General features: G+C 35.5%; 53 protein-coding genes, 4 tRNA genes and 4 pseudogenes. 20 read left to right on the plus strand and 41 right to left on the minus strand.

Features of this window, described 5'->3' with window-relative positions; genetic code table 11:
* A pseudogene (locus P618_RS09280) lies at positions 1–134 on the plus strand (IS701 family transposase); the annotation flags it as partial.
* A gap of 48 nt (positions 135–182) precedes the next feature.
* Here the strand turns inward: P618_RS09280 and P618_RS08610 are convergent.
* A complete protein-coding gene (locus tag P618_RS08610; protein WP_239638258.1) occupies positions 183–416 on the minus strand; it encodes a hypothetical protein in 234 nt (77 codons plus the stop codon).
* Here P618_RS08610 and P618_RS09285 point away from each other — a divergent pair.
* Positions 315–602 (plus strand): hypothetical protein, encoded by a 288-nt coding sequence (locus P618_RS09285; protein ID WP_420805318.1) that lies wholly within the window; start codon positions 315–317, stop codon positions 600–602. The two genes, P618_RS08610 and P618_RS09285, sit on opposite strands and share 102 nt — an antisense overlap.
* 54 nt (positions 603–656) lie before the next feature.
* Here P618_RS09285 and P618_RS08615 read toward each other — a convergent pair.
* The 25 genes and pseudogenes from P618_RS08615 to tuf all read right to left on the minus strand — a co-directional run.
* Positions 657–1,044: pseudogene (locus P618_RS08615) on the minus strand (transposase family protein); the annotation flags it as partial.
* A gap of 143 nt (positions 1,045–1,187) precedes the next feature.
* Positions 1,188–1,868 (minus strand): adenylate kinase family protein, encoded by a 681-nt coding sequence (locus tag P618_RS02950; RefSeq protein ID WP_021827289.1) that lies wholly within the window; start codon positions 1,866–1,868, stop codon positions 1,188–1,190.
* Positions 1,865–3,199 carry a preprotein translocase subunit SecY gene (secY, locus tag P618_RS02955; protein ID WP_021827288.1) on the minus strand — a complete coding sequence of 445 codons (1,335 nt, stop codon included), beginning with the start codon at positions 3,197–3,199 and terminating at the stop codon, positions 1,865–1,867. Before secY ends, P618_RS02950 begins: the two co-directional genes overlap by 4 nt.
* 23 nt (positions 3,200–3,222) lie before the next feature.
* The gene (gene rplO / locus P618_RS02960; protein WP_021827287.1) at positions 3,223–3,681 is read right to left on the minus strand and encodes a 50S ribosomal protein L15; all 459 of its coding nucleotides are present in this window, start codon (positions 3,679–3,681) and stop codon (positions 3,223–3,225) included.
* Positions 3,675–3,854 carry a 50S ribosomal protein L30 gene (gene rpmD / locus P618_RS02965; RefSeq protein WP_021827286.1) on the minus strand — a complete coding sequence of 60 codons (180 nt, stop codon included), beginning with the start codon at positions 3,852–3,854 and terminating at the stop codon, positions 3,675–3,677. The genes rplO and rpmD overlap by 7 nt, the downstream gene beginning before the upstream one ends.
* Positions 3,851–4,408: a 30S ribosomal protein S5 gene (rpsE, locus tag P618_RS02970; protein WP_021827285.1), complete on the minus strand. Its 558-nt coding sequence runs from the start codon at positions 4,406–4,408 to the stop codon at positions 3,851–3,853. The genes rpmD and rpsE overlap by 4 nt, the downstream gene beginning before the upstream one ends.
* Before the next feature lie 18 nt (positions 4,409–4,426).
* Complete coding sequence (gene rplR / locus P618_RS02975; protein WP_021827284.1) at positions 4,427–4,789, minus strand: 50S ribosomal protein L18; 363 nt, start codon at positions 4,787–4,789, stop codon at positions 4,427–4,429.
* Positions 4,790–4,799: 10 nt separating this feature from the next.
* Positions 4,800–5,393 (minus strand): 50S ribosomal protein L6, encoded by a 594-nt coding sequence (locus tag P618_RS06050; protein WP_021827283.1) that lies wholly within the window; start codon positions 5,391–5,393, stop codon positions 4,800–4,802.
* A gap of 6 nt (positions 5,394–5,399) precedes the next feature.
* Positions 5,400–5,798, minus strand: coding sequence for a 30S ribosomal protein S8 (gene rpsH / locus P618_RS02985; protein ID WP_021827282.1), 399 nt, complete (start codon positions 5,796–5,798; stop codon positions 5,400–5,402).
* Between the two features lie 18 nt (positions 5,799–5,816).
* Positions 5,817–6,122 (minus strand): 30S ribosomal protein S14, encoded by a 306-nt coding sequence (gene rpsN / locus P618_RS02990; RefSeq protein ID WP_021827281.1) that lies wholly within the window; start codon positions 6,120–6,122, stop codon positions 5,817–5,819.
* Between the two features lie 4 nt (positions 6,123–6,126).
* Complete coding sequence (gene rplE, locus P618_RS02995) at positions 6,127–6,654, minus strand: 50S ribosomal protein L5 (RefSeq protein WP_021827280.1); 528 nt, start codon at positions 6,652–6,654, stop codon at positions 6,127–6,129.
* Entirely contained in the window at positions 6,651–7,013 is a 363-nt protein-coding gene (gene rplX, locus P618_RS03000) for a 50S ribosomal protein L24 (RefSeq protein WP_021827279.1), read from the minus strand. The genes rplE and rplX overlap by 4 nt, the downstream gene beginning before the upstream one ends.
* Positions 7,013–7,375: a 50S ribosomal protein L14 gene (gene rplN, locus P618_RS03005; RefSeq protein WP_021827278.1), complete on the minus strand. Its 363-nt coding sequence runs from the start codon at positions 7,373–7,375 to the stop codon at positions 7,013–7,015. Before rplN ends, rplX begins: the two co-directional genes overlap by 1 nt.
* Positions 7,375–7,617, minus strand: coding sequence for a 30S ribosomal protein S17 (gene rpsQ, locus P618_RS03010; protein ID WP_021827277.1), 243 nt, complete (start codon positions 7,615–7,617; stop codon positions 7,375–7,377). Before rpsQ ends, rplN begins: the two co-directional genes overlap by 1 nt.
* Position 7,618: 1 nt before the next feature.
* A complete protein-coding gene (gene rpmC / locus P618_RS03015) occupies positions 7,619–7,828 on the minus strand; it encodes a 50S ribosomal protein L29 (RefSeq protein ID WP_024161140.1) in 210 nt (69 codons plus the stop codon).
* Positions 7,829–7,830: 2 nt separating this feature from the next.
* Complete coding sequence (gene rplP / locus P618_RS03020; protein ID WP_021827275.1) at positions 7,831–8,250, minus strand: 50S ribosomal protein L16; 420 nt, start codon at positions 8,248–8,250, stop codon at positions 7,831–7,833.
* Between the two features lie 6 nt (positions 8,251–8,256).
* Positions 8,257–8,943 carry a 30S ribosomal protein S3 gene (gene rpsC, locus P618_RS03025; RefSeq protein ID WP_021827274.1) on the minus strand — a complete coding sequence of 229 codons (687 nt, stop codon included), beginning with the start codon at positions 8,941–8,943 and terminating at the stop codon, positions 8,257–8,259.
* Positions 8,943–9,287, minus strand: coding sequence for a large ribosomal subunit protein uL22 (locus P618_RS03030; protein WP_021827273.1), 345 nt, complete (start codon positions 9,285–9,287; stop codon positions 8,943–8,945). Before P618_RS03030 ends, rpsC begins: the two co-directional genes overlap by 1 nt.
* 10 nt (positions 9,288–9,297) lie before the next feature.
* Complete coding sequence (gene rpsS, locus P618_RS03035; RefSeq protein WP_021827272.1) at positions 9,298–9,573, minus strand: 30S ribosomal protein S19; 276 nt, start codon at positions 9,571–9,573, stop codon at positions 9,298–9,300.
* A gap of 14 nt (positions 9,574–9,587) precedes the next feature.
* Complete coding sequence (gene rplB / locus P618_RS03040) at positions 9,588–10,436, minus strand: 50S ribosomal protein L2 (protein ID WP_021827271.1); 849 nt, start codon at positions 10,434–10,436, stop codon at positions 9,588–9,590.
* A gap of 3 nt (positions 10,437–10,439) precedes the next feature.
* A complete protein-coding gene (locus tag P618_RS03045) occupies positions 10,440–10,781 on the minus strand; it encodes an uL23 family ribosomal protein (protein ID WP_021827270.1) in 342 nt (113 codons plus the stop codon).
* Positions 10,778–11,419, minus strand: coding sequence for a 50S ribosomal protein L4 (gene rplD / locus P618_RS03050; RefSeq protein ID WP_021827269.1), 642 nt, complete (start codon positions 11,417–11,419; stop codon positions 10,778–10,780). Before rplD ends, P618_RS03045 begins: the two co-directional genes overlap by 4 nt.
* On the minus strand, positions 11,416–12,123 hold the full coding sequence (rplC, locus tag P618_RS03055; protein WP_021827268.1) for a 50S ribosomal protein L3: 708 nt from the start codon (positions 12,121–12,123) through the stop codon (positions 11,416–11,418). The genes rplD and rplC overlap by 4 nt, the downstream gene beginning before the upstream one ends.
* Before the next feature lie 9 nt (positions 12,124–12,132).
* Positions 12,133–12,456, minus strand: coding sequence for a 30S ribosomal protein S10 (gene rpsJ / locus P618_RS03060; RefSeq protein ID WP_021827267.1), 324 nt, complete (start codon positions 12,454–12,456; stop codon positions 12,133–12,135).
* A gap of 4 nt (positions 12,457–12,460) precedes the next feature.
* Positions 12,461–13,648, minus strand: coding sequence for an elongation factor Tu (tuf, locus tag P618_RS03065; RefSeq protein WP_021827266.1), 1,188 nt, complete (start codon positions 13,646–13,648; stop codon positions 12,461–12,463).
* 552 nt (positions 13,649–14,200) lie between these two features.
* Here tuf and P618_RS03070 point away from each other — a divergent pair.
* Together P618_RS03070 and P618_RS03075 are read left to right on the plus strand one after the other, a co-directional pair.
* Positions 14,201–15,523: an MFS transporter gene (locus P618_RS03070; RefSeq protein ID WP_024161141.1), complete on the plus strand. Its 1,323-nt coding sequence runs from the start codon at positions 14,201–14,203 to the stop codon at positions 15,521–15,523.
* A 15-nt stretch (positions 15,524–15,538) separates the two neighbouring features.
* Positions 15,539–15,847, plus strand: coding sequence for a ribosome-binding factor A (locus tag P618_RS03075; protein ID WP_021827264.1), 309 nt, complete (start codon positions 15,539–15,541; stop codon positions 15,845–15,847).
* An 851-nt stretch (positions 15,848–16,698) separates the two neighbouring features.
* Here P618_RS03075 and P618_RS03080 read toward each other — a convergent pair.
* On the minus strand, positions 16,699–17,643 hold the full coding sequence (locus tag P618_RS03080) for a Gfo/Idh/MocA family protein (protein ID WP_021827263.1): 945 nt from the start codon (positions 17,641–17,643) through the stop codon (positions 16,699–16,701).
* 869 nt (positions 17,644–18,512) lie between these two features.
* On the opposite strand from P618_RS03080, the gene P618_RS03085 reads away from it, so the two are divergent.
* On the plus strand, positions 18,513–18,902 hold the full coding sequence (locus P618_RS03085) for a hypothetical protein (protein ID WP_021827260.1): 390 nt from the start codon (positions 18,513–18,515) through the stop codon (positions 18,900–18,902).
* Between the two features lie 782 nt (positions 18,903–19,684).
* Positions 19,685–21,490: a translation elongation factor 4 gene (gene lepA, locus P618_RS03090; protein WP_024161142.1), complete on the plus strand. Its 1,806-nt coding sequence runs from the start codon at positions 19,685–19,687 to the stop codon at positions 21,488–21,490.
* Between the two features lie 190 nt (positions 21,491–21,680).
* Here lepA and P618_RS03095 read toward each other — a convergent pair whose 3' ends face one another.
* The 5 genes from P618_RS03095 to P618_RS03115 form a co-directional block, all read right to left on the minus strand.
* On the minus strand, positions 21,681–22,007 hold the full coding sequence (locus P618_RS03095) for a hypothetical protein (RefSeq protein ID WP_021827256.1): 327 nt from the start codon (positions 22,005–22,007) through the stop codon (positions 21,681–21,683).
* A gap of 405 nt (positions 22,008–22,412) precedes the next feature.
* Positions 22,413–23,033 carry an RlmE family RNA methyltransferase gene (locus tag P618_RS03100; protein ID WP_021827255.1) on the minus strand — a complete coding sequence of 207 codons (621 nt, stop codon included), beginning with the start codon at positions 23,031–23,033 and terminating at the stop codon, positions 22,413–22,415.
* A complete protein-coding gene (gene der, locus P618_RS03105; protein WP_021827254.1) occupies positions 23,020–24,573 on the minus strand; it encodes a ribosome biogenesis GTPase Der in 1,554 nt (517 codons plus the stop codon). Before der ends, P618_RS03100 begins: the two co-directional genes overlap by 14 nt.
* Positions 24,555–25,934 (minus strand): PQQ-binding-like beta-propeller repeat protein, encoded by a 1,380-nt coding sequence (locus tag P618_RS03110; RefSeq protein ID WP_021827253.1) that lies wholly within the window; start codon positions 25,932–25,934, stop codon positions 24,555–24,557. The genes der and P618_RS03110 overlap by 19 nt, the downstream gene beginning before the upstream one ends.
* Before the next feature lie 4 nt (positions 25,935–25,938).
* A complete protein-coding gene (locus P618_RS03115; protein WP_021827252.1) occupies positions 25,939–26,676 on the minus strand; it encodes a hypothetical protein in 738 nt (245 codons plus the stop codon).
* A gap of 227 nt (positions 26,677–26,903) precedes the next feature.
* On the opposite strand from P618_RS03115, the gene P618_RS03120 reads away from it, so the two are divergent.
* Both P618_RS03120 and rapZ read left to right on the plus strand, forming a co-directional pair.
* Positions 26,904–26,976 (plus strand) — tRNA-Thr (locus P618_RS03120).
* A 15-nt stretch (positions 26,977–26,991) separates the two neighbouring features.
* Positions 26,992–27,834 carry an RNase adapter RapZ gene (rapZ, locus tag P618_RS03125; RefSeq protein WP_162147070.1) on the plus strand — a complete coding sequence of 281 codons (843 nt, stop codon included), beginning with the start codon at positions 26,992–26,994 and terminating at the stop codon, positions 27,832–27,834.
* Between the two features lie 162 nt (positions 27,835–27,996).
* On the opposite strand, the gene P618_RS03130 is transcribed toward rapZ, so the two are convergent.
* The 3 genes and pseudogenes from P618_RS03130 to P618_RS07315 all read right to left on the minus strand — a co-directional run bounded on the left by P618_RS03130 (position 27,997) and on the right by P618_RS07315 (position 32,533).
* Positions 27,997–28,449: a Ros/MucR family transcriptional regulator gene (locus tag P618_RS03130; protein ID WP_021827250.1), complete on the minus strand. Its 453-nt coding sequence runs from the start codon at positions 28,447–28,449 to the stop codon at positions 27,997–27,999.
* Between the two features lie 786 nt (positions 28,450–29,235).
* Positions 29,236–31,452, minus strand: a complete 2,217-nt coding sequence (gene rpoD, locus P618_RS03135; RefSeq protein WP_021827249.1) for an RNA polymerase sigma factor RpoD — start codon at positions 31,450–31,452, stop codon at positions 29,236–29,238.
* 502 nt (positions 31,453–31,954) lie between these two features.
* Positions 31,955–32,533: pseudogene (locus P618_RS07315) on the minus strand (transposase family protein).
* A gap of 262 nt (positions 32,534–32,795) precedes the next feature.
* On the opposite strand from P618_RS07315, the gene P618_RS03145 reads away from it, so the two are divergent.
* Positions 32,796–32,867, plus strand: a tRNA-Gln gene (locus P618_RS03145).
* A gap of 23 nt (positions 32,868–32,890) precedes the next feature.
* A complete protein-coding gene (locus tag P618_RS03150) occupies positions 32,891–33,913 on the plus strand; it encodes a thiamine pyrophosphate-dependent enzyme (RefSeq protein ID WP_021827247.1) in 1,023 nt (340 codons plus the stop codon).
* 274 nt (positions 33,914–34,187) lie between these two features.
* Here the strand turns inward: P618_RS03150 and P618_RS03155 are convergent.
* Positions 34,188–34,259: transfer RNA gene (locus P618_RS03155), tRNA-Thr, on the minus strand.
* 308 nt (positions 34,260–34,567) lie between these two features.
* On the opposite strand from P618_RS03155, the gene P618_RS03160 reads away from it, so the two are divergent.
* From P618_RS03160 to P618_RS07325, 10 genes and pseudogenes are all read left to right on the plus strand, one after another.
* Complete coding sequence (locus P618_RS03160) at positions 34,568–35,572, plus strand: hypothetical protein (RefSeq protein WP_021827246.1); 1,005 nt, start codon at positions 34,568–34,570, stop codon at positions 35,570–35,572.
* A gap of 3 nt (positions 35,573–35,575) precedes the next feature.
* Positions 35,576–36,106, plus strand: a complete 531-nt coding sequence (locus P618_RS03165; RefSeq protein WP_021827245.1) for a nucleotide exchange factor GrpE — start codon at positions 35,576–35,578, stop codon at positions 36,104–36,106.
* A gap of 184 nt (positions 36,107–36,290) precedes the next feature.
* Positions 36,291–36,364, plus strand: a tRNA-His gene (locus P618_RS03170).
* Positions 36,365–36,539: 175 nt separating this feature from the next.
* Positions 36,540–37,886, plus strand: a complete 1,347-nt coding sequence (radA, locus tag P618_RS03175; protein ID WP_024161144.1) for a DNA repair protein RadA — start codon at positions 36,540–36,542, stop codon at positions 37,884–37,886.
* 362 nt (positions 37,887–38,248) lie between these two features.
* Positions 38,249–38,381: pseudogene (locus P618_RS08620) on the plus strand (IS5/IS1182 family transposase); the annotation flags it as partial.
* A gap of 1,039 nt (positions 38,382–39,420) precedes the next feature.
* Positions 39,421–40,497 carry an alanine racemase gene (gene alr / locus P618_RS03180; RefSeq protein WP_021827243.1) on the plus strand — a complete coding sequence of 359 codons (1,077 nt, stop codon included), beginning with the start codon at positions 39,421–39,423 and terminating at the stop codon, positions 40,495–40,497.
* Between the two features lie 514 nt (positions 40,498–41,011).
* Positions 41,012–41,569: a CDP-alcohol phosphatidyltransferase family protein gene (locus P618_RS06055; protein ID WP_021827242.1), complete on the plus strand. Its 558-nt coding sequence runs from the start codon at positions 41,012–41,014 to the stop codon at positions 41,567–41,569.
* Positions 41,556–42,608, plus strand: coding sequence for an AI-2E family transporter (locus P618_RS03190; protein WP_021827241.1), 1,053 nt, complete (start codon positions 41,556–41,558; stop codon positions 42,606–42,608). Before P618_RS06055 ends, P618_RS03190 begins: the two co-directional genes overlap by 14 nt.
* Positions 42,605–43,609 carry a Holliday junction branch migration DNA helicase RuvB gene (gene ruvB / locus P618_RS03195; RefSeq protein WP_021827240.1) on the plus strand — a complete coding sequence of 335 codons (1,005 nt, stop codon included), beginning with the start codon at positions 42,605–42,607 and terminating at the stop codon, positions 43,607–43,609. Before P618_RS03190 ends, ruvB begins: the two co-directional genes overlap by 4 nt.
* A 511-nt stretch (positions 43,610–44,120) precedes the next feature.
* On the plus strand, positions 44,121–44,345 hold the full coding sequence (locus P618_RS07325) for a hypothetical protein (RefSeq protein ID WP_156918980.1): 225 nt from the start codon (positions 44,121–44,123) through the stop codon (positions 44,343–44,345).
* A 451-nt stretch (positions 44,346–44,796) separates the two neighbouring features.
* On the opposite strand, the gene P618_RS03205 is transcribed toward P618_RS07325, so the two are convergent.
* The 5 genes from P618_RS03205 to P618_RS08200 all read right to left on the minus strand — a co-directional run.
* On the minus strand, positions 44,797–45,027 hold the full coding sequence (locus P618_RS03205; RefSeq protein WP_021827238.1) for a transposase: 231 nt from the start codon (positions 45,025–45,027) through the stop codon (positions 44,797–44,799).
* Between the two features lie 177 nt (positions 45,028–45,204).
* Positions 45,205–45,585: an IS630 transposase-related protein gene (locus P618_RS03210; RefSeq protein ID WP_021827236.1), complete on the minus strand. Its 381-nt coding sequence runs from the start codon at positions 45,583–45,585 to the stop codon at positions 45,205–45,207.
* 1,165 nt (positions 45,586–46,750) lie between these two features.
* On the minus strand, positions 46,751–48,148 hold the full coding sequence (gene gltX / locus P618_RS03215) for a glutamate--tRNA ligase (RefSeq protein WP_021827235.1): 1,398 nt from the start codon (positions 48,146–48,148) through the stop codon (positions 46,751–46,753).
* Between the two features lie 330 nt (positions 48,149–48,478).
* Entirely contained in the window at positions 48,479–48,589 is a 111-nt protein-coding gene (locus P618_RS09290) for a hypothetical protein (RefSeq protein WP_420805319.1), read from the minus strand.
* A 59-nt stretch (positions 48,590–48,648) separates the two neighbouring features.
* A partial coding sequence (locus P618_RS08200) for a hypothetical protein (protein ID WP_162147071.1) occupies positions 48,649–48,867 on the minus strand: 219 nt, incomplete at its 5' end.

Raw genomic sequence — 48,867 nt, forward strand, 5'->3', positions numbered from 1 at the left:
TCATTGCATACTGCAAATTAGAATTATTGAAAGTGAAAACCTCATTGAATCATTTTGCAATAAAACAAAAACTATTGTTAAAAGCCAATGTTTTAATGTTCAATGAACTTCAAATTTTGAAAGCTGCTACGTAAGATGAGTTAAATAACGAAAATTCTCACAGATAATTGGGCGCAATTTACCTATGAGCTGCTTGCGCAACACCTAAAGCCAAAAAACAAAACGCCCCCTTTGATGTGATGTACAAGGAGCATAACATTGAACACAGATTTACCAAATTCAAGCATCCTTGGATCAACGGTCAGGTCGAAATCATCAACAGGATCCTCAAACACTACACAACAAAGGCTTATTTTTACAAAAACCTCGATAAGCTGAAGCGCCATATGATGACTTTTGTGCTTTACTATAATCATCAAATAAAGCTGAAATCATTAAAATATCAGCTCCCTTTTGATATTATCACGTTAGAACTTGAACGTCAAAATTCAAATTTTAATCATAATCCAAACCACATGTTGTGGGGACTAAAAATGTTACTTTTTTTGTCTTTTTATCAACAACAATTTGGGTTTTTAAATTCTTCTTTCTCTTTTTCCTGAATAAAATTTTCTTTATTTGTTAGTGCGATTCTTTACGCTTCCTATTATTTACCCTTTTTTTGGGTGTTCTATAGGCATTTCTGTGGCATATATTAATATAACATCGTATTTCATATCGCTCTTAAGTAATGCCTTGTGACCAGGTAAAGCAAAATCTAGATCTTGATAGAGCGTCTCTTCAACCCACTTAATTCCTTTGTAGCATGAACTTTTTCTTATTCTATAACTTTGACTAACATGAAAATATATGTGATATTCTCTGATATATTTCAACGCCATTAATAACTAATTTTCCATGCTCAACTTGTTTCTTCTACCTCTTTTCATTTTTTTTATCCGCCTCTTCTAATATTTTTATCATTTTATTAAAGGTACTACGCTTAACTCCTGTTAATCTTCCGAATAGCTCATCCGATAAAATCTTCACTTGTTGGTATTTCAATTATAAAAACATCATATTTTTATTTTTTGAAAAAAATCTAATGATATTTTCCAAAAAAATCTATTATAAAAATTTTGAACACAAAAAAACAATAAAGAATAGAAAAAATAAATTTTTTCTATTCTTTAAATGTGCGCTTCAATTTAAAAAAGAGATTTTTCCTGAACTAAAATTTTTACACAAGACAAAACATCCAAATACACTTCCTCAACAGGACGATCTGCCTGAAGTACGTAAAGTTTTTTTTGATTTTGATAAAAATCTAAAACATTTCGTATCTTCTCGTTAAACACATGAAGACGTCTAAAAACGGTTTCTTCTGTATCATCAGAACGTTTCGCAAACTTTATAGAACCACAATTTTTACACAGAGCAACTTTATAACAATAATCTTTCTGGCATTGGACACAAGACAAACGATTCTGAATACGTTCCCAAATTTTTTCTGGAGGAATCTTAAGAAAAATTACAGCCTCAATATTCAAAAATGTTACAGAAGCGCATTGCTCTATTGCTTCCGCTTGCTCTATAGAACGAGGAACTCCATCTAATATAACCCAAGTATCCAAAATTTTATTAAGTTGTGTTTTCAAAACCTCTATGACGTCTAACGTATTGAGATACTCGCCTTTTTTTAAAAAACACTCAATTTTCTCGCCTAACTTAGTTTTTTGACTCACTTCAGTTCTCAAAAGTTGCCCCATAGACACCAATGGAATTCTAAATCTATCCGAAAGTAACGCACTTTGTGTTCCTTTTCCTGATCCGGGAGCACCAAAAAATACAATTCCTTTTTTTAAACTATTTATTTTATCTTTCTTCATAAAATTTTTCTCTTTTGTTTTTTAAATAAATTACTATATTGATGAGAAACAATGTGTGAAAAAAATTGAGACGTAGTTTCTAAAGTAACACTAACAGCAATTAATACACTCGTTCCCGATATAGGGAAGGAAACATAAAAAATTTTACTTAGTACATCAGGAAGCACAACTACAGAAGCAATATAAATAGACCCAACCACCGTCAATCTATTTAACAAATATGTAAAATAATTTGCCGTCATCACTCCAGGTCTAAGTGGATGCACCGAAATATGGCTACTCATTAATTCCTTAGCCTTTTCTTCTGGATTGAAAACAATAGAAGTATAGAAAAAAGCAAAAAAGATAATTAGTCCAATCCGGACAAAAATAGAAACCACAGGATGAACGAAAAGAAGTTTCAGCAACGGCCCAACAATCCACAAATGATCCATAATCTTTAAATTAGATAAAGAATAAAAAAACCCTAACAAAGCCATAGAAAAAATAGGAGGTAAAACGCCAGTTGGATTTAATTTTAATGGGATATACGGACGCTCAGTACTGTTCCTAGTTCCGATCTCCGGTCGTCGAGAATATTGAACCCCAACTTTGTAATACGCTTTTTCCATAAACGTTATAAAACACACAAAAGCAGAAATTCCTCCAACCCAAAAGAAAATTTCAAAAAAATTAATTCCGCCTGTTCGTCCCAATTCTAAAAACTGAAATAAACCTTGAGGTAAACTAGCTATAATTCCAGCATAAATTAGCATAGAGGACCCGTTACCAATTCCTTTAGCAGTTATACGCTCTCCTAACCACATCAAAAAAAGAGTCGCACCGATAATTGTCGTTATAGTACTAAAATGAAAAAATAATCCTGGATCTAAAACAAGCCCTGGAATCGAACTTAGCAAGGACGCTAAACCGGCAGCTTGAACTGTCGCTAAAGCAATAGTCCCATAACGAGTATACTGACTCAATTTTCTTCTTCCAGACTCCCCTTCCTTTTTTAACATAATAAAATTAGGAAAAATTGCAGTCATCAGCTGAACAATAATACTAGAAGAAATATAAGGCCCTAGATTAAGAGCAAAAATACTCATCCGCTCCAAAGCACCACCAGAGACTATATTAAACATCTTAAGTATTCCCTGTGACGCATAATCCCCAGCCAAAACACGCATACTAACAGGGTCAATCCCAGGAAGAGGAATATACGTTCCCAAACGATAAATAACAAAAATCCAAAGCGTAAAAAAAATTCTCTTATGCAAATCCGAAGCTTTCAGAAAAGCATCAAAACTTAAATATTTTGAGAAATTTTGAAAAAATGAATGTTCCGACATAAAAACTTAAAATCCTATATGTTTCAAGAAGATACCAGAGTGCATGTCCCCTTCGCTTCACCTATTTTAAACTTAGCTTGAACTGAAAACGCATCCGCAACGATATGAACAGGATGTGAAATAGTTCCTCTCCCTAAAACTTTCAATGGAATTGTCGCTTTCTTACAAAAACCTTTATCCACTAAAACATCAATCGTAATGCGATTTTTAGAATCTAAAATCCCAGACTCTATAGCATTCTGAATCCTATCTAAATTAATTGAAAAAAAAATTCTTTTTTTTAAAGACACAAAACCTTTTTTAGGTAAACGACGGCACAAAGGCATCTGCCCACCCTCAAACCCTTTAATACTAACCCCAGATCGTGCGGTCTGCCCCTTCCCCCCTCGAGAAGAAGTTTTGCCTCTCCCTGAACCGATTCCTCGACCAACTCTTCGAGAAGTTTTTCTGGCACCGAAATTATCTTTTAAATTACTTAACATAACTCCACCTTAACCAAATGTTCAACTTTTTTCACCATTCCTAAAACCGAAGGACAATAAAGTAAAACCTTAGATTTTCCCAACTTTTTCATCCCCAAAGCTTTCAAAATTTTCTTTTGAGTACTAGGAACACGAATAGAGCTCCGATACTGTATACAACGAAAATACTTCATGAATCATCTCCAGATAAAATCTTGCCCAAATTGTCGCTATTATTTTTCTTATCTCGTTTTTTCATTACAAGGCGAGGAGTTTCCATATTTTTAAAAGCATCAAAAGTTGCTCGAACAACATTATGCGGATTATTAGATCTCAAAATTTTCGACACAACATCTTGAACCCCCATAACATCAAAAATAGCACGCATCGTACCTCCAGCTATGACTCCTTTTCCTTTTTTCGCAGAACGAATAAAAACTTCTCCCGCTCCATATTTTCCCAATATATCATGAAAGAAAGTCCGTCCTTCCTTCAAAGGAACACGAATAATATTTTTTGATGCTTGATCCGTGGCCTTTTTAACGGCACTTGCTACTTCCTTTGCCTTTCCAGATCCGAACCCACACCTTCCCTTTCCGTCACCAACTACAACCAAAGCAGAAAAATTAAAACGCTTTCCCCCTTTGACTACTTTAGATACTCGAGAAACTTTTACTGTTACCTTCATTAACTCTTTCTCTTTATGCCTAAGATTAGAGTACGAATCTTTCTGAACACTTTCCCTCATTATATCACGCCCCCCACACTAAAACTCTAACCCAAACGCACGCGCAGAATCCGCCAAAGATTTAATCCTGCCATGAAATTTATAACATCCTCGATCAAAAACAACTTTTTTGAGCCCATTTTCAACCGCACGTTTAGCAATACACTCCCCAACCCAAGATGCAGCTTTGCAATCATTTCCTTTAAAAGAGTCCCTATATTCTTTTTCCAAAGACGAAGCACTAACAACAGTACATTGATTAACATCGTCAATAATTTGAGCATAAATATATCGATCGGAACGAAATACAGAAAGACGATGCCGAAAAATATTTTTTCTATTTTTAAGTTTTTCTCTAATCCGATGCTTTCGCCTTTCTTTCGTAGAAGATTTATACAACATATAGACCACCTTATTTTGTTTTTCCTTGTTTAATACGCACGTATTGCCCCTGAATGCGAATTCCCTTTCCTTTGTAAGGCTCTACTTGACGAATTTTCAAAATATAAGAAACTACGTGTCCCAAAAGTACTTTGTTTCTCGAAGAAAGCCTGAATAAATTAGGTTTATCAATAGACAAAGATACACCAGAAGGCAAAGAAAAAATTACATCGTGACTATACCCCAAGCTAAGTTTCATTCCGCTACCACTAGATTCCACCTTATACCCAACACCAACTAACTCCAAAACTTTAGTAAAAGGCTCTGTAATACCACTTATATCTGATTTCAGCAAACTCGAATAAGTTCCTAACTCGCTTATTCTAGTACGTTGCTCTTTTCTTGTCAACACCGAGGTATCTATAGGAGCTAAAGTCAAAAAAATTTTATCTTCTAAAAGAACAGAAACGACATAATTAGGAACAAATCTTCGAACTTCCTGACCATTACTAGAAAATACTACACTTTCTAAATCCCTTCTATATTCCACATTTTTCGGAATCCTAATACCAGAAGCCGCAACCCTAGGAATCTTAACTCGTATTTTTTTTTTAGATTTTTCCATGATAAATTACCATACCGTTAATAACACTTTTCCACCAACTCCCAAAGCGCGCGCTTTAACATCCGACATCACTCCAAAAGAAGTCGTCAAAATAGAATTACCCAACCCAGAAGCAACTCTACTTTTATCTTTCAGCTTACGATAAAAATGAACACTTGGTTTAGAAACTCTTTTAATTTCCTTAATCACAGGGCGAAATCTATAATATTTAAGACGCACTTCAAACATCATGCTACTTACAGAACTCCCCTGCTCAGAATAAGAAGAAATATAACCTTCCTGAAGTAAAACCTCTAAAATACTTTTTTTTAACTTAGAAACAGGTATTAAAACACTTTCTTTTTTTCGTTTTTGCGCATTTCTAATACGCGTTATCATATCCCCAACAGGATCAGTAAAAGACATAATTTTTTTTCTCCACCTTTACCAACTTGACTTTTTTACACCAGGCAAATCACCTACCAAAGCTAATTCTCTGAACTTGATCCGAGAAAGAGAAAAAAAACGATACACCCCCCTAGATCTTCCAGTCAATATACACCTTTCTCTCACACGAACAGCGCTCCCATTTCTCGGCATTTTCGAAAGCTTCAAAACACACCCAAAACGCTCTTCTAACGAAATACTTTTATCTCTAATCGTTTTTTTTAACAAAGAGCGTTTTAATTTATCTCTTTGAACGATTCTTTTTTTTCGATGATTACTTTCTATCAATCCTTTTCTAGCCATAACTTTACTCCCTAAACGGCATACCAAACTTTTTTAATAAAGCCAACCCCTCAGCATCAGTGGAAGCGCTAGTAACCAAAACAACTTGCAAACCTAAGGTCTCCTTTACTTGATCATAATTAATTTCTGGAAAAATTTGTTGCTCTTTAATACCCAAAGAATAATTTCCATTCCCATCAAAACGCGGCCTCATACCTCGAAAATCTCTCATTCTAGGCATAGCTATATAGATAAATCTACGAAGAAAATCGTACATTCTTTCTCCTCGAAGAGTAACTTTAAGCCCCAAAGCCATTCCTTCTCTTATTTTAAATCCAGCATTAGATCTACGCGCCCTAGTCAAAAAAGGTTTTTGTCCAGAAACACGACTAAGAGCAAATTCTGCTGAGTCAAAAAACGATTGATCCCCCATTTTTCTCCCAAAAGCAGCATTCAAAACTACTTTCTTTAAACACGGAACCTGATGAATATTCGTATAAGAAAATTCTTTAACTAAAGCTGGTCTTATAATATTCTCATACAATGTCTTCATCTTACCCTCCCAATAATTTCTCCAGAACGCTTCGCATAACGAAATTTCTCCCCATTCTGATCAAACATAAAACCTATTCGAGTTAAAAACGATCTCGAACAATATTGAAAAGCATCATCTTTGTGCGCAGGATCAACAATCATAACATTAGACCAATGAACCCCCAAATTTTTCTTCAAAATTCCTCCATCTGGAGTCTTAGAAGAAGCTTTAGTATGACGAAAAACTTCCCCCACTCCATCAACCAAAACTCTTTGACGCGCATAATCTATACCCAACACAATACCCTTAATACCCTTATCTTTTCCGGAAATTAAAACTACAAGATCACCTTTTTTAATTTTACACTTAACTTTCATTAATACACCTCAGAAGCTAACGAAACTATCTTAGAATACTTTCCCCGCAACTCTTTACTTACAGGACCAAAAATACGCGTCCCAATAGGATCTTGATTTTTTAATAATACTGCAGCATTTTCACTAAATACAATAGTAGTCCCATCAGACCTCTTAACAGGACTCTTTACACGAACGATAACTGCCTGAACTACAGCCCCCGGTGATACTTTAGCTCCCGGAATAGCTGTCTTAACAGAAGCAATCACCACATCGCCCACGTAAGCAAAGCGTCGTTTCGCTCCACCTAAAACTTTTATACACATTAAAGTCTTTGCACCAGAATTATCTGCTACTTGTAAACGCGTCTGCATCTGAATCATTACACATTCTCCACCTTCTTTAAAACAATCCAACTTTTTCTTTTCGAAAATGGACGACTCTCTTCAATTAGAACTACTTCTCCAACAGAAAATTCATTCTTCTCATCATGCGCCATATATTTTTTTTTCTTTAACACTTCTTTATGATATAAAGAGTTACGCTGACGTTGATGAACCAAAATCATAACCGTTTTATCTGAAGATTTGTTAACAACTTGCCCAACAAACTGACGTTTTGCCATCTTAATTCTCCTTTTTACGTTGCCTCATAACCATCTTTAAACGAGCAACATTTCTTCTCAACAAACGAATGCGATGAGAAGAAATTTCTGATTGAGGTTTTTTTCTAGAAAAAGAAAAATTAGCCTTTTGCTTTAAAAGCTCTAAAAGTTCGTCAAAAAGCTCTTTATCAGACATACTCGCAAGACTCATTAAATACTGTTTACTTTTCATCATTACTCTCCCTGACTAGATCTTTTGACAAAACGCCCACCAACAGAAAGCTTTGCTGCAGCTAACCTTATCGCTTCTCGAGCAATTTCTTCAGGAACATTGCTAATTTCAAAAAGAATACGCCCAGGAGCAACTCGAAAAATATACCGACTAATACTTCCTTTGCCACTTCCCATACGCACTTCAGCAGGCTTAGAAGTTACAGGAATACTCGGAAAACAACGAATCCAAATTCTTCCAGCACGACGCATATGCCGCGTCATACTTTTACGAGCAGCTTCAATCTGACGAGAATCAATACGCCCTGCGGTATCAGCCTTTAAACCATACTCTCCAAATGAAACAGAATTTCCTCCAGTCGCATTACCGTGAATTCTTCCTTTAAAAGCTTTTCTAAATTTTGTCTTCTTTGGTACTAACATCACCGATTACCCCACACGATTTATGCACGTTTCACCCAAACGCCGCTCGATTAAAGAAGAATTTTTTTCTAAAATATCTCCCCTATAAATCCAAACTTTCACCCCGCACACTCCTGAAGTCGTATGAGCCTCACTACAAGCATAGTCTATATCAGCTCGAAACGAATGTAAAGGAAGCCGCCCCTCTAAACACCACTCAGTACGAGCAATTTCAATACCACCTAAGCGCCCTCCACAACTAATACGAATTCCTTTCCCCCCCATTTTTAACGCAGAAGCAGAAGACCTTTTCATCGCTCTTTTGTAAGAAACACGTTTTTCCAGTTGACGAGCAATATCATCCGCAACTACTTGAGCATACAAATCAGGCTTTCTTAATTCAACAATATTAAAGAAACAAGAAATTCCGTGAAGACTTTTTAGTCGAGACAATAAGTCATCAATACCTGCACCCTTTTTGCCGATCACAACACCCGGACGTGCAACATAAACAGTCACATGTGGCTTTTTGTCTAAACGGGAAATAACTACTCTGGAAACACCAGCCCCCGAAAGTTTTTTTTGAAAAAAAGAACGAATTAGAAGATCTTCCTGAACGTAAGAAGCATATTGTCTTTTATCTGCAAACCAGAGCGCATTCCAACTTCTATTAACACCAAGTCGCAAACCAATAGGATTTGTTCGATGTCCCATTATTTTTCCTCCAAAACAACGCGCACTTGACTAAAAGGCTTTCGAATCTCACCAGAATGACTCCTTCCACCTATATGTCTTCTACGCAAAACCATATTTTTTCCAACGCTGATCTCAGAAACATGCAGAGCATCTGGGTTGAGTTGAAAATTATTAACCGCATTAGATTTTGCAGAAATCAAAAATTTCTTTACATCTGGAGCAATAGATTTTCTCATTCCATCCAAAATTTTAACAGCATTCTTCAAAGATTTCCCACGCAAACAAGAAACAATAACCCCCAATTTCTGTGGGCTTATTCGAATCATACGCCAACATGCGTGAACTTTTTTCTTTTCGTCCATTTTTTTCTCCTTAACGTTTTGTCTTTTTATCCCCAGAATGCCCATAAAAAGTTCTTGTAGGAGAAAATTCACCAAGCTTATGCCCAAACATTGCTTCCGTTATCAAAACAGGTATAAACTTTCTTCCATTATGAACTGCGAACGTCACACCTATCATTTGAGGTAAAATAGTAGAACGCCTAGACCACGTTTTAATAGGGGTATTTCTTCCAGATTTTTTCAAATTTTCAACTTTTTTTATAAGATGCAAGTCCACAAAAGGGCCTTTCCAAACTGACCTAGCCACAAATTAACTCCTTTTTATTTTTTACGACGACTAACAATCATTTTCGACGATCTAGATTTTCTTCTAGATCGCGTACGCAATCCCTTAGAATTTTGACCTTTGGGAGAAACCGGGTGTCTTCCACCAGAAGTACGACCTTCTCCACCACCTAAAGGATGATCTACAGGGTTCATGGCAACTCCACGAACGTGAGGACGACGCCCTAACCATCTGCTACGTCCAGCTTTTGCCAAACAAATATTTCGATGATCTGCATTAGAGACAACCCCAATCGTTGCCCAACAATTCTTATGAATTTTTCGTACTTCTCCCGAAGGAAGGCGAACTAATACGTATTCAAGATCTTTTCCCATAACCTGAGCGTAAGTTCCTGCAGAACGCGCAATTTGCGCACCTTTTCCTATCTTTAGCTCAACATTATATACAAAAGTTCCAGAAGGAATGCGCGCTAACGGCAAAGAATTACCTTCTCTAATTTCACATCCTTCCCCCGAATAAACTACGTTACCAACTTTCATCCCAGAAGAAGCCACAATATAACTAAGAGGAGCATTCTTCACTTCGCCACTAGAAAGCAACGCAAGAAAAGCACTTCGATTCGGATCATATTCCAACCTTTCTACACGAGAAGCAACAACACCTTTTCCACCATGATCCCTATTAAAATCAACAATTCTATACAAAGGTCTAGTTCCCCCCCCACGAGAACGACATGTTACACGACCTTGAAAATTCCTTCCTCCTGTCCTTTTTTTAAAACAAACCAAAGATTTCTCTGGTCTTCCATGCCAAAGCTCTGAACGATCTAAAGAAATCAACCCTCTACGCCCTGGAGATGTGGGATTATAATATTTTAAACTCATAAATTATTCTCCAAAATTAAAGTTCTGATCCAAAGCATACCCATCAGGAAATCGAACAACAGCTTTTTTATACATAGCTGTTTCTCCTTGACGCCCCTTGAAACGTTTAGATTTTCCTTTTACAAGCAAAGTATTAACAGAAACAACATTAACCCCTAAAACACGCTTGAGAACTTCTTTAATCTGAATTTTATTTGCCCAAACAGCTACCTTAAATACACGTTGATTCTTTTTTTGATTTAAAAGAAAAGACTTTTCAGTTATAATTTCACAAATTATCACACCTAAAGACTGCGCCTCAGACATTTTTTTTTTTCTATCTCTATTCCAAAAACGATAAATCATTGCAACCTTCCCTCAATATATGGCAAACTACTTTTAGATATTATCAAAGATTCGTGACGCAAAATATCGTAAACATTTAAGCCATTTTTATGCAAAACATTGCAATTCGGCAAATTGGAAACCCCACGCTGAATGCTTTCATAAACCGAATCCGATGCAACTATTAATGCGTTCTTAGTTCCGACTTTTTCAAAAAAATGCTGACAATCCTTAGTTTTTAAAAAAGTTGGAACCGAAGAATCATCAAGGAAAAATAAATTTCCTTGCTCTTTTTTTAAAGAAAGTGCAACTCGAAGACCAAAAGATCGAATCTTTTTATTTAAACCATAAGCGTGACTTCGAACAACTGGCCCAAAAATAATCGCACCTCCAACAAATTGAGGAGAACGACGAGACCCCTGACGAGCCTTTCCTGTTCCTTTTTGGCGATAAGGCTTACGAGTAGTTCCAGAAATTTCACTGATTCCTTTTGTTTTATGATTTCCAGAACGACGCTTTGCAAGCTGCCAAAGAACAACTCGTGTCAAAATATCTGTACGCAGATCTTGTTGAAAAATATAAGGAACAAGCTCAAGCTCTTCTACTGTTTCCCATTTCCAGTCTAACACCTGACAAAGACTTTTTTGATCCATACTCATACATTTTCTCCCACAGAAGAAGAGTCTGAAGTGCGCTCTAAGCTCAAGTCAAAAACTCCAGGCCAAATCACCTTATCTGAAAGAGGAATTTTTATGGAATCCCGAATTTTTATCCAAGACCCATTAGAACCAGGAATTGCCCCAGCGACAACGATTACCCCTTCTTCATCTAAAACATCTAATACCTTTAAATTCTGAACCGTAACCGTAGCACAGCCCATGTGACCCGCCATTTTTTTTCCTTTAAACACTTTTCCAGGATCTTTACGATGCCCAGTAGAACCATGAGAGCGATGAGAAACCGAAGTTCCATGACTTGCCGGCAACCCTCTAAACCCCCAACGTTTCATCCCTCCAGCAAAACCCTTTCCAACAGAAATTCCTGTCACATCAACAAATTGGCCAGAAATAAAATGTGAAGCCTTTAAAACAGCTCCCTCTGGCAGCTCACCTTCTTCAGAAACAGAAAATTCACAAAGTTTTCCAAAAAATGGAACACCATGCTTATTAAAATGCCCCTGAAGTGGCCGAGAAACCTTTTTTTTTACTCCACCACCTATCTGAAGAAAAGTGCGTACACCTTCTTTTTTACATCGAACAACACAAGAGTCTACTTTCAACAATGTGACAGCTAGTACTCTATTTTTTTCTACAACCCGAGTCATCCCGACTTTTCGGGCCAACAATCCTACACGCTGCTTCATCAAAAATGCTCACCCCGCTTTAATCTGTACATCAACATTTGAACCCAAATCCAAAAGTTTCAACGCCTCTATAACTGTACTTGAAAACTGCTCAGGAATCTCTAATATCACTAACCTGCAGTAAGAATCAATTTCAAATTGATCTCTTGCTTCTTTGTTAGCAAATGGAGACCTCAATACAGTAAACTTTCTCACTCTCTTTGGAAAAGGAATAGGACCGGAAACTTTTGCACCGGAACGAGAAGCAGTCTCAACGATAGAGCTTACCGCACGAGCTAAAGATGCCGAATCATAACTTCTTAAATACATTGTAATTTTTTGCGAACCCGACATCAATCTACCCTAATATTTCTGAAATAACACCAGACCCTATAGTCCTTCCACCTTCTCGAATCGCAAAACGATCCCCTTCTGACATAGCAATAGGAGAAATCAATTCAACAGACAAAGTAACATTATCTCCTGGAACAACCATTTCACGACCTTCCTCTAATTGAATACTTCCCGTAACATCCGTTGTACGGAAATAAAACTGAGGACGATAATTGCTTAAGAACGGCGTATGCCTTCCCCCTTCTTCTTTTGTTAAAACATATATCGCGGACTTAAATTTTGTATAAGGCTTAACGCTTCCAGGTTTTGCTAAAACTTGTCCACGCTCAACATCTTCTTTCTTAATACCACGCAACAAAACTCCGACGTTGTCCCCCGCAATTCCTTCATCTAAGAGCTTTCGAAACATTTCAACACCTGTAACAATGGATTTTACAGTGTCACGCAAACCAATAATTTCGACTTCTTCTCCTACCTTTATTTTTCCGCGCTCTATACGCCCAGTTACCACTGTTCCTCTTCCAGAGATAGAAAACACATCTTCAACAGAAAGCAAAAAAGGTTTTTGAACATCACGATCAGGTGTGGGAATATACTCATCCACTGCATCTAACAACTCTTTAATACACTGAGAAGATTCAGGATTATCTTCCGTCAAACTTTTTGAAGCTGACCCCCTGATAATTGGAGTATTCTCCCCATCAAATCCGTACTGCGTCAAAAGATCCAAAACTTCCATTTCTACCAAATCTACAAGTTCCGCGTCTTCCATCAAATCTATTTTATTGATAAAAACAACTATTTTAGGAACTCCAACCTGGCGAGCAAGCAAAATATGCTCCCGAGTCTGAGGCATAGGACCATCTGTAGCGGAAACGACTAGAATCGCCCCATCCATCTGAGCAGCACCAGTAATCATATTTTTCACATAATCCGCATGCCCCGGACAATCCACATGAGCGTAATGCCTTTTTTCTGTCTCATATTCTACATGAGCCGCAGAAATCGTAATACCACGAGCGCGTTCTTCAGGAGCAGCATCGATTTTATCGTAATCTCTGAACTCTCCTCTCCCATGCTTGCTTGCATATTTCGTAATCGCTGCCGTCAACGTCGTCTTTCCGTGATCAACGTGACCGATTGTACCGATATTAACGTGAGGTTTATCACGTTTAAACGTTTCTTTCGACATAAAACTCTTCTTTTAACCTGCATTTTTATAACATGTACCATATTTCGTCTAATACAATCAAGAGGGATTCTTACAAAAAAAGCATTTATTTTCTTAACACAACAAAACCCGACAAAAAAAAAGTTTATTCTATATCTGAAATTCGAATAAAAACAGTAATTAATACGTAGGTTTATCATAAAAAAAAGTAGCAATAATATCTTATACACTCATTGCAGGAAATGCAAAAATTAAATTTTTTAAACTCGTTATTACGATTAATCGTAATTATTTGTTGTTTTTTCAAACATAGTTGACGTATCTTTAAGGCCTTCAATAGTATTTTTTATTTAAAAAAATAAATTTTTATTTTGTTTTTTTTGTAAATATTAAGTATTTTTGATTTAATCTGAAATTTTATGATCACGATCATAAAATGTTTCACTATGTCGTGAATGATCTCTCGGTATTATTTTATTTTTAAAAATACAAGAATCTTAACCCAATTTTTTTTGATCTTTTAAGATTTTTTCTTATAATAGGCCTAGCATGTTGTCAAAAGGAGCGTATAAAATGCAAAAAGATCGTATTTATAAATTTCATTTCTATGCGCTGTGGGTTTGGTTATTTACGAGTTTGTTTTACGGATTTCAATTTTTTTTACGCAGCTCTCCAAACGCATTGGCTCCGCAACTTATGAAAGAATTTAGCATCGATGCACAAACTCTGGGAATATTTTCTTCTGTATATTATTGGACTTATTCCTCTTTACAGATTCCCGTTGGCATGTTGTTGGATATGTTGGGGCCAAAAAAAGTTTTAAGAATCGGAATGCTTACTTGTATTTTAGGAGCGTTTTTATTTGGTCTTTCTCAGAATTTTACTATGGCTCTTTTTGCTCGTGCCCTTATTGGAGCAGGAGCAGCCGTATCCTTTATCGGTAGCGTGCGCATGAATACATTATGGTTTCAACCGAGTTACCTAGCTTTCATTGTTGGACTTTTGTCAGCTATTGGAAAAATTGGAGGAGCTTGCGCAAACTTAGGTCTTCCTGTAATGATTCGTTGGGTAAATCATTACAGCTATCACAATGTGTGGCAAAAAATAGTTTTAGCACTCAGTGGAATAGGATTGATTTTAGCAATATTGGTATGGATGATAGGAAAAAATGGCCCAAAAGATATCTTTCTTCCTGCAATATCTCACTGGAATTGGGAAAAAATTCGCGAAGAATTTCTGTGTGTTGCCAAGCAAAAATCTATATGGATCCTTGGATTTTATGGATACGCTTTGTACCTTACGCTTTCTGTTTTTAGTGATACGTTTTCCATCGGGTTTATTGAACGTTGGTTAAAAATTTCTGCTGAACAAGCTAGTAAATTGGCTGCATTGGTCGCGATAGGATCCAGTTGCGGCGCTCCATTACTTTCTTTTTTATCAGATTTTTTCAAAAAAAGAGTTTTGTTTTTCAGATTATGCGCGGTATGCGTTTTAATATTTTCTGGACTTATATTTTTCGGACCTGCTGTATCATTTTGGAATGCAGCTTTTTATCTGTTTATATTTGGTTTTTTTTCAGGAGGACAAGTTCTTATCTTTGTTACCGGAGCTGAAAGTGGGCCTAGTCGCCTTGCAGGCGTTTCTGTGGGTACAATAAATGCCATTTTAATGTTAAGCGGAGCGCTTCACAACCCCATTGTAGGATATTTTATTCAATGGAATTGGGATGGAACGTATCAAGACAACCATCCGTTGTACACATTATCTGATTATCAAATTGGATGCCTTGCTATTTATGTATTTTTTGTGATAGCATTCTTCTTGAGTTTTTGTTTAAAGGAGTCACATCCCGGAAGAAAACATAAAGCTAAAAATAAAGAAATATTATTATCTTAAACATGGAAAGTTTGTATGATTTGCCCAAAAAAAACTCAGCGTAAAAAAAAATTAGAACACTTAATTCATCAGGAAATTGCTCAAGTTTTACACCATGTCGTGTGCACAGAGCAAAGCGAATCTTCAAGAATGACTGTAATGAAAGTGTGTGCTTCAGAAGATTTAAGAAAAGTTAATGTTTTTTTGCACACGAATTCTTCAGAAAAATTTAATGCGCTTCGTCAAAAAAGTGGAAAAATTCGTTTTATTCTTGCAAACCGAATAAATATGCGAAAAATACCAGAAATTAATTTGTTACCTTGGATTGACGAACAGATTGTTTAATCGAATCTTGCGATGATGATTGATGAATAAAGAATTTGAACAGCGTATTCATCAAGTAACGTTTTTCTGAAATATGCCCGAAAAATTTCGATTTTAAGAAGAGTACGCTATAGAACTTCTAAATCGAAGAACTATTCATCATTTTTTTACGTTATTTTAACGCAAACTTTTGAAACGTTAATTAAATAGAAAGCTTAGTATATTCATTATCAGTTAAGAATGTTTTAACAAGCTTACAATTTCAATTTTTTTTAAAGAATGTTTTTCGTTTTTTTTATTCGATTTTTGAAAAAGATTGTATCGTCACACGAGAGGGATTTAACTATCTTCATCCGTAATTCATGTTTTTTTATATTTTTAAACACTAAAAATCCATCAATTTTATTATTTTTAAATAAATTCTAATTTTTTGTAAAAATGCCCGAACTTTTAGATTGAACAGACCCATCCAAAAAAAAATATACCTTCATTTCTTAGTGTTTACACTCATTATCTAGATATTTTATTTAGATATACACCAAATACTCTATTACAGTTTTTGTTACAAACAAATACGATCTGTGAATTGTACTTTTTTAAATGCACAAAAGTATGTTTAATTAGATTCAGCTTTACGATTAAAAAAACTGATATTAAAGTTCAAAAAATCATTAAAATTACGCAGAAAGTGTAATTAAATATACGCGTTAGACCGATTGATTAAGGAGTGCCTATAAAAATAGACACAATAGATCAAATACAAAAACAGAAACCTTGATTCATTACCTTATTTTATTATTTTTAAACACCTCTCCTACCCTCTTCTTTTTTTGTATTTTTTATAGGTTAATTTGTGACGATTTATACCTGTTTTATAAAATAATTTCTTCAGCACTGCTTAAAATTTTAATTCCCGATAACGCTTCTAAGCCACAAGTGGGGACACTCACTCCAGAAGAAATTGCATTTATAAAAGCTTCACATTGACGCGTTAAAGGTTGCTTTCTGTAATCGTAAGCAATCGCAACAATTTCTTGAGAAGAAAGAAACGGACGCGTTTTCGAAATATCATGCTTGACAATATACAGCTCTTCTCCATCGGGTCGCGTATCATCAAATACAACACTCCCCTTGATCCCCGTTACCACACACCGTTGTTCTTTAATTGGATAACACCATGAGCTTGTAATTCGCGCTTGAACCCCCGTTTCAAATTTCAATAGCAACATACCTTGATCCCCGCCTTGCACACAAGATTGGACGTATCTCATCACTTTAACTGGAAAACTTTGTAGCATTAATGCAAGAACCAACGAAATATCATGAACTGCAAGACTCCATAAAACATCTTTTTCTTCAGGACATACCCTGCCCCAATTTTGTCTCACGCAGTCAATATACAAAATGTTTCCAATTTCCCCAGAATGAATTAGAAGTAACATTTTTTCAAAAGCACCATGATACCTAACTACGTGCCCAACTAAAATCTGTAAATTTTTTTCTTGAGCTAATGCAAAAACGTGTTGAGCATCATTCAAAGTTAGGGCCATAGGTTTTTCAATCCACACATGTTTTCCTGCATTTAAAACGGCAGAAGCCATCTCTACATGCTTACAAGCAGGAACGCTCAACACAACACCTTTAATGTGTTGGTTTGTAAGAATTTCAGAAAAAGTTAGAATGGGAACGTGAAATTTTTGAGATACTTGAGCGCATCGCGCAGAATCCGCATCACAAATCGCAGATAAAATTTTCATTTCTGATAATGTACGGACTATATTCATTCCCCAAAGCCCACATCCAATAATTGCAATCATCGATTATCCACACCTTAGCGATTAAATTCAATTTTTATATAAGAACGCTTATTATAGCATTTTTACAAAAATTTTGTAATAGTGCACAACGCTAAATAAAAAAATTTTCATCATGTTTGATAGGTTTGGGATACTAATCTAACATTTAAGACGAGTGTAGACGTATTAATTTTAGGAAAATGAGGGAAATTTCAAATCAACGAAATATTTTATGATTAAATTAAGCCCAAATTTGCAAAGATAAGCGTAATTTCTAGAAGAAAATTCTAAGATCGTACAAATTTATAGCCAAAAATGTCTACCTTAGATCTTTGAGTGTCGTGCTTTTCTTTATTGGCAAAACTCGGCTTAATTTACCATATTCGATAAGACACACAAAGATTAGCAAGACTCTCAGAATTTATAAGCGTTACCTCATTTCGTATCATTCCATTCACTACATTGTCAATGATTGCTACAAAAACGCGTACTCTAAAATTTAATGATATCACAAGAATCGTGAATATGAATGCTCACTTTGCATAAAAATCGAAAAAAATAAAATTTTTTTGAAGCCCCCTCACTTGCACAACACATCTACGATAATAGCTATTTATTTTTGTTAGCAAAATTTAAAAAAATATTAATAAAACTTATAAGTTAATGTTGGAAGATTTTTTCAGTACGTACGAGTTAATGAAAATTAAATTTACAGGTATTCACTAATGCATAAAAAATTACTTTTTATTTTTTCAATTTTTATTTTTCTTACTGGCTGTGCTGTAAAAAGAGAGCATCAAATATTCACTGATGCATAAAAACTATATTGGAATTTTTTTTCTTTTAGTGTATATAAAAGTTATGAAGATTAAATTTACAGGTGTTCATTAATGCATAAAAAATTACTTTTTATTTTTTCAATCTTTATTTTTCTTACTGGTTGCGCTGTAAAAAGGGGGCATCAATTTTTAGAAGATATTAATCATGAAAAAATTTCTCGTCATTTAATTAAAAATAAAACCTCAAAAGATGACGTAAGAAAAAAATTTGGTGATCCCGAAAATGTGAACCTTGCCGTTGATGGTGGAGAAAGTTGGTTCTATCACTATACACGCACAGAAAGTAAGGGGGTAAATTTTATTCCGGTAGTCGATTGGTTTTATTCTGGAGCAAACCATAACACAAGACAATTGAAAATTAAATTTAATCGCTTCGGTTTAGTAGAGCATTTTGCGTTTTCTAATTCTCAAAGCGAAACTAGAACTGGATTACTTCAATAATACAGTACGCTCAAATGATGTGTAAACAAAGTGTTAAAACATATACACTTAGGTATGAAATCAGATACATACTTTTCTTCTCAACGATTCAAGCATACTTAAAAATGTGTACAACACATCAAAACCACACATCAAGGAGATTCCTCTGCGCACAATATAAACGAACACAGATTATTTCAGAGATATGGGAACGTTTTTTTAGAATGAGCGTTATCCAGTTTAGTATCATTCTTTACAAAAGAAGAGGAGTGTTTAAGGTTATAAACGTTGTAGTCTTTTCCATCTATTGGCTCTTTCAGAAGCATTTTTTTATCATACCGTAGATGAACCCAAAAATTTGTGGAATAGAGTGTTAGGGTTTAAATTGGATGCGTTTTTGTTATTTTTGAAAGCAAAATTATAAAAAACTCACCTTCTTTTCTCTACTTTCCACTTTTTGAAACATATCTAATTCAAGATAAGTTAACTGTATCAATTTAGGAGTCAAGAATGTGTTCGTTTAGATTCGGAAACTTTAATCATGGAAATTTTCATTAAATCGTTTTCGATCACTTGGATAAATTTCACTTTCCATGTTGTGTAAAAGCACAAAACATCCTTCATCAAAAATTTTTAACAGATTTTAAAACGTTTGAGAGATAAAAAAATTTTGAAGACAAACTACAAATTACAATTTTAACAAAATTTCGCACTATCTGTTTGGATGAAAATAAATAGGCACTCTAGAAATCTGAAATCAATATCTATATAATAGAGTGTGTCATTGTTGTACTGTTGCTTATATGCATATTAATAAAAATTTTATTCGTAACTTTGCAATTATCGCTCACATAGATCACGGGAAATCTACGTTAGCCGATGCATTAATGCGAACATGTGGTGCGTTAGAGCAACGTCACGAAAAAGAACAGTTTTTAGATAACATGGACATCGAAAGAGAGCGTGGTATTACTATAAAGGCTCAAACGGTTCGGTTAAGCTTTAAAGCAAAAGATGGTCAATATTATCAACTTAATTTGATGGACACACCAGGACATGTTGATTTTTCTTATGAAGTTAGTCGATCTTTGTCTGCATGCGAAGGCTCGTTGTTGGTCGTAGATTCCACTCAAGGTGTTGAAGCTCAAACACTAGCAAATGTTTATCAAGCTGTTGAGCATGATCACACGATTATTCCCGTTCTTAATAAAATGGATTTACCTTCTGCTGATCCGCAGAATATTAAAAAACAAATTCAACATCTGATCGGTATCCCAGAAGAAGAGGCCATTGAGGTCTCTGCTAAAAAAGGAATAGGAATTGAGGAAGTATTGCAGGCTATCGTTGATCGGTTGCCCTGCCCCAAAGGCAATGAAAACGCTTGCTTAAAGGCTTTATTGGTAGATAGTTGGTATGATGTATATTTGGGAGTTGTTTTATTAGTTCGCATTATAGACGGCATCATAGAACCTAAAATGAAAATTCGTATGATGGCTGCAGACGCTGTGTACACCGTAGAACAAATTGGAGTGTTTACACCGTATCCAAGTCCTGTTTTGCATTTGTCATGCGGTGAAGTGGGATACATCATTGCCAACGTTAAAGCCGTGGGAGATTGTAGAATAGGTGACACAATAACTTCGGATCAAAAACCCGCCTCTGAAGCTCTCCCTGGATTTAAGCCATGTACTCCGGTCGTTTTTTGTAGTCTTTTCCCGGTAGAAGCGAGTGATTTTGATAAATTAAGAGAAAGTTTAGCAAAGCTTCACTTAAATGATGCGAGTTTTTCGTATGAAATGGACAGTTCCAATGCATTAGGCTTTGGTTTTCGTTTAGGATTATTAGGATTATTACACTTAGAAGTTGTTCAAGAACGACTGGAAAGAGAGTTTGATCTGGATTTAATTATCACTGCTCCCAGTGTAGTATATAAAATTCACCTTCAAAACGGAACTTGGATGGATCTTCACAATCCAGCAGATATGCCATCACCTAATGAAATTTCCGTCATGCTGGAGCCATGGATTAAGACAACGCTTTTTGTTCCAGAAACTTATGTTGGATCTGTCCTTACGTTGCTCATAGAACGCAGAGGAATTCAGGAAAGTTTAGAATACGTTACGCCTACGCGGGCATTAATGGTTTATAAGATGCCTTTGAACGAAGTTGCGTTTGATTTTTATGACACATTGAAAAGTTTAAGTCGAGGTCATGCAAGTTTCGACTATGAGATGGATGGCTATAAAGAAGGAGAGCTCGTGCTATTATCCGTTGTCATAAACGGTGACCCTATTCATGCTCTGTCTTCTATAGTACCGAAAACTCGAGCTTACGAAAAAGGAAGAGCGATTTGCCAAAAATTAAAGGAAATTTTGCCAAGACAACTTTTTCCCATCGCAATTCAAGCAACAGTAGGTGCAAAAGTGTTAGCAAGAGAAACGGTTTCTGCACTGCGCAAAAATGTAACAGCTAAATGTTATGGAGGCGATATTACGCGTAAGCGTAAATTGCTAGAAAAACAAAAAGAAGGTAAAAAACGTATGCGACAATTTGGAAATATTGAAATTCCGCAAAAAGCATTCATTGAAGTATTGAAAATAGGAAAATAGATATTTTTTGCAGGATTTCAATAGTTTTTTTAACCTTAAGAACTTGTTAATTTTTTGAAAGATTTAATTTTTTTTATGGGAACAGAATTAAAATAAAAAAATAGTACAAAAAGATTAGGTCTTGCACTCAATTAAGCTCAACGACAATTAAAGCCAACTGAATGGCGCCTATAAATTTGAAAACATTTTATCATAGCTTGTGGCAATGGCTTGGTACTGCCTTAAGTTTAACGAAAAAATTCTTAATCAAGTGACGAGAAAACAGAGCGTCCAATAACTTGATTATGCTCTTTTTTTTAGAGCCTGTGCTGTGTTGATGAGCTCGCACTATCGTTGTATCGATCATCGCGCACCCATGATCATCGTCCTGAGACGAAATTTCAAAGACCTTTTTTATACGTTCTTTCGCTTCAACGGGTAAAGCGGGTGTGGATGGCTTTAAATCACCAAACTTTTCCGAAAAGACCACGCCAAGAAATTCCCTCACGGAACGGTATAAAACAGTTTCAACAAACAAGATATCCTTCTGTCACATCGCCTGATTTTCTAGGTAAACCATCCTTTATCCCATCCCACTATCATCCCTAAACACATAACCTCTCATTTAATACACATTTCCTTTGAATTCTTATTAAATTTGAATTAAAGTCTATTTTCTGAAGAAGCCTAATGTTTGTGCACCTTATTACGTTACGTTTTGTGTGAAAAAATAGGATTCGTTACACTATTCACACAAAATATGTTAAAATAACATTAATAATCTGTGATAATATTTATATTTTTTTAAATAAACAAACATTTTGAAAATTTCTACCCTATGTCTATCTTTTATCAACAGTTAAGGCATTATTTGACCAAGAAGATTATAATCTATAGATTGTATTCTGGATATAAAAATGACAGCACAAAAATTATTATTTTATTAAGAGTGATATCCTTTAGCTAAAATATAAATTTCTTTAGATTCTTTACGACTTGATTTTGGTTTTAAATATTTAACTTCTTTAAAATTAAGTTTCCAATTCGCAAGCAACACTTGAATCCCTTGAGTGTGAAACGCTTTCACCAAAAAAAAACCCCCTGGGCGCAGCACAGAATGAGTAACTTCCCAAACTATTTCTACCATATGCTCAATGCGTATCAAGTCTGTCGCATGATGTCCAGTACTGGAAGGAGCAGCATCGCTCACAACTCCATCAAAAACGCCTTGCTTGGAAATCCAGGACTTTGCTTCTATATTAGAAAAATCTCCTTGAAAAAAATGAACATTATTCAAAGGCTGCATATCAATAAGGTCTACTCCCCACACCAAAACTCCAGGAATTTCCGTTAATACTTGACTCCATCCACCAGGAGCACACCCAAGGTCTAGTATCCGATTCCCTTGATAAATTATCCGCTCTTTTTCTTGTATCTCTTTTAGTTTGAAAGCAGATCTACTACGATACCCAGAAATTTTTGCTTGTTTAATGTAAGGATCTGTTAATTGCCGCAGCAACCATCTTCTGGAAGAGTCCTTTGTTTTTTTTTTAACGATTTTCATTGATTTTTTTTAGATCATAGGGATTTTTCGCGGTTTTATACACAATTTTAGGATTAACCCCCTCAAAATGAAACGCTTGAACCAAACGATTGAGTAAATATCTTCGATAATTTAAAGGCAATACTTCTACTTGATTTCCAAAAATCACAAAACGTGGGGGGCGCGCTTTAATTTGAGTGATGTATTTTAACCGAATCATACTCCCTTTAGAAAGAGGGGGAGGTGTATCTTGAAGACATTCAGCCAACCAACGATTCAAAGGGCCTGTCGTAATATGGCGATTCCAACGAATATAAAGATCCTTTATTCCTAGACACAACTCCCTTAATCCTTGACTTGTCAAAGAAGAAAATGGAAATAACGGAATCCAACGTCCTGACGGAATACTTTCATCTAAACATTTTCTTAAACTTTTTAAATACGCTTGAGGTTCCTCTATTTGATCCCATTTCGTTAATCCAACAGCTACTGCCCTCCCCTCCTCAATAATCGAATCTAATAAAGTCAAATCTTGCTTTTCTAATCCTTTTGTTCCATCAATGCAAAGCAAAGTAACATGAGAAAAAATTAATGCTTTTTTTCCAGAACCCCTCGATAATTGCTCTAAAGTATTTCTTGATTTTGCTTGCTTACGTGCGCCAGCCGTATCAACGAAAATAAAAGAAGAATCGTGCATAGATAAGGGAACTTCAATAGCATCTCGCGTTATACCTGCAATAGGCCCAGTTAACAATCGATCTTTCCCTAAACATGCATTAATAAACGTCGATTTTCCTGCATTAGGCCTACCTACAATCGCTACACGAATTTTGTGATTGAGGGCGGTCGATTCACAATCAGAAGAAAGCAAAGGTGCATCGCAAAAATGATTAGGAAAAAGCTGATCACAAAAAACGGAAGAATCTGTATCCACATGGGGAAGATCTGATTTTTTTATTAAATTGTTTTGCAAAAACATACCCGACAAGGCTTCCTTCAATTCCCACATTCCTTGTCCGTGCAAAGCAGAAATAGGAACAGGAGCCCCTAACCCTAAAGAAGAAAAATCCAAAGATTGAAAAATATAGGAATCTCTTTCACATTTATTTGCAACTAAAAGAATAGATTTTCCCTGTTTCCTTAACCATCTTAAAATTTCTTGATCCGTTGAGCTTATATTTTGGCGTGCATCCACCAAAAAAACAACACACTGACAGTGACAGATAAGATCTTCTAAAATTTTCTTAATTTTTGGCTCGTAAGGACTATCTTTGATTCCAAGACCAGGTGTATCCAGAATAGTAAATTTTAAATCAAAAAGCGTTCCCTCATAAGCTTGCCAATCTCGAGTAACGCCTTCATAATCCGCAGTAATCGCCAACGATCTTCCTGACATTCTATTAAACAAAGTGGACTTTCCAACGTTTGCTTTTCCAATAATTCCTACGCACGGCAGATTCTTAAAAACAGGAAAAGTATCACCACAAGAAATCTCTTTTTGATTTTTTATCATTTTTTTATCTTTTTTTAAATTTTCAAAAATTACGGAGTTACGAGCCATGACAAAATTCCCCCATCATCACTATGCAATACTATACCATCGCGCAACAATACGCCAGAAGCACTTAAGGGATGCCCTAAAGATACCCACGCCTCGATTGCGGATTTTTTTAAATTTTCGCAGTCTTGCGAATAAAAAAACGGATTCACACAAATCATTAACCCGTCATACCTCCAAAGCAGCAACCGATGATTTATATACCAAGGACCAATCCACACATTCCACTGCTCTTGAGCATGCTTAGGAAGAATTTGAGTCCAATACACTTCCCCAGTATATCGATTTACACGACTTAACACGCCATTTTGATCGACAAAAAATAAAAAGTCCCCTAATACAAGCGGAGTGTGGTATCCACCAATAGGCCATTGCCACAAAGTTTCACCGCTTCTTATTCCTAAACATGCCACATTACTATGAGTGACAACATAAACTAATTCATCAACACAAACCGGAGAAGCTTTTTGATGAGGAATTTTTTCTCGATTCATTTTGCTTATAGCAAAATTTTGAGTCCAAAGAAGATCTCCCGTTTTTTCTGCCAACGCCACCACTTGATTAGAGCTATAATGACTGATCACAATTCCTTTTGAAATCGCCGAACTAGACCCTCCCCACAAAGACAGATCTTCTACAGCTCCCTGATGCGTCCACAAAAGTGTACCATTTTTTTGATCAAAAGCCAGAGTTTGGTTTCGTCTTGTCACGCAAACGACTATATTTTTGCCCAAAACTGGAGCTCCTTCTGCAGGAAATTCTAAAGATTTTCTCCACAAAATTTTTCTCTTTTTTAAGCACAAAGAAACTAATTCAGAAGACCCCATAGTCAAAAACGCAATACCTGATGGAAGAACTGCTATCCCCCCCATACTATCGGGATCCATATCTTGCCTAATTTCAGATAAATCTATTTCATGTAACAAAAAAAATTTACCTTTTTTTAGGTGCCCTTGGTACAATTTGAGCCCTTTCAAAATATACACACACCCCGACCAGAACACAGGACTGGGCGCAGCCCCTTGGCATGCAAAATTCTCAACATAAAGTTGATGTACTTTAGGCAGAATTTTACATTGACTATGCCCGCTAAATCCCAATGCAGGAAGTTTATGCTGAGAATTACAATAATACTGCAACCACTCACCTGGAACACAAACGGAATACGCAGACATAGGAATCCTCTTTTTTGAATCTACTTTCTGATGTTCCATAGAAAACTCATCTTCTACCGTAACGCTTTCACGCTTACCTTTCAAAGGAGGAAGATCTACTTCTGACGTGCACCTCCACAAAAGCATTCCACAAAAAAATCCCAAAAAAAATCGAGTACCTATTTTTTTTATAACTATTTTTTTTAACATTTTTCTACTGCACTTTAGAACGAGTGCGCGAAAGACCGGCCCCAATCGCGCAGACTCCCGGAATCCAACTCTGACTGGATTGCTCCCATTGATCTATCAATTTTTGATTCAAAACTCCTTTTTCTAACGCTCTAAGCGCTTGAATCCCATATCCCAATCCTGAAAAGCTATTTTGGGAACGCGTATACAATCCAACGACATCTTCCTTTGGATCTTCTAAACGCACTTCCATTGCCAAAACCGCTAAAACGAAGCGCGTAAAATGATACAAAGAACTTTGAGCACGACTTGTTGGAAACAATTTACCATCTAACTTATGGTAAGCATCATAAATTGAATACCATTCCTTTCTTTTTTCTTCACTTTTTTTATTTTTCTCAAACTCTAAAATTTTTACAGAGCAGTCCTCTATTTCCAGTAAAGTTTGCATTTCTTTGCAAAGACTAAGCTGAACTCTAAGCTTCTTAGCATCGTCAAATTTTCCTTGGCGAATCGTTTTAACATATTCGTCGTAGATCAATTCAGAATGAAACAGATTTTGATCTTTCCTGTAAGACCAATAAGAATACCCTCCCACAGCACATAACAACACGCATATTCCCAAAACAATAGAAGGAATAATTTGCTTAACCGCCTCTAACATGTCTTCTCGACGCATTTCCTCTTCATAGGCATTATCAGATTTTTTTTGAAAATACTGAACGACAATTTGAATCACGCGACGAAACAAAGCAAAACCCATCAAAAAAATTTTTTCTAGTCTATCAAACTATTTTTTCACCGTAAAGAGGGAAGATTTTAGGTTTCCACTTTTCGTTCGAAAAAATATTAAATATTATAAAATTTTAGAGAATTACCCTACGCGTTTAGTATTTATTTTTGAAAAAATTTAAACATTATTCCTGGATAGAGATAAACATTTTTTATTTGACGATTCCGTAAAAAAGTGTATACTGTAGACCGTGTAGCGCCGAAGTAGCTCATCTGGTAGAGCAACTGATTCGTAATCAGTAGGTAGGGTGTTCAATTCACCTCTTCGGCACAAAAATTTATGTGTGTGCATCCAAAAATTTTTATTATTACGGGTCTATCTGGTTCGGGGAAGACTATGGCTTTAAAGCTTTTAGAAGATTTGGGGTGCGAGGTAGTCGACAATATTCCTATCTCTTTGTGCGCACATTTAATTTCAGAAAAAGCTCCTAAAAAAAATTTAGGTATTGGTCTTGATTTACGCACTCGAGATTTTAGTGTAGAAAAATTTCATGATTGCGTAGAAAATATTCGAAAAAACAATACAGTTATTGTCGTCTTTTTGCAGGCCGAAACTTTGGTTTTGTGCGCCCGCTATAGAGAAACTCGTCGAGGACATCCCCTTGGTAGCTCTGTATGTATAGAAGATTTAATTGAGGAAGAAAAAAAATTTTTAATTCCCGTCCAAAATCGTTCAGATATTATTTTTGATACTTCTTGCTTGTCACCACCAGAAATGCGCAGTAAGCTTCAACAACGACTTGAGATCCCTTCTTTTGGATTGTGGGTGTACGTTTTGTCCTTTTCTTTTCGAAGAGGCGTTCCTTCACAAAGCGACTTTGTTTTTGATATGCGTTTTTTATCCAATCCTCATTATGATTGCGATATGCGCACACGTACGGGTCAACATGAATCGATTCAATCTTATTTAGCTCAATGCCAAAATTTTTCCAGTTTTTTCAAAAACATAACCTCAATGTTTACATCTTCCATCTTTCCGTCCTATTCTGACGATCGACGTTTGAATTGCACAATTAGCTTCGGATGCACAGGCGGAAGACACAGATCAGTTGGGACCGCAGAGATGTTTTCAAAATTTCTCAAAGAAAATCACTCACTCAATGTCATCATTTATCACCGAGATCTTTAAGAACACTTTTTTAAAAAAGCGTTCTTAAGTATTCCAATAAAAAAACGAAAAATTAAGAAATGCTCCCAACAATACCAGAATCGTAAAAACTTAACCAACACTAACTTAACCCAAGATTAAATCATTATACATCGATCAATTTTTCATCACAAAGTCAAAGCCCTACCCGTTTACCAGAGTTGGAGTAGAATAAACGTTTGTGTTCGAATTTTTTCTTCCTCTTCCAAGCCCATTTCTTTTCGCTAACGTACTGCGCTTTAGGGCGTAGTTTGGTGCAACCATTGGATAATCAACAGGCAACCCCCAACGTTCTTTATACTGCTCTGGGGACATCTGATAAGTTGTTCTTAGATGCCGTTTCAACATTTTCAATTTTTTCCCATCTTCAAGACAAATTAAGTAATCGTCTTGGATAGACTCTTCTTTTGGAACCGTAGGACTGGCACCAACATTATAATATGCTTTGCAATGTAAATTATTCAAAGTAGAGTATAAACTATGAATTGCTTGAGTAAGCTCAGTTATACTCAGGCTATTGTTTTGAGCGTATCCTCTAACAATTTGCCCCAGAGCGATCATAATTGCGTCTGATTGAGGTTTGTGATTTGCCAACATTTGTTTTCTTTTATTAAAATATTTCCTACAATAAGAAATATAATATTTTTATAAAAAATGCAATAGGAAATCGTGCAATCAAAATAATTTTTTTAAGAAGCAAGATGATTTTTTAAAATTGATACACGTCTATATGTTTTTTTTTATTGAGCAACTATTAATTGTCCATTAAAAAATTAGAATTTCGATCCATATATTGAAAATCCCAATTTAATTTATTTTATTTTAATTTTAAAATTCTAAAAATTTTGAATAATAAACTCCTGTTCTTAAAAATTCACCTAAACTCATTGCGTGAGCGAATCTTCTCCTGCTTCCCCACTTAAAGAACACATTTCTGTTTTGTTTAAAGAGGAGCATTCTTATCTGTAAAAATTTTTTATAAGATTCTCCCAGAATTACCGTATCCCCTTAAAGCTTTGCGTTTTTATCAAAACAAAGATCATTTAAAAAAATCTAAACCAATACATTTCTTCTGATTTAATTTTTGTACGCCCTTTGCACGTTCCACTTCTCAGCTGATTTATCGCACATTTTTTGCGCTATTAAGGCAATTGAGCGTTGTCATTGTTACGATAATTACATCAACAACCACAACGTCGATACTCTGAATGATGCCCCCTAAAATTGAGCATGCTTACTTTAAAAAAATTTCAATCATTTGTCTAAAGGCAATTGAGCGTTGTCATTGTTACGATAATTACATCAACAACCACAACGTCGATACTCTGAATGATGCCCCCTAAAATTGAGCATGCTTACTTTAAAAAAATTTCAATCATTTGTCTAATCTTCATCTAAAAAATGAATCAAGGACTTAGAGCGGCTCGGATGGCGCAATTTACGTAATGCTTTAGCCTCAATTTGACGAATTCGCTCTCGTGTGACGTCAAAACTCTTTCCCACATCTTCTAACGTACGCTCCTCTCTATTCCCACCAATACCAAACCTTAAACGCAACACCCTTTCTTCTCGTGCCGTTAACAGCGACAAAGCTTCTGATAGAGCATCTCTTAAATCGTTCATAACCGCAGCGTTGATAGGAGAAATAGCCGTCTCATCTTTTAAAAAATCACCAATATGGCTATCTTCTTCATCCCCCACAGGAGTTTCAAGACTGATCGGTTCTTTAGAGATTTTTAAAATTTTTTGTATTTTTGCTAAAGAATACCCCATACGTTTTGCAAGATCTTCTGGACTAGGCTCCCTTCCCGTCTCATGCACAAATGCTCTAGAAATTTTTAGCATTTTATTGATCGTCTCGATCATGTGCACTGGAATTCGGATAGTGCGCGCCTGATCAGCAACTGATCGAGTAATTGCTTGACGAATCCACCAAGTTGCATAAGTAGAAAACTTGTACCCACGACGATATTCGAATTTATCTACCGCCTTCATCAGGCCAATATTCCCTTCTTGAATTAAGTCTAAAAATTGCAGTCCACGATTGGTATATCGTTTTGCAATAGAAATAACTAAGCGAAGATTTGCTTCAATCATTTCTTTTTTGGCTTGCTCTGCGTCATGCTCTCCTGTTTGCACAGTCTTAATAATTTGTCTTAACCGTGCAAGAGGCACTCCAGATTTTGTTGAAATCACCTCTATTTCTGAAAGAATCTTCTGAATATCTTCCTTTCCTTTAGAAAGAACAGCTTTCCATTTGTCTGATGGCGCTTTTTCTTGTAATTTACTCCACCACTGCCAAGGATTATCGCTCGTATACGAGGCTAAAAAATCTTTGACTGAAATACCATGAGCTTCGCATAATTTTAAAATTTTAGAGTCACATTTCAATAATGTTTTTTGTAAATCCAAAACAAGAGCAGTCAAATCTTTTATACGACCAGTTTGTAGACGAAGACTTGAAAAAATTTCAACAATTTCTTTAAGAGCGGTTTCATTTTCAATTCCAGTTTGTATTTTTTCTCTTACAGAACGAAATTTAGTCAAAGTACCTTCTAGCAAATGACTTTCGTTATCTAAAAAATCATCTTTCTCAATTAACACATCTTCATCTAATTTTTCTTCAGATTCCGAAAGTATCGCCGTTTCTTCATCATCTGTTTCTTCATCCAATTTTTTTGCAAGAGAAGGTGTCGTACTGGAATCCTCATAAGATAAGGAGGAAGCTTGAGGTGCTGCTAAAATAGAAGTTTTTTTGCTTAAAATGGATAACGCATCGACTTCTAACAGAGCATCTTTTTCTCCTCCCTCTTCTTCCAAAGCATCCTTTTTTTCTTTTTCCGGATCCAAATGTTCGTTTAAAACTTCGGTTAAAGCTTCATCCACATTTTGTTCTAAATCTACTAAATAACGTAATGTAATCGCGCCTTCTTCCAAACCTTTAATCCATTGATCCAACACCGGAAACAAAATAGGACTGCTGCATAACCCCGAAACAACCATATTTCTTCCCGCTTCTATGCGTTGGGCGATAGCCACTTCTCCTGTGCGTGACAATAAAGGAACAGAGCCAATCTCTTTGAGATATAGACGAACAGGGTCGTCCATTCCCGGAAGATCAATTTCATCTTCTTTTGCTTCCTCTAGAGGGCTTAACTCTAATTGCTCAGACAATAACACGTCTTCTAAGGTGATTCCCACTCCCGCATCTTTTAGCAACTGAAGCATAAGTTCTTTTGCTTGAATTGTAAGATCTTGAACAGAAAACAATTTATTTAAATATTTTTGACTCAGAAAACCTTGTTCTTTACTTTTTACAAGTAACGCTTGAAGCAAATAACACAAACTGTTTTCCCCTTCGCGCTCCTCCTCTTCATCTAAATCTTTTAATTGATCTAACAAATCTGTATCTAATGTATTAATTGTCAGTAACTCTTGATCAGATTCTATGGGATGAAGATCTAAAGAATCAACTCCAGGATCTTCAACCTCCAGGGGATTTATAAAAACTGGATCTCCTAAATTCACAGGACTCAATCCTACTTCCTCAAAAGAAAGGTCATCTTCTATAATGGGATCTTTATCTTCAATACAAGACATACGGCGTTTACTCCTTTCAAACAGTATTCATTTAGGTTCTTCTTACTTAAGAAAAAAGTCAACAGGCACAATGTAGTTATGAACTTATTAGCAAATTTAAAATGTTACTTAGATCATTAGCAATTTTCAGAAATATTTTCATCTAGGGGAATCCTAAATAACTGATTTGCAAAATATTAATTTTAAAAAAACGAATATATGAAGTCACAAATTAAAAAAATTTCTTATGTTGTAAGCTACACGGAAAGTGATGACAATTCAAAGACATATAGACGTTTGTTTTGGATGAGTGCGACCAAATTTGATGTCATTTTTTAAAAAGAAACGAATCGTTTTAGTTTGTAAAATGTGTCCCCTAATAATTTAAATTTTGAATTAAATATTTAAAAAAAAACGAGAAAAAGTGTCATTTTTATCATTTTTGAGTAAAGTAATAAATAAGAAAAAACATATCTAATTCAATCTAAAATTACAGCTTCGATCATCATCTTAGGGCCTTTCCTCAATTAAGTCGAACGAAAATTGAAGCCAAGTGAACGGAACCTAGAAAATTTGAAGACGTTTGATCGTAGCGTGTGGTAACGGCGAAGTACTGCCTTAAGGTTAGCAAAAAAAAATTTCGATTAAGTGACGGAAAAAGATATTTATCATAATTTGAAGACACCAAACAGTTCTTTTTAGGTGGAATCACCGCACTTTTCTTTAAGTTTTAGCCGACCCCTTTCATCGGCATCGTATGCTTTATCGAAAAGCACTGCATCAGTCTTTACAAAGCAATCCATCAAAGCATCATCCCCCTTCAAATCAAATCATGGTCCTGACCTTGTGTAAGATGAAAAGCGACAGGATTTCAAAAACTTTTTCCATACGCCCTTTTGGCTTTAACGGGTAAAGCGAGTGTGGATGGATAAAATCTCCAAACCTCTCCGAAAAAATTAAGCCAAGGAATTTCCCCACGGTAACGGTATAAAATAACTTCAACAAACAGGCGATTGTCCTTGGCTGTCCCATCCCCTGGTTTTCCAGGCAAACTTTTCTTTATCCCATTCCACTGATCATCCCACAACGCACGATATCTCATTTAACACATATTTTCTTTGAATTCTTATTAAATTTTCAAAAAACATCGAAAAAAGTCAACTTAATTCAGGACGGGCCTTAATAATTATCGCGATTTTTGAAATGAAAAATGGCTTTTGTATAGAAAAAACGAGCGCTCCATTTCAAAAATTGTACACCGATGTGCGCAGCATTTAAAAAATTATTCATGCCATTTGATATCAGAAAACTCAATAAGGGGGCTTGCAATTTCTAAAATTGCGGGATACAATAAAAAAGATTTTTGGGGTGTCGCCAAGCGGTAAGGCAGCGGCTTTTGGTGCCGCCATTCCTGGGTTCGAATCCTAGCACCCCAGCAAATTTTAAGAGTAAACATTTAATGAAATATAATTATGTTAATAACTTTTCAGATGAAATTTTGAGTAACGAGAGTGTTTTTTCTTCTTCTCAGAGTGTTCAGGTATTCTTTGAGATGCTTTTTATTCGCAGATTTGAAGAGTATTGTGTGAACTTTTACACTCAAGGAAAAATTAGAGGCTTTTGTCATCTTTGCATAGGGCAAGAAGCGCTTCCTGTTGCTTTGAAGTATACTCGTGATGCTGGAGATAGTGTAATAACCGCATATCGGTGTCATGGTCATATTTTAGCTTGTGGAGCTGACCCTTCCGAAGTTATGCTAGAGTTACTAGGAATGGAGGGAGGAATTTCGAAAGGAAAAGGTGGCTCTATGCATCTTTTTTCTCCTCAGCATGGGTTTTATGGAGGACATGGAATTGTTGGGGCTTCTTCTGCTTTAGGTGCGGGGTTGGCTTTTGCGCACAAATATAGATCTGACAAGGGAATATGCATCGCGTGTTTAGGAGACGGTGCAACAAATCAGGGGCAATTTTTTGAATCTATGAATATGGCAGCTCTTTGGGGGCTTCCGGTTTTATATATTATTGAGAACAATTATTATTCTATGGGAACTTCTGTAGAGCGCGGGTGTGCTAATGCGGAGTCTTTATGGAGCAGAGGGCAAGCTTTTGGGATTCCTGGATACGTGTGTCATGGGGATGACTTTTTTGAAGTTTTGGATTGCCTTAAACGCTGTATAGAGGAAGTTCGGCAAAAAAAGAGTCCCGTTTTGTTGGAGATGCGTGCGCATCGATTTAAGGGGCATTCAATGTCTGATCCTGGAAATTATCGATCCAAAGAGTCTTTAAAACAAGTTAAGCAGAGCCAAGATCCTATTAAGAATTTAAAGAATGTGTTACAAGAAAAATATGGAGTTTCAGTTGATGAAATAAGAGCTGAAGAAGTGAAAGTTGAACATATTCTTCAAAATATTTTGCGTGTTACGCAGGAAGCCCATCTGGTTCCTATTAATTGTTTAGACGATCATGTATATCGCGAAATTTAAAAATCTAAAGTAGGCTCAAACTTTGAAACACGATATTGCTGATTTTTGAAAAATATGCGATAAGTCAAAGTGATAAGAGTATTTAAAAAGTTAAAAATTATGTTAATTCGCAAAAGTGTGTGCTTTTTGCAACTAGAGTGTTTTTTTGCGGATATAGCGCTTAATTTTAACTGTATTAATTTTTAAAATATATATTTAAGTATTTTATTAAAATTATTCTTACATAAAAAATAATTTTTTTATTTTTATACCAAACAAAAGACAAAATTTTTTGTGCCGTGAGAGAGAATCGAACTCTCGACCACACCCTTACCAAGGGTGTGCTCTACCTCTGAGCTACCACGGCCTCTTTCAGGATGCCATTTTTAAAATAAAAAAACAAGTCCCGTTGAAAAAAAACTGTGAAAAAATTACAAACTAAAACTTAGATTCTGCAAACAAAATTTAAAATTTTAGATGAAAATAATCATTTCTTTATGATAGAAAAACAGAATCAGTGTTCATGGAAACGCATATAGTAAATTTAAGTTAACAAGGAGAGAGTTAAAATTTTTTTAATGAAGAGAGGAAGATACCCCAAAATTTCAGTTCTTGTTCTTTATCACAATGTATATTAGAATGCTATAGTGTGGATAGCGAACAATTTAGAATATTATGACCGCCTTTAAGCAAAAAGATTTTGAAATATTATGGCACGTCATTGATATTTACTTAGAAATTAGGAGCCCAGTTAGCTCAAAGCGCGTAGCAGAACGAATGGGATTTACCAAATCTTCTGCCACGCTAAGAGCTGTGATGTCAAAGTTAGAAAAAGAAGGATTTTTGAGTTCGGAGCATTGCTCTTCAGGGCGCATTCCAACATCTGATGCGTTGCGTTTGTATGTTCAAAGGTTAAGTAAAACTAGTTGTCTTTCTAAGTCCACAGAAGACGCGTTACAAGTTGTTTTTGAATCGTGGGAAGCTCAATTTTGTCCAGATCGCGTCATTCAAACGATCGCTTCTTTGTGTGGATGCGCGGGATTTGTCTTTATTCGATCAATTCCTGCTTCACACTTAAAGTATTTAGATTTTGTTTATATTTCACCAGAACGCGCAATGGCTGTGTTGATTTTTGAAAATGAAACCGTATCTCCTTATGCGCTTCAGCTGCCTAAACGAGTAACCCCAGAGCATTTGTATGCGTATCATCGTTACTTAAATCCTCATATCGTCACTGATCGCTCGTTAAGTGCTGTGCGTCGATACGTCCTTCATCATGAAAGCCCAGAATATTTATCAGAGTGTTTGGAAAATTTAGAAGCAAGTGTGATGCTTAAACAAACTTCTTCTCAATATATGTTAATTAAAGGTCAATCTCAGCTCATCGATGGATTATCAGGAACCACAACATTATCGACTTTTCAGTCTTTATTACAATGGCTTGAAAAAGAAGACGCGTTAATGCATATTTTATCTCAGTTGCCAGTAGAGCCAGAAGATTTTTATATTTTTTTCGGTAGAGAGCACGATACGTTTTCTTTTGAAGGATTTAATTTAGTGTTTAGACCATTTTCCGGTAAAGACGCGCAAGGTGCTATCGGAGCTATTGGCCCATTTTACATGGATTATCAAAAAGTGATTCCCGTCATAGAAAAAATGACAAAACTCATGAAGGAGTAAAAAATGACAGAAGATTTAGAAAAAGAATCCCAGCATCTTCATACTGAAAAAGATGAATCTTGCGGGATGTGTGCAAAAGAAGAAGTTAAAATTTTAGAAGAAAAAGTTCAAAATTTAGAAAAAGAAAGACTATTGATTATGGCAGAGGCGGAAAATCGTTGTCGTCGTGTAGAAACGTCTAGCAAAGATCGAGAACAGTTTACTCTTTCGTCTTTTGCAAAAGAGTTGTTGGTTGTTGCAGATAGTTTGCAATGTGCGTTAAGTGGAAAAGAGAGTGAGGAAAATTCTGCGTTTTACAAGGGAATTCAACTTACTTCTTCTCTGTTACAGAATGTTTTTGAAAAATTTGGAGTTACTCGAATCACTCCTTTGCATCACGTATTTAACCCCGAGCTTCATCAAGCAATCAAAGAGGTTCCAGATGCTCAACACGAGCGAGGCATCGTGATAGAAGTCTTGCAGGAAGGATACACTTTGCATCATAGAGTGTTAAGAGCTGCGCTTGTCGTCGTTTCTTCCGGTAAAGAACAGTAAGTTTAGTTCTTTATTAAAAAATTTAAATTACATGATCGCAGAAGAACATAATTTATTTTGATCATAAGGAATTTAGGTCTATAAGGTATTTGGCAACTTTTGATCGATTTTTTTCAAAAAAATCCTAAGAAGCAGTTGCCTTGACTTGACGAATGATGCATTAGTTGTTAGACTGAAATTCATGGCGAGTGTAGCTCAGTTGGTTAGAGCGCTAGGTTGTGGTTCTAGAGGTCGCCGGTTCGAGACCGGTCATTCGCCCCTCTTTTTGTTTTATTTCAACGAATGTTCTGTTTTTGATAAAAAATAAAAAAACGCAATGGTTTGTTTTTTTAATATTTTTTTAACATATAAAAGTTGAGTTTTTAAGTTTAGGCTTAAAAATTGTTTTTTCTTTTCATTTTTTAGGTTTTTGAAAAAAGGAAAACAAAAAGTTATGAAAAAATTTGTTTACTTGTGCCAAAGCTGTGGTCTTCAGCATGTAAAATGGAAAGGAAAATGTGATTGCGGGGAATGGAATACGTTGATCGCTCAAGATCCTCAAGCCTTGCATAAAACATCTTGTCACTCTAAAATTGTCGTTGAATCTCTTCAAAAATCAGAAGATACAAAATTTTCTAGAATTTTAACTCATATTAAAGAATTTGATCGTACTTGCGGAGAAGGAATTGTAGCCGGGTCCGTCACATTGTTAGCCGGAGATCCTGGAATAGGAAAATCTACACTTTTGCTGAAAGTTGCCGCAGCTTTATCCGAACGTATCCCTGTCATTTATGTGTCTGGAGAAGAGTCTGCTGCTCAAATACGATTTCGAGCACATCGTATGAATATTCAAAATGCTCCTATCCATCTTATTGCAACTCACGATTTGGATGGAGTTTTATCGAATATTTCATCGTTATTAACTTCCACAGATCAGGGAGTAAAAGGCTATATCATCATCGATTCTATTCAAACTTTAGTATCTTCAGAGGTGTCTTCTACCGCAGGTACATTGACGCAAATCCGTCATTGTATGCAACTTTTAATCACGCTGGCCAAACACACAGGTCTTTCTATCATGGTGGTGGGACATATTACAAAAGATGGAATGATTGCAGGACCTAAAGTTTTAGAACATATGGTCGATACAGTGCTTTATTTTGAAGGAGAAAAAACTCACCCTTACCGATTATTACGTACTGTAAAAAATCGTTTTGGTCCTACGCAAGAAATTGGCGTGTTTGATATGAATGCAAAAGGATTAGAAGAAGTTACGCATCCTTCCCGTTTATTCTTAAGTCAAAAATCTCATTTGATTCCAGGATCTTGCATTTTTTCTGGAATGGAGGGGTCTCGTCCGCTGTTGTTAGAAATTCAAGCGCTATCTGTTTCTTCATTTTTACCAAGTCCAAGGCGATCTGTTGTAGGGTGGGATCATAATCGATTGTCTATGATTTTAGCAGTTTTAGAAGCACGATGCCAAATTCAATTTTCGAATAAAGATGTTTTTTTGACAGTTTTAGGAGGAATTCGAATTAATGAGCCTGCTGCAGATTTGTGTGTTGCGCTTGCATTGCTTTCTTGCTTAAAAAAGAAACCCGTTCCTCAAGGAGCTATCGCTTTTGGAGAAATAGGATTAACAGGAGAAGTAAGGCCAGTACCTTATAGCACACAACGCCTGAAAGAGGCTGAGCAATTAGGATTAACTTCGGTATTTATGGCTCCTTCTTCAGTATCAACGTCTTTAACTACGTATCCCATCCACCACACTCAAGATATTTTACAGTACTTTTTGAAATAATATTAAAAAATCCTTCATTTAGATTAATCTAATTGAATTGACTAATTTTTTTTTGAACTTTCATTCTGATATTTTTTTAATTTGACCACACCATAATAAATTAAGTTTAAATTGAGTGAAAAATTTTGAACAAAAGAAAGTTTCTAAATCCTTAATGGATTTATGGAATGCAGCGCTATTCATCATCCATATTCAGTTTTAAGGTCTTTAATCAAAAATTTTTCTACCCAAATTTCAAATCTTTTTGTAGTATAGGGACCGTCCTGAATTAAGTTGACTTTTTTCGATGTTTTTTGAGAATTTAATAAGAATTCAAAGAAAATATGTGTTTAAATGAGATATCGTGCGTTGTGGGATGATCAGTGGATGGGACAGCCAAGGACAATCGCCTGTTTGTTGAAGTTATTTTATACCGTTACCGTGAGGAAATTCCTTGGCTTAATTTTTTCGGAGAGATTTGGAGATTTTAAATCCATCCACACTCGCTTTACCCGTTAAAGCCAAAAAGGCGTATGGAAAAAGTTTTTGAAATCCTGTCGCTTTTCATCTTACACAAGGTCAGGACCATGATTTGAAGGGGGATGATGCTTTGATGGATTGCTTTGTGAAGGCTGATACGGTGCTTTTTGATAAAGCGTACGATGCCGATGAAAGGGGTCGGCTAAAACTTAAAGAAAAGTGCGGTGATTCCACCTAAAAAGAACTGTTTGGTGTCTTCAAATTATGATAAATATCTTTTTCCGTCACTTAATCGAGATTTTTTTTGCTAAACTCAAGATGCTATGGTGATAATTTCCTTTATCTCTATGACTTTTTTCGAAAATTTTGACTATATAAGACTAATATTTTTTTAAATACGTTATTTGTTCATAACGCTTAACTTCAATTTACGATATGCCAAAAACTCATGGATGTATTGCTATACAAAGTAAGAGAAGCTATACAAGCACACAATTAGGGAGCGAAAAGAAGAAGTAATGCGGAGCGTTAGCTGGCAGTGCTTTAATCACCATAGGTTACTCACAGGTTTAAATCAATACAATATTTATTGTTTTATCGATAAAATCTTTAATATTCATTTAACATGACATAACTTTTTTTACACTATTTTAGCGATATACTCACTCAAAATTTTTCTGTAGCTTATTTAAAGCTCATATCTTTATTTTTTTTGACCTAATTTTTTAGCTTTTCTAAACATTGTCTTTCTTTCTGACCCACCACGCTTCTTGAGAAAATAATTACTCTCCTACGTGATACCTGAATCTACGCGCTCTATCACAGGTTGTCTTAAATCGTTAATGTAATTTTTTATCATTTTTCTTTCACTATCACAAAAAAATTACATCTAATTCAACTTAAATTATTCTGGCTTAAGGCTAAAAAAGTTCTTAATATTAGGTGTATTTTGATTATGTTTTCGTGAGCACGGGTTAAGAAATATTCATAAGTGTGATTTTATATGACACACTGCACCTTGAATACATACAAGAAGTTCGCTTATAATTAATAAAAAAAACATAAAACTTTTTCAATGGCTCGCCCAACGCAAATTATTCTCTCTAGTCAAAATTTATTACATAATTTGTCCGTTGTTCGTGCGCGGCACCCTGTATGCAAAGTAATGGCTATGGTCAAAGCTAATGCGTACGGTCACGGAATACGAGGTGTTGCGCGTATTTTAGATGATCACGTAGAGTATTTCGGAGTTGCCAGTATTGATGAAGCCTTGGCTCTTCGTGATGCTGGAATTAAAACTTCAATTGTTTTAATAGAAGGCGTATTTTGTGCTTCTGAGTTTTCTTTAATACATCAACACAATATTTCAGTAGTCTTTCAGTCTTTAGAGCAGTGGCAGTGGTTTCAGCAGGCTCCTGTTCCTTTAAAAGCCTGGTTAAAAATTGATACGGGAATGGGAAGACTTGGATTTGATCTTCTACAAGCCGAATTGGTATACAAAGAGATGCTTCAACATAATGCTATCGAAAAACCTCTGGGGATCATGTCACATTTTGCCTGTGCAGATATTTTAGGACATCCTTTGAATACGCTTCAATATCAAGCTTTTTCCGAATTTGTGTCACAAAAAAGCGTAATAAAAAGTTTAGAAAACTCTTCTGCTATCTTGATCTCCGAGGACAGAACCATAAGCGACGTTCTACGTCCTGGATTAGTTTTATATGGATGCAGTCCATTTCCTGAATACAGCGCTGATTTTTTTGGATTAAAACCCGTTATGTCTTTGAAAAGCAAACTCATCCGAGTGTTTATGGGAAAGGCAAAGCAAACTTTGGGATATGGTGGAAGATACGTATGTAAGCATTCAATTCCTATTGGAGTGGTTGCTGTAGGATATGGAGATGGTTATCCCATTACTGTTCGTGACGGTGCACCTGTTTTGGTAAACAATGTTTTATGTGAAATTGCTGGACGTATTTCTATGGATATGCTAACCATTGATTTGCGAGCGATGAGTTCTGCCAAAGTCGGAGATCCTGTTACGTTGTGGGGAGAAGGATTACCCTTAGAAGAATTAGCTCAGTATACTCAGCAGCATGTGTGGAGCATTTTGACAGGCATTCAAAATCGTCCTAAAAGTATATGGTTTTGAATATGTTCATCGTGTTGAATGGGGGGTAATTAAAATTTATAACACTTAAAGCACAAGACGATGGGGTTTTTGATAATAATAGTGTTACAACTTTGAAATCAAAAAGCACACTGCTTTTTTTAACACACACATAATGAAACACTTAATGCTATATTTTTTTTCAAGAAATCTAAAGTTTTTTAAGCTCTCAAAAGGCTGTTTAGCCCCCTCCTCTCTCTTTGACTACACAGGTAAGCAAATTTTTTTTAAGTAAAAGCGTGGCTGTATATTGTATAGTAAATTAAATTGAGATTTGTGAATGCTTAAAACACGCCACTCAGTTAATCAAAGGTAAAGATTCTCTACTATATGTATTAAAATCTCCTTTTAGAAATAATGCTTATCTTCTTAAATTTCAACTTAATTTACTATATTCTATTACCAGGATAAAACACAGAACCCAAATGATCTTAAAAAGATTTATTTTTTTTCTAAATTCTCGTATCATTAAAGCTAAGACCCAGTACTTATAGCAGTGTTAAGAAAAATTTTAAGAAAATCTTGGGGGCCTAATGTTTTAACAGGTGCTCGATGTTTTATGGGATTTTGGGTGGGAATGCGTTTACGCAATACTTTAGATTGGACGCTAATGATCGCTTTGTTGTGCATCATGCTTACTGATGTTTTAGACGGATGGTGGGCAAGGTCTTATCAGCTAACCTCAAAATTGGGAAGTGTATTAGATCCTTTAGCAGATAAAGTAATGATTATCAGTGTGTTATTTGGACTTACAAAGCACGAAGTCTTACCCGCATGGTTTTTTTATTTAGCTTTGATCAAGGAAATAATATTAATTTTTGGAAGCATATACGGGCTGCGATGGTATAAACGTTTACCATTGAATGCTGTTCGATGGGGAAAAATAGCTATGTTGGCTCAGTGTATTTTAATTTTGCTATCTACAAGTCGGATCCTTTATCCCTGGTATCACATCGGGTATGATCTGTGTCTTTGGACGGTAACATTATTGATGAGTGTGGCCTTAGTCACATATATCGTGAAATCTAGGGAATTTTACTGTGAAAAAATTTGAAAAACAGGTTCTAATCTTGTGTTTTTTGGGGGGAATCTGTGCGTGTGTGTACTGGAGTTTTGGCGCGTTAATTCCATTTATCGTGGGATTTGTATGGGCATACCTTTGGCGACCTGTTATCTTTAAAGCGCAACATTACAATATATCAGCTGGTGTAAGCGCGTTTTGTATTACTCTTTTGACCTATTGTATTTTAGGAACAGGATGTATAGTATTAATTCCTTCTATAAAGCATCTCTTAATTTTTTTATTTCAAAACCTTTCTGTGGGGAAAGAAGAAATTTTAAATATGGTTTCCCTTGTGTTAAAAAAAATGCACATTCCTCAACAAAATGAGTATTGGGTAAAATGCACTTTGGAGAATGCTCTTTCTATTACAACCGAAAAATTAAGAGAAATCGTATTTTACGTGTTTCAAAGAGGATGGAATGTAGCAAAATTTTTAACAATTATCGCTATGGCACCGTTTTTGAGCTTTTATATTATGAAAGATTGGGCCTTTTTTATGGAAAATTTAATCAAACTTATCCCAATGCCGTATCGAGCCTCTGTGTTAAAAGGAAGCCAAAGTATCCATTTAACTTTTTCTGCATATTTAAGAGGACAAGCATTGGTGTGTATGAGTTTGTGTGGATATTATGGAATTTCTCTTAAATATTCCGGTCTAAGATTTGGGTGGTTGATCGGAATTTTAATGGGAGTTTTTGCGTTTATCCCCTATTTGAGTATATTTTTGGGAATATGCGTATCATTTTTGATTGCGCTTTTAACTTCTATTCCGGTTAGTTTTAAAATTTTGAGTGTTATTTTTTTTGTAGGATACGGATTAGAAGCGTTGTTTTTAACGCCTTTTTTGATTGGAAAAAGAATTGGCGTACCCCCTATTGTTGTCTTATTAGCTATTTTTGCTTTAGGACACAGCATGGGATTTTTAGGAATTTTACTTTCTACTCCATTAACTGCCATCGTTGTTGCAGTCTGGAGATTGATTGCAGAATATTATGTTAATAGTCAATTTTATCAAGGAAAATCGTCATGAAAGATATTCCATTAGATCCTCAACAACAGCCTTTAGATCTCTCATTAAGACCGAATTCTTTTTCGGGATTCATTGGGCAAATTCAGTGCGTTAAAAATTTAAAAATTTTTTTAAAAGCGGCAAAACATAGAAAAGAATCTCTAGATCATGTTTTGCTGCACGGTCCACCAGGGCTTGGAAAAACTACATTGGCACATTTAATTGCCAAAGATTGTGAAAGTCAACTTAAAATAACTTCAGCCCCTGTGCTAACAAAAACGGGAGATTTAGCTGCATTATTAACAGGGTTACAAAAGCATGATGTGTTGTTTATTGATGAGATTCATCGTCTTCCCATTACAATAGAAGAGTCTCTTTATAGCGCCATGGAAGATCGAAGGTTGGATATTATTTTAGGAGAAGGGCCTCATGCGCAATCTATGCGTCTTTCTCTAGAACCTTTTACTCTGATTGGAGCAACAACGCGTATTGGGATGTTGAGTTCTCCTTTGAAGGATCGTTTTGGTATTACCTTGTCATTAGGATTTTATACAGTATCTGAAATGCAAGCTATTATTTTTCAAGGAGAGCAAACATTAAATATGCAGTTAACAAAAGAAGCAAGGCATGCTATCGCGTTGCGTTCACGAGAAACCCCTCGAATTGGTCTGCGATTATTGCGTCGCATTCGAGATTTTGCAGACGCTTGGAGTGTTTCTCTGATTGATGAACCGTTGGTGTTAAACGCATTAAATGCTCTAGGAATTAATGCATTAGGATTGGATAGCTTAGATCAGCGTTATTTATTTGCACTAGGTTATCTATTTCACTCAGGACCAACAGGAATTGAAACATTGTCAGCAACGTTAAATGAAACAAAAGACACGTTAGAAGATGTCGTAGAGCCTTATCTTTTGCAAAAAGCTCTTATTCAACGAACCCCCAGAGGACGTATCTTAACGGACATAGGAAAGGAGGTGCTTCCGTCATGTCAGTCTAATGAGCATTTTTTTACGAGATAACTATAGTAAATTAATCTGAGGTTTGCGGATAAGAATAAAACACAACACTCAATGATCGAAGATAGACTTTTGCGGCTATATGGCCATATGAGCTTAGAATCTTTTTTCTGAAAATCATACTTATCTTTACAAACCTCAATTTGAGAGTTTTGACGTTTAGATAATTTTATATCAAAATACGACTATAGTGTCGTATTAAGGTCATAAGCAATGCATTCAAGAAGTGTAATTCCGAAAACTGCATAAGGAACGGTATAGTACGCAAGGTTCAGAGCTATAAGTGAAGGAATGAAGTTATAACTTTGTTGAAGGTGACAAGAGGGGCAAAAGGGAAAACGGCTGTCAAAAAAGCCTTATACGTCATTTTATACTCTTTAGCTAAGGCATCTTTTAACATGATGGGTAAAATTCTTGGACATTCTTCTTCTATTATATACAGAGTGGGTGGTGAAAGAGATGGAAAAAATACAAGGATCTTCGGTTTCAGGTCACATTCAAACAGTGAAATTTGATGAAATGTGGCATTTTTTTCAAAAAAAGAAGTCAAAAACTCTGGATTATCAAAGCCGTTGATCGTAGCACACGCAGAACTGTTGCCTGGGTTACAGGGAATCGTGATGCTGCAACATTCACACGACTTTACGAAAAAGTCAAACACAAACATCTGAAAAATTGCACATTTTATACTGATGACTGGGATGCTTTCTCTAAAGTCTCTACCAAAAAATCGCCATAGTATTGGAAAATCAGGCACTGTATAGAGCAAGATCATAGTAATACAAGACATCACCTAGGACGCATGACGAGACCTACTAAAGTCGTTTCCAAGAAGGAATTTATGGTATACGGATCAATCAAGCTTTGGTGTGCGCTTACGACACCAGAAATCTTTAATCACTATCAAAAAACACTGCTATCTATCTTTAGATAAAAACTCTCCAAAATTATTTAAAGTTAGTGTATCAGAGATGGGTGAGAAGGATAGGAACTACAAGCAAAAAGAAAATGATTTTCCAAAAAAAGAGGTGGGTCGGTAAAAAAGATTGATTGACAAAAGCTAGAACATTATGTCAAAAACAAGCTGCTAAAAAATGTGAAGCATATAGTAAAAGCAGTTAAATTATGATAAAATAAAAAAGCACTAATTGACTGACATAAGCCCTGGAAGAGCTCAATTTTCTGCCTAATCATCGCTCCATATGTGCCCAAAATTTCTCGATTATATTTAAATCAGGTGAATAAGGTGGTAAAAAAACAACCTTACAACCGGCAGATTCAAGTAATTCTTTGGTTCTTTGAGAGTTATGAAATGAAGCATTATCCGTGATTACAATCTGTACGGGTTTTAATTCTTTTATCAAAAATTGCTTTACCCAAGCTTCGAATAATTGTGTGTTACAGGAACCGTTAAAAATCATCAAAGCGAGCAATCGCTTTATTATTTATTAAACTCTCTACAGTATGAGTTTTTTCGTAATTTATCGCTCTTTTTACCAACAAGTTTTTCACTTTTTTTGCCTCATTTTCTATTTTTGCAAATGGTTATCTCGATCCCGCTTTCGCTAATGCACACAAGGCTTTCAGCTGATATATTTTTATCGCTTCTTGGTGTGTATTTCGTTTTTCTTTACTTGCTTCCACATAGGTGAAGGCTTTTTTTTATAACTAAAGCCTACGCGCCTTAACCAATAACGTGCCCCACTGGCACTTATGCCAAATTCACGAGCAATATCTTCTGATCTAGCATCTGGATGATTAGTTACATATTGAATAAAAGACTCTTTTTCTATAGTTGGCTTTGCCCCCAAACGTATCTTTGGGTGAAAATGTCCTTCACTTTTGTAACGTAAATGCCATCTGTTGATTGTCATTTTGTTTATTCCAAAAACTCTCGATGCTTCTTTTTGACTGTTACCTGCTTTAATAAAATTTATAACCTTTTCTCTTAAATCTATACTATATGGACTCGTGGACATTATCTATCCTTTTAGATGAAATATAGCATATCTCGAATTGCAATTCAACTGTTTTCACTATACGTTTTTACGCTGTACAGGGGAAAAATTTTACAACGATCAGCTGAATAGACTTACCGCGTAAATAGAACTTTCTAGAGAAATTCGTGTAAAATATATAAAAATTTATGAATTAAAGCAAAACGTTTATATCCGAAATGACTTATTTCTTCTATTTTAGCTTTATTTTTTAAAGAATATAGTAATTTAGAATGAAAATGGGATTTAAAAAAATGCTGAAATAGCCTCGTAAAGTTTATCAAACTGATTAATTTGGTTCTTAACCCATACAACCTATAGATTTGATCAACTCTTTCGTTCTTTGTGATCTATGAAATGCAGCTTTATCCATTATTACAATTTTCCCAGGTTCTGATTCTATAACTTTTTTACCCAAGCTTCAAATAATTTTGTATGACAACAGCCATTAAATGCCATATTTGTCCGCTGCTAACAGTTACCGCTCTTTTTAGCAGCAAGCTTTTTCCCCTTTCTGCCCTATCATCTGTTCTTCACAAATGGTCATCTCAATACTGCTTTCATCAATATATATAAGATTTTTTGATGGTATGCCTTTTATTAGTTTTTTTATAGCTAAAGTCTAGCTTCTTTAAGCGTCGATACACAGAAAACACATATTAGCATTAAATAGTTTTGTTATCTTCTGCTCATTTTTTATCTTCATTGGACTTTGACATAAATCCTTAGCTTCTCTGAGTCTATTTTGCTCTTGCTGCCTAAGCGTGGCCTGCTTCTTGGTAACCTGATCACCACCTATTTAAGCTATTTCTTGAATGTCGTGTTTTGAGTGTTACCAAGCTTAATATATTCTATTACTTTCTCCCTTAGATTTAAGCTGTAGTGTTTCTTTGTCATTTTCTCTTAAAAATACTATCTCCTTGTCCCGTTTTCAAAATAAATTACTATAGTATTAAATTTGGGTCACACTCATTCTCAAAAAATGCTTGCATACCCTTGCTACTAAGATTTCGTTTATCTCGTCGATTCAGAAAAAACTATTGATATATAGCATTTTTCCAAAACTGATCTTTCTGAAGTTGGGCTATTTATGTACCACACTATGACTTAATTTTCATCCGTCCGAAATCAATACTATTTTAAATATTCATTCCTCGTCAGCTTTATATGAAAGAGAACTAAGGCACTCAACTCTATCTTTCAAAGCAGAATAGATACGTTTTTGAATCCAAAGTGGGCCTAAAACTTCTAACATATGATAAAGCCCAACTGAAGAAGTTTTCCCCAAAAGCATCACCCGAAGACTTTTTCCAAATTCTGAAAGTTTAATTGCTTTCTGCTCAACAAAATTTTTTACAAAACTCTCCACTTCTCCGAAGTTCTCAGGAAATGAATCGGCAAAATTTTTTAACAATTCACAATGTTTTGGAAGGATGTTCCTGAGCATCTCACAAGAAATTTTTGGAATCTCCTCATGCACATAAAGATTTAAATGTTCTTTTAAATCTATCAACGTTTTTGCACGTTTTTGCAATTCTGAAAGAACTTTAAAGCCTCGAATTTTATCTCCTTTCATTTCTAAGATATTCCATAAATTTTCCAGATCATAATGACAAATATAAAACTTGTTAAGATCTATCAATTTTTCTTCATCAAACCTTCCAGGAGAAGGGGATAAACCTGAAAAATCAAACCATTTTAGTGCGTTTGTTCTAGAAATTTTTTCTTCATTTCCATGGGCCCATCCTAAACGCAACAAAACACTCTCGACTGCTTCTGGTAAAAATCCCTCACTTTTGTAATGTTGAACATCAACTGCTCCGTGACGCTTTGATAGTTTCGCTCCATCTATACCATAAATCAGAGGAATGTGGGTCATTTCTGGTAAATTCCATCCCAAAGCATGATACAAGTTTGCTTGCCGAAATGCATTCGTTAAGTGATCATCTCCACGGATGATATGGGTAATTTTCATATCGTGATCATCTACAACAACGGCTAACATGTAAGTTGGTGAACCATCGCTGCGCAACAATATCATGTCATCTAATGCGTCACATTTTAATGATAATTCCCCCTTTAAATGATCAAAAAGATGCACACTTCCTGTTAGCGGTGCTTTGAGTCGTAAAGTAGAAACTCCGGGTTCTTCAGAAAGATTTAGATCGCGACAATGTCGATCATAACCAATTACTCGTCCTTGAGATTTTTCTATTTCTCTAAGAGCCTGAAGGCGATCTTGAGAGCAGTGACACCAATACGCCATTCCTTTTTCAAAAAGACTTTGACCCACTTCTTTATGACGCTGTTGACGTTTTGATTGAAAAACTACTGGCTCGTCCCAATCTAAACGAAGCCACCGTAAAGCATCAAAAATTTGCTGAACCGCTTCAGGAGTAGATCGAAGCAAATCCGTATCTTCAATACGCAAAAAAAATGTTCCAGAATGTTTGCGTGCGTACAGATAATTAAACAAAGCAGTACGAGCAGATCCCAAATGAAGCCAGCCTGTGGGTGAAGGCGCAAAACGGGTAACGACTTGCATAAGCACACTGTAAAGAGTCAATTTTTTTATTGTATCTTATTTCTCCTTTTTGTCTATAGTGGTTATTTTTTCTGAATCCCCGTAAGACGAAGAGATAAGCGCGTTCTATTAGACCTGCTGCCTTCTGCGTAAGCAGTAGACGCTAATTTTTTCTGGGTTTTTTGCTCTAATGTGCGTTTTTCGAGCTCCTTACCCGTTTTAAATACACGACACCTGAGATTCTGTTAAGAGCTTTACGTTGTAATGTGTGTTATGGTAGTTGACTAGACACGCTTTTAAATGTTTTGATGTCTTGAAATATAGGGCCATTAAACCGCGTTGTATGGTAATTTAGCGTGAAAATGGAATTTGAAAAAATGCGGAAATAGCTTCGTAAAGTTTATTAACCTGGTTAATTTGGTTCTTAACCCATCTTTTTATATTAGCCCAAAATTTCTCTATTGGATTCCAATCGGGTGAGTATGGCGGTAAAAAGAGTAGTTAAGAACCTACAAATTCGATCAACTCTTTCGTTCTTTGTGATCTATGAAATGCAGCATTATCCAATTTGCCCAGGTTCTAATTCCATAACTTTTTACCCAAGCTTCAAATAATTTACTGATGTTACGCAGCAATAGTTGATTTTTGCTTGAAATAATCATATTTTTCGTTCGTAAGTTTTTAAGGACAAAAAATGAAACTGGATCTTCTTGATATTTATAGCGACTATTTGATAAGTC

Source organism: Holospora obtusa F1, assembly GCF_000469665.2.
Taxonomy (GTDB): domain Bacteria; phylum Pseudomonadota; class Alphaproteobacteria; order Holosporales; family Holosporaceae; genus Holospora; species Holospora obtusa.

Excerpts from the sequence above, each read along its gene's own strand:
- P618_RS08610 (WP_239638258.1), bottom strand. The coding sequence starts at position 416 with ATGATTATAGTAAAGCACAAAAGTCATCATATGGCGCTTCAGCTTATC.
- P618_RS02950 (WP_021827289.1), bottom strand. The coding sequence starts at position 1,868 with ATGAAGAAAGATAAAATAAATAGTTTAAAAAAAGGAATTGTATTTTTT.
- secY (WP_021827288.1), bottom strand. The coding sequence starts at position 3,199 with ATGTCGGAACATTCATTTTTTCAAAATTTCTCAAAATATTTAAGTTTT.
- rplO (WP_021827287.1), bottom strand. The coding sequence starts at position 3,681 with ATGTTAAGTAATTTAAAAGATAATTTCGGTGCCAGAAAAACTTCTCGA.
- rpmD (WP_021827286.1), bottom strand. The coding sequence starts at position 3,854 with ATGAAGTATTTTCGTTGTATACAGTATCGGAGCTCTATTCGTGTTCCT.
- rpsE (WP_021827285.1), bottom strand. The coding sequence starts at position 4,408 with ATGAGGGAAAGTGTTCAGAAAGATTCGTACTCTAATCTTAGGCATAAA.
- rplR (WP_021827284.1), bottom strand. The coding sequence starts at position 4,789 with ATGTTGTATAAATCTTCTACGAAAGAAAGGCGAAAGCATCGGATTAGA.
- P618_RS06050 (WP_021827283.1), bottom strand. The coding sequence starts at position 5,393 with ATGGAAAAATCTAAAAAAAAAATACGAGTTAAGATTCCTAGGGTTGCG.
- rpsH (WP_021827282.1), bottom strand. The coding sequence starts at position 5,798 with ATGTCTTTTACTGATCCTGTTGGGGATATGATAACGCGTATTAGAAAT.
- rpsN (WP_021827281.1), bottom strand. The coding sequence starts at position 6,122 with ATGGCTAGAAAAGGATTGATAGAAAGTAATCATCGAAAAAAAAGAATC.
- rplE (WP_021827280.1), bottom strand. The coding sequence starts at position 6,654 with ATGAAGACATTGTATGAGAATATTATAAGACCAGCTTTAGTTAAAGAA.
- rplX (WP_021827279.1), bottom strand. The coding sequence starts at position 7,013 with ATGAAAGTTAAGTGTAAAATTAAAAAAGGTGATCTTGTAGTTTTAATT.
- rplN (WP_021827278.1), bottom strand. The coding sequence starts at position 7,375 with ATGATTCAGATGCAGACGCGTTTACAAGTAGCAGATAATTCTGGTGCA.
- rpsQ (WP_021827277.1), bottom strand. The coding sequence starts at position 7,617 with ATGGCAAAACGTCAGTTTGTTGGGCAAGTTGTTAACAAATCTTCAGAT.
- rpmC (WP_024161140.1), bottom strand. The coding sequence starts at position 7,828 with ATGAAAAGTAAACAGTATTTAATGAGTCTTGCGAGTATGTCTGATAAA.
- rplP (WP_021827275.1), bottom strand. The coding sequence starts at position 8,250 with ATGTTAGTACCAAAGAAGACAAAATTTAGAAAAGCTTTTAAAGGAAGA.
- rpsC (WP_021827274.1), bottom strand. The coding sequence starts at position 8,943 with ATGGGACATCGAACAAATCCTATTGGTTTGCGACTTGGTGTTAATAGA.
- P618_RS03030 (WP_021827273.1), bottom strand. The coding sequence starts at position 9,287 with ATGGACGAAAAGAAAAAAGTTCACGCATGTTGGCGTATGATTCGAATA.
- rplB (WP_021827271.1), bottom strand. The coding sequence starts at position 10,436 with ATGAGTTTAAAATATTATAATCCCACATCTCCAGGGCGTAGAGGGTTG.
- P618_RS03045 (WP_021827270.1), bottom strand. The coding sequence starts at position 10,781 with ATGATTTATCGTTTTTGGAATAGAGATAGAAAAAAAAAAATGTCTGAG.
- rplD (WP_021827269.1), bottom strand. The coding sequence starts at position 11,419 with ATGAGTATGGATCAAAAAAGTCTTTGTCAGGTGTTAGACTGGAAATGG.
- rplC (WP_021827268.1), bottom strand. The coding sequence starts at position 12,123 with ATGAAGCAGCGTGTAGGATTGTTGGCCCGAAAAGTCGGGATGACTCGG.
- rpsJ (WP_021827267.1), bottom strand. The coding sequence starts at position 12,456 with ATGTCGGGTTCGCAAAAAATTACAATGTATTTAAGAAGTTATGATTCG.
- tuf (WP_021827266.1), bottom strand. The coding sequence starts at position 13,648 with ATGTCGAAAGAAACGTTTAAACGTGATAAACCTCACGTTAATATCGGT.
- P618_RS03070 (WP_024161141.1), top strand. The coding sequence starts at position 14,201 with ATGCAAAAAGATCGTATTTATAAATTTCATTTCTATGCGCTGTGGGTT.
- P618_RS03075 (WP_021827264.1), top strand. The coding sequence starts at position 15,539 with ATGATTTGCCCAAAAAAAACTCAGCGTAAAAAAAAATTAGAACACTTA.
- P618_RS03080 (WP_021827263.1), bottom strand. The coding sequence starts at position 17,643 with ATGATTGCAATTATTGGATGTGGGCTTTGGGGAATGAATATAGTCCGT.
- P618_RS03085 (WP_021827260.1), top strand. The coding sequence starts at position 18,513 with ATGCATAAAAAATTACTTTTTATTTTTTCAATCTTTATTTTTCTTACT.
- lepA (WP_024161142.1), top strand. The coding sequence starts at position 19,685 with ATGCATATTAATAAAAATTTTATTCGTAACTTTGCAATTATCGCTCAC.
- P618_RS03100 (WP_021827255.1), bottom strand. The coding sequence starts at position 23,033 with ATGAAAATCGTTAAAAAAAAAACAAAGGACTCTTCCAGAAGATGGTTG.
- der (WP_021827254.1), bottom strand. The coding sequence starts at position 24,573 with ATGGCTCGTAACTCCGTAATTTTTGAAAATTTAAAAAAAGATAAAAAA.
- P618_RS03110 (WP_021827253.1), bottom strand. The coding sequence starts at position 25,934 with ATGTTAAAAAAAATAGTTATAAAAAAAATAGGTACTCGATTTTTTTTG.
- P618_RS03115 (WP_021827252.1), bottom strand. The coding sequence starts at position 26,676 with ATGGGTTTTGCTTTGTTTCGTCGCGTGATTCAAATTGTCGTTCAGTAT.
- P618_RS03130 (WP_021827250.1), bottom strand. The coding sequence starts at position 28,449 with ATGTTGGCAAATCACAAACCTCAATCAGACGCAATTATGATCGCTCTG.
- rpoD (WP_021827249.1), bottom strand. The coding sequence starts at position 31,452 with ATGTCTTGTATTGAAGATAAAGATCCCATTATAGAAGATGACCTTTCT.
- P618_RS03150 (WP_021827247.1), top strand. The coding sequence starts at position 32,891 with ATGAAATATAATTATGTTAATAACTTTTCAGATGAAATTTTGAGTAAC.
- P618_RS03160 (WP_021827246.1), top strand. The coding sequence starts at position 34,568 with ATGACCGCCTTTAAGCAAAAAGATTTTGAAATATTATGGCACGTCATT.
- P618_RS03165 (WP_021827245.1), top strand. The coding sequence starts at position 35,576 with ATGACAGAAGATTTAGAAAAAGAATCCCAGCATCTTCATACTGAAAAA.
- radA (WP_024161144.1), top strand. The coding sequence starts at position 36,540 with ATGAAAAAATTTGTTTACTTGTGCCAAAGCTGTGGTCTTCAGCATGTA.
- alr (WP_021827243.1), top strand. The coding sequence starts at position 39,421 with ATGGCTCGCCCAACGCAAATTATTCTCTCTAGTCAAAATTTATTACAT.
- ruvB (WP_021827240.1), top strand. The coding sequence starts at position 42,605 with ATGAAAGATATTCCATTAGATCCTCAACAACAGCCTTTAGATCTCTCA.
- P618_RS07325 (WP_156918980.1), top strand. The coding sequence starts at position 44,121 with ATGAAATGTGGCATTTTTTTCAAAAAAAGAAGTCAAAAACTCTGGATT.
- P618_RS03205 (WP_021827238.1), bottom strand. The coding sequence starts at position 45,027 with ATGATTTTTAACGGTTCCTGTAACACACAATTATTCGAAGCTTGGGTA.
- P618_RS03210 (WP_021827236.1), bottom strand. The coding sequence starts at position 45,585 with ATGTCCACGAGTCCATATAGTATAGATTTAAGAGAAAAGGTTATAAAT.
- gltX (WP_021827235.1), bottom strand. The coding sequence starts at position 48,148 with ATGCAAGTCGTTACCCGTTTTGCGCCTTCACCCACAGGCTGGCTTCAT.